General features: G+C 61.1%; 49 protein-coding genes and 2 pseudogenes (1 of these 51 running past the window's edge). 30 read left to right on the forward strand and 21 right to left on the reverse strand.

The annotated features are described in order from the left end of the window. Nucleotides 1-454 precede the first annotated feature (454 nt). Nucleotides 455-1,270 (forward strand): hypothetical protein, encoded by an 816-nt coding sequence (locus DCO57_RS13650; protein ID WP_205756159.1) that lies wholly within the window; start codon nt 455-457, stop codon nt 1,268-1,270. Then, a complete protein-coding gene (locus DCO57_RS13655) occupies nt 1,270-2,139 on the forward strand; it encodes a nucleotidyl transferase AbiEii/AbiGii toxin family protein (RefSeq protein ID WP_116699471.1) in 870 nt (289 codons plus the stop codon). Before DCO57_RS13650 ends, DCO57_RS13655 begins: the two co-directional genes overlap by 1 nt. A gap of 398 nt (nt 2,140-2,537) precedes the next feature. Here the strand turns inward: DCO57_RS13655 and DCO57_RS13660 are convergent. From DCO57_RS13660 to purB, 5 genes and pseudogenes are all read right to left on the reverse strand, one after another. Then, nucleotides 2,538-3,497: pseudogene (locus DCO57_RS13660) on the reverse strand (IS1595 family transposase); the annotation flags it as partial. Nucleotides 3,498-3,553: 56 nt separating this feature from the next. After that, complete coding sequence (locus DCO57_RS23300; protein ID WP_133192675.1) at nt 3,554-3,916, reverse strand: hypothetical protein; 363 nt, start codon at nt 3,914-3,916, stop codon at nt 3,554-3,556. A 136-nt stretch (nt 3,917-4,052) separates the two neighbouring features. After that, nucleotides 4,053-4,802 (reverse strand): metallophosphoesterase family protein, encoded by a 750-nt coding sequence (locus DCO57_RS13665; protein WP_116699473.1) that lies wholly within the window; start codon nt 4,800-4,802, stop codon nt 4,053-4,055. Beyond that, nucleotides 4,799-5,206: a DUF4260 domain-containing protein gene (locus DCO57_RS13670; RefSeq protein ID WP_116699474.1), complete on the reverse strand. Its 408-nt coding sequence runs from the start codon at nt 5,204-5,206 to the stop codon at nt 4,799-4,801. The genes DCO57_RS13665 and DCO57_RS13670 overlap by 4 nt, the downstream gene beginning before the upstream one ends. A gap of 26 nt (nt 5,207-5,232) precedes the next feature. Beyond that, nucleotides 5,233-6,561 (reverse strand): adenylosuccinate lyase, encoded by a 1,329-nt coding sequence (gene purB, locus DCO57_RS13675; protein WP_116699475.1) that lies wholly within the window; start codon nt 6,559-6,561, stop codon nt 5,233-5,235. Nucleotides 6,562-6,723: 162 nt separating this feature from the next. Here purB and DCO57_RS13680 point away from each other — a divergent pair, with 162 nt between their 5' ends. After that, nucleotides 6,724-7,206 carry an NUDIX domain-containing protein gene (locus tag DCO57_RS13680; protein ID WP_116699476.1) on the forward strand — a complete coding sequence of 161 codons (483 nt, stop codon included), beginning with the start codon at nt 6,724-6,726 and terminating at the stop codon, nt 7,204-7,206. Here the strand turns inward: DCO57_RS13680 and DCO57_RS13685 are convergent, their stop codons facing one another. Together DCO57_RS13685 and rpe are read right to left on the reverse strand one after the other, a co-directional pair. Then, nucleotides 7,207-8,781 (reverse strand): APC family permease, encoded by a 1,575-nt coding sequence (locus tag DCO57_RS13685; RefSeq protein ID WP_116699477.1) that lies wholly within the window; start codon nt 8,779-8,781, stop codon nt 7,207-7,209. 153 nt (nt 8,782-8,934) lie between these two features. Then, on the reverse strand, nt 8,935-9,612 hold the full coding sequence (gene rpe / locus DCO57_RS13690; RefSeq protein ID WP_116699478.1) for a ribulose-phosphate 3-epimerase: 678 nt from the start codon (nt 9,610-9,612) through the stop codon (nt 8,935-8,937). 384 nt (nt 9,613-9,996) lie between these two features. On the opposite strand from rpe, the gene DCO57_RS13695 reads away from it, so the two are divergent. Together DCO57_RS13695 and DCO57_RS23305 are read left to right on the forward strand one after the other, a co-directional pair. Further along, nucleotides 9,997-10,629 (forward strand): hypothetical protein, encoded by a 633-nt coding sequence (locus DCO57_RS13695; RefSeq protein WP_133192676.1) that lies wholly within the window; start codon nt 9,997-9,999, stop codon nt 10,627-10,629. Continuing rightward, complete coding sequence (locus tag DCO57_RS23305; protein WP_133192678.1) at nt 10,619-11,191, forward strand: hypothetical protein; 573 nt, start codon at nt 10,619-10,621, stop codon at nt 11,189-11,191. The genes DCO57_RS13695 and DCO57_RS23305 overlap by 11 nt, the downstream gene beginning before the upstream one ends. A gap of 28 nt (nt 11,192-11,219) precedes the next feature. Here the strand turns inward: DCO57_RS23305 and DCO57_RS23920 are convergent. The 3 genes and pseudogenes from DCO57_RS23920 to DCO57_RS13710 form a co-directional block, all read right to left on the reverse strand. Continuing rightward, nucleotides 11,220-11,460, reverse strand: a pseudogene (locus tag DCO57_RS23920) (transposase); the annotation flags it as partial. Between the two features lie 118 nt (nt 11,461-11,578). Continuing rightward, nucleotides 11,579-12,364: a DUF2259 domain-containing protein gene (locus DCO57_RS13705; RefSeq protein ID WP_244287944.1), complete on the reverse strand. Its 786-nt coding sequence runs from the start codon at nt 12,362-12,364 to the stop codon at nt 11,579-11,581. A gap of 73 nt (nt 12,365-12,437) precedes the next feature. Then, nucleotides 12,438-13,412 carry a sodium:proton symporter gene (locus tag DCO57_RS13710; RefSeq protein ID WP_165814741.1) on the reverse strand — a complete coding sequence of 325 codons (975 nt, stop codon included), beginning with the start codon at nt 13,410-13,412 and terminating at the stop codon, nt 12,438-12,440. Nucleotides 13,413-13,622: 210 nt separating this feature from the next. Between DCO57_RS13710 and DCO57_RS13715 the strand changes: the two genes are divergently transcribed. Then, nucleotides 13,623-14,906, forward strand: a complete 1,284-nt coding sequence (locus tag DCO57_RS13715) for an FAD-binding oxidoreductase (RefSeq protein WP_116699589.1) — start codon at nt 13,623-13,625, stop codon at nt 14,904-14,906. A gap of 38 nt (nt 14,907-14,944) precedes the next feature. Here the strand turns inward: DCO57_RS13715 and DCO57_RS13720 are convergent, their stop codons facing one another. After that, nucleotides 14,945-15,424 carry an Lrp/AsnC family transcriptional regulator gene (locus tag DCO57_RS13720; RefSeq protein ID WP_068414057.1) on the reverse strand — a complete coding sequence of 160 codons (480 nt, stop codon included), beginning with the start codon at nt 15,422-15,424 and terminating at the stop codon, nt 14,945-14,947. A 148-nt stretch (nt 15,425-15,572) separates the two neighbouring features. Here DCO57_RS13720 and DCO57_RS13725 point away from each other — a divergent pair, with 148 nt between their 5' ends. The 8 genes from DCO57_RS13725 (at nt 15,573) to DCO57_RS23545 (ending at nt 30,871) form a co-directional block, all read left to right on the forward strand. Then, on the forward strand, nt 15,573-19,094 hold the full coding sequence (locus DCO57_RS13725; protein WP_116699480.1) for an indolepyruvate ferredoxin oxidoreductase family protein: 3,522 nt from the start codon (nt 15,573-15,575) through the stop codon (nt 19,092-19,094). Nucleotides 19,095-19,719: 625 nt separating this feature from the next. Further along, complete coding sequence (locus DCO57_RS13730) at nt 19,720-20,805, forward strand: DUF2336 domain-containing protein (protein ID WP_116699481.1); 1,086 nt, start codon at nt 19,720-19,722, stop codon at nt 20,803-20,805. Between the two features lie 250 nt (nt 20,806-21,055). After that, complete coding sequence (locus DCO57_RS13735) at nt 21,056-23,374, forward strand: mechanosensitive ion channel domain-containing protein (protein ID WP_116699590.1); 2,319 nt, start codon at nt 21,056-21,058, stop codon at nt 23,372-23,374. Nucleotides 23,375-23,521: 147 nt separating this feature from the next. Then, nucleotides 23,522-24,382 (forward strand): hypothetical protein, encoded by an 861-nt coding sequence (locus tag DCO57_RS13740; RefSeq protein WP_116699482.1) that lies wholly within the window; start codon nt 23,522-23,524, stop codon nt 24,380-24,382. A 197-nt stretch (nt 24,383-24,579) separates the two neighbouring features. After that, complete coding sequence (locus DCO57_RS13745) at nt 24,580-25,590, forward strand: metalloregulator ArsR/SmtB family transcription factor (protein WP_116699483.1); 1,011 nt, start codon at nt 24,580-24,582, stop codon at nt 25,588-25,590. Nucleotide 25,591: 1 nt separating this feature from the next. Next, nucleotides 25,592-26,503: a methylenetetrahydrofolate reductase [NAD(P)H] gene (gene metF, locus DCO57_RS13750; protein WP_116699484.1), complete on the forward strand. Its 912-nt coding sequence runs from the start codon at nt 25,592-25,594 to the stop codon at nt 26,501-26,503. 275 nt (nt 26,504-26,778) lie between these two features. Then, on the forward strand, nt 26,779-30,507 hold the full coding sequence (gene metH, locus DCO57_RS13755) for a methionine synthase (protein ID WP_116699485.1): 3,729 nt from the start codon (nt 26,779-26,781) through the stop codon (nt 30,505-30,507). 220 nt (nt 30,508-30,727) lie between these two features. Further along, nucleotides 30,728-30,871 (forward strand): hypothetical protein, encoded by a 144-nt coding sequence (locus tag DCO57_RS23545; RefSeq protein WP_165814742.1) that lies wholly within the window; start codon nt 30,728-30,730, stop codon nt 30,869-30,871. Nucleotides 30,872-31,020: 149 nt separating this feature from the next. On the opposite strand, the gene DCO57_RS13760 is transcribed toward DCO57_RS23545, so the two are convergent. After that, nucleotides 31,021-31,710 (reverse strand): winged helix-turn-helix domain-containing protein, encoded by a 690-nt coding sequence (locus tag DCO57_RS13760; protein WP_116699486.1) that lies wholly within the window; start codon nt 31,708-31,710, stop codon nt 31,021-31,023. Nucleotides 31,711-31,826: 116 nt separating this feature from the next. On the opposite strand from DCO57_RS13760, the gene DCO57_RS13765 reads away from it, so the two are divergent. The 5 genes from DCO57_RS13765 (at nt 31,827) to DCO57_RS13785 (ending at nt 35,079) form a co-directional block, all read left to right on the forward strand. After that, entirely contained in the window at nt 31,827-32,159 is a 333-nt protein-coding gene (locus tag DCO57_RS13765) for an NIPSNAP family protein (protein ID WP_116699487.1), read from the forward strand. Beyond that, on the forward strand, nt 32,156-32,500 hold the full coding sequence (locus DCO57_RS13770) for an antibiotic biosynthesis monooxygenase (RefSeq protein ID WP_116699488.1): 345 nt from the start codon (nt 32,156-32,158) through the stop codon (nt 32,498-32,500). The genes DCO57_RS13765 and DCO57_RS13770 overlap by 4 nt, the downstream gene beginning before the upstream one ends. Before the next feature lie 9 nt (nt 32,501-32,509). Beyond that, on the forward strand, nt 32,510-33,430 hold the full coding sequence (locus tag DCO57_RS13775; protein ID WP_116699489.1) for an EamA family transporter: 921 nt from the start codon (nt 32,510-32,512) through the stop codon (nt 33,428-33,430). After that, nucleotides 33,427-33,849, forward strand: a complete 423-nt coding sequence (locus tag DCO57_RS13780) for a cupin domain-containing protein (protein ID WP_116699490.1) — start codon at nt 33,427-33,429, stop codon at nt 33,847-33,849. Before DCO57_RS13775 ends, DCO57_RS13780 begins: the two co-directional genes overlap by 4 nt. An 87-nt stretch (nt 33,850-33,936) precedes the next feature. After that, nucleotides 33,937-35,079, forward strand: coding sequence for an NAD(P)/FAD-dependent oxidoreductase (locus tag DCO57_RS13785; protein WP_116699491.1), 1,143 nt, complete (start codon nt 33,937-33,939; stop codon nt 35,077-35,079). Between the two features lie 29 nt (nt 35,080-35,108). Here the strand turns inward: DCO57_RS13785 and DCO57_RS13790 are convergent, their stop codons facing one another. Together DCO57_RS13790 and DCO57_RS13795 are read right to left on the reverse strand one after the other, a co-directional pair. Next, nucleotides 35,109-36,542, reverse strand: coding sequence for an ATP-binding protein (locus DCO57_RS13790; RefSeq protein ID WP_116699492.1), 1,434 nt, complete (start codon nt 36,540-36,542; stop codon nt 35,109-35,111). Beyond that, on the reverse strand, nt 36,539-37,267 hold the full coding sequence (locus DCO57_RS13795) for a response regulator (RefSeq protein WP_116699493.1): 729 nt from the start codon (nt 37,265-37,267) through the stop codon (nt 36,539-36,541). The genes DCO57_RS13790 and DCO57_RS13795 overlap by 4 nt, the downstream gene beginning before the upstream one ends. A 338-nt stretch (nt 37,268-37,605) precedes the next feature. On the opposite strand from DCO57_RS13795, the gene DCO57_RS13800 reads away from it, so the two are divergent. After that, a complete protein-coding gene (locus DCO57_RS13800; protein WP_116699494.1) occupies nt 37,606-38,652 on the forward strand; it encodes a calcium-binding protein in 1,047 nt (348 codons plus the stop codon). A 113-nt stretch (nt 38,653-38,765) separates the two neighbouring features. Here the strand turns inward: DCO57_RS13800 and DCO57_RS13805 are convergent, their stop codons facing one another. Beyond that, nucleotides 38,766-39,650 (reverse strand): LysR family transcriptional regulator, encoded by an 885-nt coding sequence (locus tag DCO57_RS13805; RefSeq protein ID WP_116699495.1) that lies wholly within the window; start codon nt 39,648-39,650, stop codon nt 38,766-38,768. Nucleotides 39,651-39,828: 178 nt separating this feature from the next. Between DCO57_RS13805 and DCO57_RS13810 the strand changes: the two genes are divergently transcribed. Beyond that, nucleotides 39,829-40,437 carry a glutathione S-transferase gene (locus DCO57_RS13810; protein WP_208977951.1) on the forward strand — a complete coding sequence of 203 codons (609 nt, stop codon included), beginning with the start codon at nt 39,829-39,831 and terminating at the stop codon, nt 40,435-40,437. A 58-nt stretch (nt 40,438-40,495) separates the two neighbouring features. Beyond that, nucleotides 40,496-42,142, forward strand: a complete 1,647-nt coding sequence (locus DCO57_RS13815; RefSeq protein ID WP_116699497.1) for a pyridoxamine 5'-phosphate oxidase family protein — start codon at nt 40,496-40,498, stop codon at nt 42,140-42,142. A gap of 105 nt (nt 42,143-42,247) precedes the next feature. On the opposite strand, the gene DCO57_RS13820 is transcribed toward DCO57_RS13815, so the two are convergent. Both DCO57_RS13820 and DCO57_RS13825 read right to left on the reverse strand, forming a co-directional pair. Continuing rightward, the gene (locus DCO57_RS13820) at nt 42,248-42,628 is read right to left on the reverse strand and encodes a VOC family protein (protein WP_116699498.1); all 381 of its coding nucleotides are present in this window, start codon (nt 42,626-42,628) and stop codon (nt 42,248-42,250) included. Further along, nucleotides 42,628-43,185, reverse strand: a complete 558-nt coding sequence (locus DCO57_RS13825) for a thioredoxin family protein (protein ID WP_116699499.1) — start codon at nt 43,183-43,185, stop codon at nt 42,628-42,630. The genes DCO57_RS13820 and DCO57_RS13825 overlap by 1 nt, the downstream gene beginning before the upstream one ends. Before the next feature lie 631 nt (nt 43,186-43,816). On the opposite strand from DCO57_RS13825, the gene DCO57_RS13830 reads away from it, so the two are divergent. The 3 genes from DCO57_RS13830 to DCO57_RS13840 all read left to right on the forward strand — a co-directional run bounded on the left by DCO57_RS13830 (nt 43,817) and on the right by DCO57_RS13840 (nt 47,749). Continuing rightward, on the forward strand, nt 43,817-44,947 hold the full coding sequence (locus tag DCO57_RS13830; protein ID WP_116699500.1) for a type III PLP-dependent enzyme: 1,131 nt from the start codon (nt 43,817-43,819) through the stop codon (nt 44,945-44,947). Nucleotides 44,948-44,957: 10 nt separating this feature from the next. Beyond that, entirely contained in the window at nt 44,958-45,509 is a 552-nt protein-coding gene (locus DCO57_RS13835; RefSeq protein WP_116699501.1) for an N-acetyltransferase, read from the forward strand. Between the two features lie 854 nt (nt 45,510-46,363). Continuing rightward, nucleotides 46,364-47,749, forward strand: a complete 1,386-nt coding sequence (locus DCO57_RS13840; protein ID WP_116699591.1) for a homospermidine synthase — start codon at nt 46,364-46,366, stop codon at nt 47,747-47,749. A gap of 156 nt (nt 47,750-47,905) precedes the next feature. On the opposite strand, the gene DCO57_RS13845 is transcribed toward DCO57_RS13840, so the two are convergent. Then, a complete protein-coding gene (locus DCO57_RS13845) occupies nt 47,906-48,556 on the reverse strand; it encodes an SH3 domain-containing protein (protein WP_133192680.1) in 651 nt (216 codons plus the stop codon). A 194-nt stretch (nt 48,557-48,750) separates the two neighbouring features. Next, nucleotides 48,751-50,568, reverse strand: coding sequence for an adenylate/guanylate cyclase domain-containing protein (locus tag DCO57_RS13850; protein WP_116699503.1), 1,818 nt, complete (start codon nt 50,566-50,568; stop codon nt 48,751-48,753). A 487-nt stretch (nt 50,569-51,055) separates the two neighbouring features. Here DCO57_RS13850 and DCO57_RS13855 point away from each other — a divergent pair, with 487 nt between their 5' ends. The 5 genes from DCO57_RS13855 (at nt 51,056) to DCO57_RS13875 (ending at nt 56,031) form a co-directional block, all read left to right on the forward strand. Further along, nucleotides 51,056-51,808, forward strand: coding sequence for an ABC transporter substrate-binding protein (locus DCO57_RS13855; protein ID WP_116699504.1), 753 nt, complete (start codon nt 51,056-51,058; stop codon nt 51,806-51,808). A gap of 184 nt (nt 51,809-51,992) precedes the next feature. After that, nucleotides 51,993-52,736 (forward strand): hypothetical protein, encoded by a 744-nt coding sequence (locus tag DCO57_RS13860; protein ID WP_133192681.1) that lies wholly within the window; start codon nt 51,993-51,995, stop codon nt 52,734-52,736. Nucleotides 52,737-52,900: 164 nt separating this feature from the next. Then, entirely contained in the window at nt 52,901-54,079 is a 1,179-nt protein-coding gene (locus DCO57_RS13865) for an aminotransferase (RefSeq protein ID WP_116699506.1), read from the forward strand. Nucleotides 54,080-54,154: 75 nt separating this feature from the next. Continuing rightward, nucleotides 54,155-55,183 carry an asparaginase gene (locus DCO57_RS13870; protein WP_116699592.1) on the forward strand — a complete coding sequence of 343 codons (1,029 nt, stop codon included), beginning with the start codon at nt 54,155-54,157 and terminating at the stop codon, nt 55,181-55,183. 47 nt (nt 55,184-55,230) lie between these two features. After that, the gene (locus DCO57_RS13875; RefSeq protein WP_116699507.1) at nt 55,231-56,031 is read left to right on the forward strand and encodes an arginine deiminase family protein; all 801 of its coding nucleotides are present in this window, start codon (nt 55,231-55,233) and stop codon (nt 56,029-56,031) included. A 171-nt stretch (nt 56,032-56,202) separates the two neighbouring features. Here DCO57_RS13875 and DCO57_RS13880 read toward each other — a convergent pair whose 3' ends face one another. Together DCO57_RS13880 and DCO57_RS13885 are read right to left on the reverse strand one after the other, a co-directional pair. Further along, entirely contained in the window at nt 56,203-57,414 is a 1,212-nt protein-coding gene (locus tag DCO57_RS13880; protein WP_116699508.1) for a hypothetical protein, read from the reverse strand. Nucleotides 57,415-57,566: 152 nt separating this feature from the next. Beyond that, a protein-coding gene (locus DCO57_RS13885) for a TIGR03808 family TAT-translocated repetitive protein (RefSeq protein WP_165814743.1) crosses the window boundary here: on the reverse strand, nt 57,567-57,671 show its 3' end. Its footprint extends 1,266 nt past the window's final position; 105 of the gene's 1,371 nt are visible here — the last part of the coding sequence; its start codon lies off the right edge, out of view; its stop codon occupies nt 57,567-57,569.

Below are 57,671 nucleotides of genomic sequence, written 5' to 3' on the forward strand. Positions count from 1 at the left end.
TTCCAAATATTCTGCTGAGAAATACCAAGTCGGGATCTTTTTTTGAATTAACATTATTATTAATGCTCACTTCTACTTTGTATTCATTGAATTTTTCAGTTTTAGGTAGCTGTATTAATGCTTTTAATGCCGCTTATCCCTTTCGCTCAGGTTACTACAACATATTGATCCGAATGACCGCCTAAGAGCGAAGGGCGGTGTGAAAGCTATTTGACCAGATTCGCGCTTTCCCGTCCCCAACGGAGAGGCCATTGGGAGAGATTTGAAGCAACGGTAAGCATCTCCTGAGCGCCCCAGTTTTCGCGAACCTCTCGAGATACGCTCAGCAATTTGTTGTCAAAACCAATTTTATCATCTCTTGAGGATGATTGAGGGCGTTGCGTTAAAACAATCGACGAGAGAGTGATATTATGATACCAATAATCATCCTATGGAGATGATTGTGGCATTAAGCATGAAAACACTCGGATCTCAAACAGCCAAACTCGTGCAGGGATTGCATGACAAAGGGCGTTCGACGTTCACACTCGACGATGCGGTTGAAATTGTCGGCGGTCCCAGAAATATCGTTTCCAATCTGCTTGCAAAAGCGCAGAAGCGCGGAGTTGTTACCCGTCTGAAACGGGGTCTGTACGTCCTGGTTCCGTATGAACTAGGGAGTGCAACCGTCTACGGAGGGAACCCGCTGACCGTGGCCTCACGATTGCTGGAAGGTAGGCCGCACTATCTTTCCCACGGAACGGCAATGGCGGTGCACGGTATGACCAGGCAGCCTCAGATTCTGGTGACGGCTTCATGTGTTAACTCCCCGGCCAGCAATATGCAGGCTGGTGGAACTGAATTGCGGGTGGTCTCCATTCGCGAAGGGGAAGTGTTCGGGACAAAGAACCATTGGACCGAAGATGGGCAAAAGGTCGTTGTCAGTGACATCGAGCGAACCATCGTCGACTGCCTTCGCCGTACGGACCTGTGTGGGGGTTACGTTGAAATCGACGCGGGTACGTGGATGGTTCGAACCAAGGTAAATGCAGACAGACTTGTTGATTACGCCGTTCGCCTCGGCATCGGAGCTGTAATTGGGCGTGTCGGCTTTCTCATGGATTCATGCGAACTCGGCAGCGAAGATCATCGGAGCCGTTTGCGGGAGAAGTTGACGAAAACTTATCACCTTCTCGATCCGCTGATGCCGCCGGACGGGAAATACATGTCCGAGTGGCATCTTCGCCTCAATGTGAGTCGCGAAGAGATTATTTCTGTAAGGAGTACCTGATGATAAGCCAACGCGACCTCTCGCTGATTTCCAACGATTTATACAAGGACAGCGGGGGTCGCCGCATCCCGGATCAAACCATCGAGCTTGATTACGCGCTTGGGTGGTTCCTTTCCGAGCTTTCGCAAAATCCGTTTGGAACCCACCTTGCTTTCAAGGGCGGCACGGCTCTCAGGAGATGTTACTTTGGAGAGTATCGTTTCTCGGAGGACCTCGATTTCACGCTGCTGAATTCAGCCACTTTCGACGAGGTCGTCGCGGCTTTCAACGAAGTGGGAGAATCCGTCCGTGACGCTTCAGGCATGGATTTTGTGTTCGCTCGACCAGATGGTCAACAGCGCCTAAACAGCCACACTTTCTATATGGAATTCACTGGACCGATGCGCCGGGCGCGGACCTTTAAAGTGGATATGACCATCAATGAGACGATCGTGCATGATCTGGAGATGCGTCCGATCTTGGCAACGTACGACGCGTATGATTTTCCTTCGGGCTGCACTGTGAAGACATATTCAGTCGAGGAAATAGCAACTGAAAAAATTGTCGCCTTGACGGACAAGGCCCGCAGCCAGCCGAGGGACCTTTTTGACATCTGGAAGCTCCATGAAGAGTTCGGGATCGAACTGGCGGAACTCGCAAATCCAATTGCTCAGAAACTCGCATTTCGTGGTAGGGATGCCGAAAATTTGGAAAATCTGTTCTCCCGAAAGGAAGCTGTGTTGAAGGCAACCTGGTCGGCACGCCTTGATCCTCAAATGAGTTCCACGCCTCCGTTTGATGGCGTGTTCAGAGAGGTGAAACGTGCGTTCAGGCAATCGGACGTATTCAGCCTGGTGCAGACGGAGCACCAGAGGCTCAAGAACGATTAGGCCGACGATTATTCTGCGGCGATCGCAACAGACCCTCGCGAAACGGGACTTGGCGGCAACATTCGCGGCAACAGCGGATCGGGCTTACGGTACCTCCGTCCGGTCATTTTGACCTCGCCGGGACGGCGTGGGGTCAAGACCGGGCGCCCCGATTTCCGGCGCTTGTAGATCCGGCGATCGGCGAACTCCGGAACCCCATCAAATTCCCATTGGAAGCTTCTGTAGGCGGCCGGATCCTCTTCATACAATCGGTCGACCCACCAGACGAGATTATCCATGATCTCGACGCGCGAAACGCGATAGTAGGCAACGAGGTCCCTAACGATCTGGCGCTTGTTCGGGTGACACATCTTGAGGATCTCTTCGATATGATCCTGTTTCCATCGTTTCGTATCGCCGACGATGTCCCGGTAGGTGATCGGTGCGAGGCGCTGGCCGATGCCGAACATCCTGTCCATGGTGCTGCCGAAGCTGCGACGTCTGTTCCACCGGAAGACGAATTCGTTCAGGTAAGCGTCGATGTGCTTCTCCCGGAAGCCGTGATACGTGCCCAATGCCCATCGCTTCAGGTTGGCGAAGAGGACGTGGATCCATTTGAAGACGATGTGCGCCGGAAGCGGCGACCGTTTCAGGTTCACCTTCGTCAGAGGGCGATCCGGAACCTTGTTGTACGAGGCCAGCTCGTCGGTTCGCAGATGCGTCCCGGGTGCCGTGTTGGCGACCACGAAGGGAACGATGCTGTCCGCCGACCGATTTGCGATCCTGGCTAATCGGATTCGGCCGACGCCGAACCTGCCGATCGTTTCGACGGCACCCGCAACCCATATCTGGTTGGCAGTGCTGCTACCGCCGCCCTTCTTCAACTCGTCACCATCGCGACGATAAGGAATGGCGGTTTCGTCGACATCCACGTTCCCTTCGAGCGGTGCCCGGTTCGGATTGACCATCGCCCGGCGAAGCTTGTGGAGCAGCAGCCAGGCCGTCTTGTAGGTGACATCGATTTTCGTCTGAAGCTGGAGCGCCGAGATGCCGTTGGAATGCGTCGCCATCAGGTACGCGGCGAGGAACCACTTCCTCAGAGGCAGATGCGTCCCCTGCATGACCGTTCCCGCGATCACGGAGGTCTGCTTTCGGCATCCGGGATCTTTTTCTCCGCCGCCGCACTGCCACAGCCATGGACGTGTCTCCAGTCGCCAGGCCTTTCTCGAACCGCAGTGCGGGCACACGAAGCCGCCCGGCCAGCGTTTGTTGGAGAGGTATTCCGCGCAGGCGTAGTCGTCGTGGAAGGTGTCCACGAACTTTTCCAGGGACGGTGGCTTGTCGTGTTTCCACCTGGTCGGAAAGAGCGCCTCGGTCATGCCGGCACTCAATAGGGGATGATGTCGGCCGCGTCATCCCAAAACGCTAGATATGGTTACCACCTGAGCGAAAGGGATAAGCGGCCTTTTAATTCAATTGAAATCGATTCAGTTGTGTACGGTAAAGATTTGTCAAATATCCTGAATCTATCTGAAGAAGAAAATTTCTGTGTTTCTCCATTTGAGAACTTTGCTTCGATTGTGATATTTGATCCAGTTGTATGGTATTGTTCGCAAAACTGGTTCCATTTATCTGAAATACTGAGTATGTCGTCGATATTGACAATTTTTGGCTTGGAATAAGATTTGCTAATTTTTTCAGTTTTTCCGGTAAGCTCAGAGTAAAGGGCTTGCATTATCTGAGGAGAATTGCTGCCAATTTTTACTGCTTCTCCTGCTGAGCTTCCTGAGTTGTTCATCGTTTTGACCTTGCTGATTTAATTAATTCTCAAATGATTCATTAAGAAATGAATTTAATGCGAGATACGAATATCAGGCAACTTTTTCTTGTGATGTTTTGTGATTGCAGTTCAGCTATGTAAATGGCCTTAGTCCTCAGGAAAGCGGGCCGTAGAATCCGTGTTTCAGCGCCCGCGCCCAGCCTGGCCGGCCGTTCTCCGCCGCCGTACGGCTGGCGGTTTCCCAGTCGTAGGCGAGGCTCTTCTGCTGGAAGTTCCAGACGCCGTTCCGGACCGTCATGAGCGCGTAGCGTGCGTGCGGGCTGCCGGCTTCCATGACGTGCAGCTGCGGATGGTCGTCCTGGTAGGAGGGCAGGCCGACACTGCCCGGGTTGAGCAGTATCTGTCCGGTTTTCTGCAGCCTGATGAGCCTCGGAATATGGCTATGGCCGCAGCAGACGATGGGCGAGGTCTCGCCGTTGAGGTTACGCAGGAGCGTGTCCTCATCGGGAAGATGGCCCTTCGGCCCTTCTATCTTTTCGGTCAGATAGCGGTCGTCGTTCTCCGGCGTGCCGTGGCAGAGAAAGACGGTCTCGTCGAGCCGGATGGTCGGCTTCGTGGTTCTCAGCCATTCGAGGCTCGCATCGGACAGGCGTTCGGCGGCGAAGACATCGGTCGGCCCCATCTCGTCGATGGGATCGTCCAGCACGATCCGGTCATGATTGCCGCGCACGGTCGGCCAGCCGGTTTCCCGCAGGATCGCAGCGGTCTCCTCCGGCCACAACGGGCCGGAGACGCAGTCGCCCAGATTGACGATCATGTCCGGAGCTTCCGTCTTGAGGTCGGCGATCACCGCCTCGAGCGCCAGAAGGTTGCCGTGGATATCGGAAATGACGGCGATTTTCATGTTTCGGTTTCCTTGCGGCCCATGTGACCGAGATGGGTGATCCCGAAGCCTGCCGGGCTTTTCAATCCGTAGCCCAGGACGCGGTCGAAAGCGATATGCGATGCCCAGATGAGGCACAGCGGTACGACATCCTGAAAGGCGTCGGGCGTCCGCAGAATTTCGGTAAGGATCACACCGCAAATCAACAGGAAGGCCGGGCCGAAAAAGCTGTGCAGGAGATTATAGGCAAAGGCCCCGAAACGGGGACCGGCGAGATAGCCCAGCATCGACAGGTCGGGCACCGGAAACAGCAGCAGGAATATCCACCAGGGCGCCCCGCTCCAGGAATAGAGGGCAAGGGTCGCCAGAAACACGAACAGCGCTTCGATCCGCTGCCATGCCAGGAGAGATTTTTCGCCGGTCACCGGTCCTTGTCCCGCAGCAGGGTCGCCTAGGCTTCCCCGAACACCCGCTCGAAGATCACATCGACATTCTTGGTGTGATAGCCGAGGTCGAAGCGGTCGCGGATCTCTTCTTCGGAAAGATAGTTGCGCACATCCGCATCGTTCAGAAGCTCGGTCAGGAAGTCGACGGAGGCGCTGCCTGCGACCTGGTAGCTGTCCCAGACCTTCATGGCGTTGCGCTGGACCAGCCGGTAGGCGTCCTCGCGGGAGGAGCCTGCCTGGGTAAGGGCGAGCAGGATACGCTGGGAGTGCACGAGCCCGCCGAGACGGTTCATGTTGCCGGCCATCCGGTCCGGATAGACCATCAGCTTGTCGATGACGCCGGTGAGGCGGGCCAGGGCAAAGTCGAGGGTGACGGTGGCGTCCGGGCCGATCATCCGTTCGACGGAGGAGTGGGAGATATCGCGCTCGTGCCAGAGAGCGACGTTTTCCATCGCCGGGATGGAGAAGCCGCGCACAAGACGGGCAAGGCCGGTGAGATTTTCGGTCAGCACCGGATTGCGCTTGTGCGGCATGGCGGAAGAGCCCTTCTGGCCCTTGGAGAAGAATTCCTCCGCTTCCAGAACCTCGGTGCGCTGCAGGTGACGGATTTCGGTGGCCACGCGTTCGATGGAGGAGGCGATGACGCCGAGGGTGGCGAAATACATGGCGTGGCGGTCCCGCGGGATCACCTGGGTGGAGACCGGTTCGGCCTGCAGGCCCATGGCCTTGGCCACATGTTCCTCGACGGCCGGGTCGATATTGGCGAAGGTGCCGACCGCACCGGAAATGGCGCAGGTGGCGATTTCCTCACGCGCGGCCACAAGCCGCTTCCTGCAGCGGTCGAATTCCGCGTAGGCCTCTGCCATCTTCAGACCGAAGGTGACCGGCTCGGCGTGGATGCCGTGGGAGCGGCCGATGCAGACCGTGTCCTTGTGTTCCATCGCCCGGCGCCTGATCGCGGCCAGCAGCGCGTCCATGTCGGCGAGCAGCAGGTCGGTGGCGCGGACAAGCTGGACGTTGAAACAGGTGTCCAGAACGTCCGACGAGGTCATGCCCTGGTGAACGAAGCGCGCATCGGGACCGACAATTTCGGCCAGATGCGTCAGAAAGGCGATGACGTCATGCTTGGTCTCGCGTTCGATTTCGTCGATGCGCTCGATGTCGAATGTGGCGCTGCCACCCTTTTCCCAGATAGTCTTTGCCGCTTCCGCAGGAATGACACCCAGTTCCGCCAGGGCATCGCAGGCATGGGCCTCGATCTCGAACCAGATGCGGAATTTCGTTTCCGGTGACCAGACGGCGACCATGTCGGGGCGGGAGTAGCGCGGGATCATCTGAGAAAGGACCTCATGGTTTCTTTTCTTTTCTGGCTGGGCAATAGCAGAGCGCGGCGGCCCCTTCAATGCGGACGCAGCGGTTTTTGCTTGCAGGGTTGGCCCGCAAGATGAATTTTAACCCCCAGACCCGCAACCGTGTCCATTCTCCGGGAGACCGCAATGAAACTCTGGCGCCCTGCGAACACCATCACGGTGAAAGCGCTTGCCCTGATCTGGCAGGACGATGCCTTGCTCCTGTGCGATGTGTACGACGACAGCGGCAGGGTGACCGGCATGCGGCCGCTGGGCGGTACGGTCGAATTCGGGGAACCCTGGCGCGATGCCCTGCAGCGCGAATTCCTGGAAGAACTGGGGGCCCGGATTTCGCTGCTGGACAGTCATTTCGTGATGGAGAACATCTACGAACATCATGGTGTGACCGGTCATGAAGTCGTGTTCTTCTGCCATGCCCATTTCGTGGACAGCAGCTTCTATCAGAAGGAGAGCCTTGCTTTCGTCGAAAGCGACGAGACGGCCGGCATCGCAAAATGGGTATCGCTGGACGAACTCGCCGCCCGGCGGCTCGAACTCTATCCCGCCGGTTTGAAAGAGAGACTTGCCACGCGGGACGCGTCCGGCACAGCAGGGCGCATTCTCAGCTGATCACGTCGGGCCGTATTCCATCTCCTCGTCCAGCTTTTCCTCGGCCATGTAGCGGTCGAACTTGTCCTTGGTCAGACACAGCCGCACGGCGAACAGATAGACGCCGGTGGCAAACAGGCTGATGACGAGAATATCCGGGCCGACCGGTATGATGCCGCTGCCGCCACCAAAGGAACCGAGCCAGGAGAACAGGACGATCCCGGCGAGATAGGGGACGAGCCACGTTGCCTCGCGCCAGTCGAGACTGTCGAAGCCGCCCTGCCAGTTCCGGTAAAGCATCAGCGCGAACCCGGCCGCCAGACAGATTCCCAGATGGAGCATCGTGTCCCAGCCGCTCCAGTAGATGATCAGGGTGGCAACGATGAAAGCAAGGCAGCCGGTAAGAGGGGCGGCGGGCAGGACGAAGGCCCGCGGTGTGTCGGGCAGCAGCCGCCGGAAGGCCAGGACCGCGACCGGACCGACAACGAAAGACATCACGATCGAGGAGGTGTTGAGCGCGATGACTTCCTTGAAGGGCAAAAGCACGAAAAACAGGGCCGCGACGACGAAATTCACGATCAGCGCGAACAGCGGCACGCCGCGCGCCGACAGGAATTCCATGAACTTCGGGAAGAGTCCGTTCTGGGCCATGGCAAGACCGAGGCGGGCATTGGACCCCACGGAGACCAGGCCCGAGGCGAAGCTGGAAATGCGCGCGCTGGTATCGAGAATGCTGACGATCCACAGCGCTCCGACCGAAGTGGCAATCGCGGCCATCGGACCGAGCTCGCCGGGGAAGCTCAGCGCCGGCCAGCCGCCCTGGAGCTGGTTGTCATCAAGGGCGCCGAGAAAGGCAAGCTGCAGGCTGCCGTAAATCATCAGGCAGACCACGAGGCTGATAATGAGGGCCAGCGGCACATTGACCTTGGGGTTTCGGGCTTCCCCGGCAAGGTCGATGACATGGCGAAAGCCGATCAGGGCGAAGATCACGCCACCGGTCGAAATGGCGGAGAGGATGCCCTTCAGTCCTTCGGGCGCGAAACCGCCATAGTCGCTGAAATTGGTGAAGCGGAATTCCGATGTCAGGATGACGGCGGCCAGCAGCCCCGGCACGAGAATTTTCACCCAGGTGAGGGTCGTGTTGATTCGGGCGAAGAATTTCACGCCGAAGGCATTGAACACCGTGAAAACCGCCAGGAGCAGGCAGGCAACGCCGAGCCCGGCCGCGCTCAGGTGGCCGCTTGTGCCGTAAAGCCAGGGGGCCAGGCTTTTCGAATAGCTCAGCACCGCCTCCACCTCGATGGTCGCGGTGGTGTTGTAGCCGATCCAGGCGGTCCAGCCCATGGCCATGGAAACCACGGAACCGTGCGAGAAATGCGGTACACGGCCAATGCCGCCGGCGACCGGCAGTATGGCGGTGATCTCTGCGAAGGTGGCGGCGAGCAGCAGCATGGCAAAGCCGCCGATTACCCAGGCGAGCAGGGCGGAGGGGCCGGCAGCCTGTGCCGCGAGCAGTGGCGCGAACAGCCAGCCGGAGCCCAGAATGCCGCTGATGGCGACAAAGGTGAGGCCCAGTAGCCCGATACTGCGTTGCATATGCGCCAAGACGAATCTCCCCGGTCCCAGTTGCACCAACCTTAACCGAGGAATTGTCTCAACTAAAAGTCACGTAATCCGGGTTTTTTACAGGGGTTCTGCAAATCCGGGCGTTTCCCTCCCCGCCGGAGTGCTCCGGCAGCACCCGTGATCTCAGGAAACGGCCGTTTCCGCAGCCGTGCGGATGGCCGAAATGTTGCCTGCGTAGCTTTCGACCGTGCCGCCCTTGAAGACCGCCGATCCGGCGACCAGAACATTGGCGCCGGCTGCGGCAACCAGCGGGGCGGTGTCCGGAGTGACGCCGCCGTCGATCTGCAGGTCGATCGGCCGGTCGCCGATCATGGCCTTGATGCGGCGGGTCTTTTCCACCATGGCGTGAATGAACTTCTGGCCGCCGAAACCCGGGTTGACGGTCATCACCAGGATCAGGTCCAGCCGGTCGAGCACATATTCGAGGACGCTTTCCGGGGTCGAGGGGTTCAGGGAAACGCCGGCCTTCCTGCCCAGATTGCGGATGGCCTGCAGCGAGCGGTCCAGATGCGGGCCGGCTTCGGCATGCACGGTGATGATGTCGGACCCGGCCCTGGCGAAGGCCTCCAGATAGGGATCGCAGGGGGCGATCATCAGATGGGTGTCGAAGATCTTGTCCGTGTGCGGGCGCAGCCTGGCGATCACGTCCGGACCGAAGGTGATGTTGGGGACGAAATGCCCGTCCATGACGTCCAGATGGATCCAGTCCGCACCGGCCTCCACCACATCGCGGACTTCCTGGCCGAGCTTTGAAAAGTCGGAGGCAAGGATGGACGGGGCGATGGCGAGCGGGCGGGTCATCTGAAGGGCTCCGGAAGGTCTGGAAAGAGTAACCGCCCGCTAACATGCCTGACAGAGTGGCGCAAGAAAAAGGCCTTTAGACAAATGGCCCATATCCTGCGCCTTGACTGAACTATCGTTCGACTTTGGATCGCCCGGAGCTGGTGAGCTCCGGTTCGTGAGGGGCGCCGCCAACTGACGAACCGAAGGTATCGCCGTTCCCCGGTTTTTTGAAAACAATGCGTTGTCTTTGCGAAGAATTCGGTGCGGTTTGCGGGCGGGTTGCCACAAGGTGGCTTGTTAAATAACCGCATATCGGTAGCTTGGTGGTGCAACTGGAAGGAGGCGTCCCGGGTGCAAGACAACGAAGCGGAACCGGTGGGTGGCGCCGGGTAAGAAGGGCACTTGCCAGGTGCCTTCAGGGGCGAACAGGTGTTGGGCGAACTGTCTACAAGCGAGATGAAAACGCCGGGCGATGCGGCGGGCAGGCAATTAGCGGGCCGGAAGACGGTCGGTGAAGTGGACGTCAGCGCGCCTGCAAGGACCAGCGTGCAAATCCGACTGGTTGATGGGGCCGAGGCGGATTGCCGGGCGGGGGTCAATCTGGCGCGCGAGGCGCATTTGCACATGGTGTTCCGGGACATTCCATTTTCCGAAGAAAAGGCCAAGGCGATCTACGCCAAGGCCGTGGTGCAGCCGGAGCGGTTCGGGTTGATCTATGCTGTGCCGGCGGCGGATGAACTGCTTGCCGAAGACGGGCTCCTGGGCTTTGCCTCTGTGCAGGTAAGCGAACATTTCCTGGGCATAGGCACGCAGATTGCGACAGTTCAGACGCTGAACGTTTCCCAAGAGCTGTCCGGCACACTGCTCGACGGCAAGGTTGCCCTCCGCCTCGTCCAGGCGGTGCGCCACTGGGCCAAGACAAGAAACTTTACCCATCTGGTGGTCCATGTCACCAATGGCGACAATGCGGAAGACGCGGACAGGTTCTTCCTGCGCTGCGGGATCGTGACGGTTGGAGAGAATTATGTTGGTTGAGCCGACGCACTTCTCTGTCAAAAGAGAAAAAAGCCACAAGAAAAAGATCAAGAAGCCGCATTTTGAAGATCTTTATTTATTTATATTTCTGATTTCCACAGTAGCTATTTACTTTTCACAATTTAAAACAAATGCTTTCTCTGCAGATGTTCCGAGCTTTAATTATTTGTGCGTTTATGAGTATGGATTGCATGATGAAAAAGACTGCAGGCATGCAAGTCATGAAATTTTTTTGAATAGCAAGAAAAAAAATGGGTTTAAATATCAAGTTGTTGATAATTATATTGAAAATACTTTGGCTGTTGTCTTCGGCGAAGCGAGACTTTCTCCGAAAATTAGCCTTCCAATTGGTTGTTATGAGGAATTCGTTTCGAGAACTTCTGAATCTTCTGTGTCCAGGACCACTGCGTATGGTAGAGAAGTTTTCCATACTCTGTTTTTAGATAGGGCCGTAAATGATATTGGTAAATGTATAGATTTACTATTGTTTGTATACTTAGATTTAGGTGTTGAAGAGAGTGATTTCCAAGAAAAAATGGAAACTTTTCTGGAAAAAGACTAAGTGGGGTGCAGATGTCTAGGCTTCAGACTCATAACCAGTAGCATACGGTTGCCGCGAGGCAGAGGGACGACAGAAAGTTCCTGGCATTGCGGTCATAGCGTGTTGCGATCCTGCGAAACTCCTTGAGCCTGCCGAACATTCGTTCGATGACGTTTCTGCCCACTGTAAAGGTATGGCGAGAAACAGTTTTGCCCTTTGCGTGTTCTGCGTGGCGGAATGTTGAGCCGAGACCCGCGAGCCTCCACGGCTCTGCGGATACGGTTACTGTCGTCATGCAGAACTGAAGTGCTGTCGAAAACCTGAAATTGGCGGTGGATGTGCCCGCCGCGCCGGTGGGGTTGGGGGCCGGATCAAGACCGGGGCAGCAGGAACTTGAAGCCCTGCCGCTCACAGCCGTCCGGTGATTGCCAGGTAGCGCCGGTCCGGACCTTCGAAGCCGTGGCTGTCCATCTGGACCAGAACCGCGTAGACCGGCGGCGCGCCGTCCGGGAAATGGGTGATTATGCGCTCGATGCGGTAGGCGAGCGGACAGCCGCGGCTTTGGGGCAGGCTGCTGTCCTCGTTGAGGACCCGCGTTTGACCCTTGTAGGTCATGGTCAGCCGGAAGCCTCTTGTCTCGGTCACGGCAAAGCCCGCGCAGGTGTCTGAACTCAGCGGGTATTCGTTCAGCTTCAGTTCCAGCTCGTCCTCTCCGGGGCGGAAGAAATCGCGCGGGGCGACGACCATCCGGAACGGGTCGGAATTGAGTTCTGTGCGCGGGTTATGTCCCGCGGTCAGGCCCTTTCCGGCGATCCGGGTCGTCTGCAGAAGCTCAAGCGCCGTGGCGCGGTTTTCCGCGCGCACTGCCGCCACAAGGGCGTCCGGGTCATAGATGCCATCCCGTTCGATATCCTCTTCATCCTGATTGCGCAGAAGGAAGGGCGAGGGCTTTACCCAGCTGTCGCTGGCGACATCGAGCACGAAGATCTCCGAGTAGGGAAAGCCGGAGCCGTCCTGGATCCCGTATTGCTCGAAGGCGAAATAGGCGCCGTCATCGGAGAAACCGAGAACGTCCGCTGTCGCCGTGTCTCCGGCAATGGCGGGCAATGGGAGCAGGGCAAGGGCAAGGAGGGCCGACAGGCCGCGAAGTGTTGTCGTGATGGCAAGTCCTGTTCCTGATTGAAAGGCGGTCACCGCTGGTTCCTCTGAATTCAAGTGATGTGCGAATGCGAATTTCAGCCGGTTCTAGTCCTGGCCCGGCAGCCTGTCAGGTCTGCTGCGTCACACTTTTATCGTTGAGGCGGCAGAAAATGCGAACGAAGGGCTTGAGCAGCATGGGCAGCATGTAGATGGGGAACTGGCCGAGTGCGAACCACAGCCAGGTCAGTTCCGGCAAGGTGCCGCCGAAGGCCGCCACCATCAGACCCATGTTGCGGGTGCCGCAGGTATGCGCGATCGCATATGCGTCCTCACGGCTGGCCGGAGCGAAGACGAGCAGGGTCAGCACGATCTGCAGCAGCGCCAGGGCGAAGGTGAGGGCGGTGAGCGCCAGGGTGAACAGCGGCTTTTGCGCAAAGCTGAGCGCAACTCCATCCATGGCCGCGATGGCGAAGAACAGAAGCAGGAGAACATTCAGGCCGCTGATGTGCAGCGAGCTGCGCGAGAGCCGTTCCGCGCCGGCCAGTTTGCGGAAGGTTGCCGACAGAAGGAAGGCGCCGGCGAGCAGGACGGACAGTTGTACGGCCAGTCCGCCGACGCTCAGCGGCAGGGACGGGCCCAGCATCAGCTCTCCGATGAAGGGGGCGGTGAGCGGGGTCACGATCAGGGCCGCCACGGACAGCGCCAGGCTGAGTGTTCCGTCCAGGCCCAGCAGATAGATGAAGGCCGGTGCGGCCATCACCGGCGGGGCGGCCGTGGCGATGAACAGCGCCAGGATCGCCTGTGGGCCGAAGGTCGACAGACCGAACAGCTCGATCGCGCCCCAGGAAAGGAGCGGCACGCCGAGCATCATCCAGACGAGCGCGGCGATCATGAGCGCCGGACGCCGCAGCCGCAGCGTGATCGCGTGTTTGTCGACCCGGAGAAAGGTCAGGGTGAGGAGGCAGAAAACGGCAAATGTCAGATAGGGCCGCAGATAGGCGGACAGCGCGGGAAGCGCGACACCGATGAATATGCAAATGGCCAGGGCGGCGGTTCCATGACGGCCCAGCCACGCCAGGCCTGCCGCAAACACTCGAATCATCTAAACTCGTCTCCGGACAACATGAGGCCGTACCCTAGATCAACTGGCTTTGCCGTGGAAACACAGGAAAGCGGATTGTCGGTTGATTTTCAGGCGGAAACTCCTTCCGCCTGTGCGCGTGCGACCGCAGGGCGCGTCCTGAACATGCCGGCCCGGATGTCCGGAGGCGGCGGCGGAACCGGGCCCGCCGGAATTGCATGGCAAAGAGGCATGGCGAAGCAGACGAGCAAAATCCAGTCTTTCGAGGTGATGGTTCTCGGCGCGGGTATCGTGGGGGTTGCGACGGCGCTTCACCTGCGCCGCCTGGGGCTGGATGTTGCCCTGATCGACCGGACCCATCCGGGCGCCGGAGCGTCTTTCGGCAATGCGGGCGTCGTGCAGCGCAACGGATTCGTGCCGCACGGTGTGCCCGGCAGCGCGCGGGAGCTGCTGGGGATCCTGTTCCGGCAGTCGAGTGCCGTTTCCTATGATCTTGCAACGCTGATCCGCCTGCTTCCCTGGCTCCGGCGCCATCATGCTGCTGGCGGTCTCCGGGCGGCCGACCTGTATTCGCGGGTCGTTGCGCCCTTACGGGCGGTTGCGGTTCAGGAACATCTCGATCTTGCCCGCTCGGCGAATGCGGACAGGTTCTATCGGCAGGGCGGATGGCTGCATCTCTACAGGTCGGGTTCTTGCTACGACCGGGACGAGGCAGAGCGATATTATGCGCGGGTTTTCGGGGCTGCCTATGAAGAGCTGCTGGCTGATGAGATCGGTATTCTCGAACCGGGACTGAAGATCGCCAACAGCAGGGCGGCAAGCCTGAAGGCGATCCACTGGACCGAGAGCTGCTCCGTGTCCAATCCGGGTGCGGTCGTGGACGCCATCTGGCGGACCTTCGTCAGGGAGGGCGGCGAATATTTCCGCGCCGATGCCCGGCAGCTGCAACACAAGCGGGGCGGCTGGCGCCTCGAGGGCGAGCGCGGAACGGTCTTTGCCGGGAAAGCGGTCATTGCACTCGGGGCCTGGTCGCAGGACATCCTGAAGGGTCTGGGCGAAAGTTATCCGCTTGCGGTCATGCGGGGCTATCACATGCATTACCGGCCATTGTCGGGGGCATCCCTGTCGCGCCCGGTCGTCGACATGGAACACGGGTTCGTGCTGACCCCGACCGACAATGGCATACGGCTGACCACCGGACTCGAACTGGCCGAGCGCGACGCCCCTCCCAATCCCAACGTCATCGCACTGGCGAGAAAACGGGCGGAAGATCTCATTCCGCTCGGGCGGCCCCTGCAGGAGGCGCCCTGGCTGGGCGCGCGGCCGTGCCTGCCCGATTCCCTGCCGGTCGTCGGCGCCTCGCCGACGATCCCGGACCTGTGGATGAACTTCGGTCATGCGCAGGACGGTTTCACGCTCGGACCGATTACCGGCCGGCTGCTGGCCGAGCAGATCGCCGGCAAGTCGCCCCTGCTGGACCCCTCCGGCCTGTCACCGCTGCGTTTCGTGGCGTGACCCGGTGCGGCCGATGAGGCCTTGTTCCTTCACCCGGTTCAGCTCTCGCGCAAGGGGAGGGCGACCGTGTCCTTGACCGTATTGACCACGATGCGGGACTGGACGTCCGACACCAGCGTGTTGTCGAGCAGCTTCAGCCTCAGGAAGTTGTCGTAGGTTTTGATGTCGTCGGTGACGACCTTTATAAGATAGTCCACGGCCCCGGTGATGCGTTCGCAGGTGACGACTTCGGGCCAGTGATGCACCAGCTTGTCGAAGGTTTCCATGTTGTCCCGGCTGGGAACCGCGAGCTTGACGAAAGAATAGGCGACAAAACCCAGGCCGACCGATTCCCGGTCTATGATGGCGGTGATCTGGCGGATAATGCCCTGTTCCTTCAGCCTCTTGATCCTGCGCCAGCAGGGCGTCTGGCTCATGCCGGCTTCCTTGGCGACCTCGGCGATGGACAGGGAGGCGTCGCGCTGCAGGACACGAAGGACGCGAACGTCTGAAGGGTCGAGAAGATATTTATCTGTCATGGAAGGATTCAGGAATTTTTATGCTGTGGCAGGGTTATTTGTCGTGACGATAGCACAGAAATTGCCTGAGAAAAGGATGATATTTATCTGAAAGGATAGGCCGGCCGGACGCAGTGCCGTCCGAAATACCGGTCGAGGAGGATGTCGGATGAATATGCATATGCCAACGGTTACCCTTGAGGACAAATATGTCGCCACGCAGGGACGGGTCTATCTGACGGGGATCCAGGCGCTGGTCCGGCTCGTCCTGGACCGGGCAAGGCTCGACCGGCAGGCAGGGCTGAAGACGGGCGGCTTCATCTCCGGCTATCGCGGATCGCCGCTTGCCGGCTATGACACCGAACTGATGCGGGCTCAGCGGCACCTCAAGCAGCATGATGTGGTCTTCAAGCCCGGTGTGAACGAGGAACTTGGCGCAACCGCCGTGTGGGGCAGCCAGAAACTGCGCGGCGAAGGCGGCGTCGGACGGGCAACGGATTACGACGGTGTCTTCGGCATCTGGTACGGCAAGTCGCCCGGTGTGGACCGGGCGGGGGACGCGCTGCGCCAGGCGAATGCCTCCGGCACCGATCGCAATGGCGGAGTGCTTGCCCTGGCCGGGGACGACCATCTGGCCAAGTCTTCCATTCTCCCCGCGCAAAGCGAATTCTATTTCGAGCACGCGGAAATTCCGGTGCTCAATCCCTCCGATATCCAGGACGTGCTCGACTACGGCCTGCACGGCCTTGAAATGTCCCGTTTCACCGGTCTGTGGAGTGCGCTCATCTGTGTTGCGGACACCATGGATGCCTCGGCGACCATCGATGTCTCTGCGCAGCGGCTGCGTCTGCTGCGCCCGCTCGAAGGAGATCCGCGCAAGGACTACCGCCAGAACCGGGATCTTCTTCTCGGCAACAGGCTGGAAACCGAGCGCCTGCTGCGCGACATGCGCCTGCCGGCGGCGCAGGCCTATGTGCGCGCCAACGGTCTCGACCAGGTGACCTTCGGCGCCCGTGGCCAGGTCAAGCTCGGAATCGTTGCCTCCGGCAAGGCCTATCGCGATCTGTTGCAGGCGCTGGACCTGATGGGGATTTCCGAGGAGTTTGCCAAAACACTCGGTCTTGCCGTCTACAAGGTCGCCATGACCTGGCCGCTGGAACCGCAGGGCCTGCGCGAATTTGCCCGGGGCACCGAACGCCTGCTCGTTGTCGAGCACAAGCGCGGCTTCATGGAACCGCAGATCAAGGAAATCTCCTATCACTGGCCCCACATGAGCCGGCCGGAAATCTGGGGCAAGCGGCGACCGGACGGAACGCCGTTCCTGTCCGATGTGCTCGAACTGTCGGTCGCCGAACTCATCGAGGGACTGATGGCCTGGCTGCCGGATGACGCAGTGTCCGATGACATGCGCGCGCTGGCCAGCCGCATGACCCGTCAGGTGATGTGGGCGCAGGGTCACGCTGAGCGGGCTGCCCGCATTCCCTATTTCTGTTCCGGATGTCCGCATTCGACCTCCACACAGACTCCCGAGGGGTCCCGCTCCCTGCCGGGGATCGGCTGTCATGCCATGACCGAAATGGCCGGGCGCACCACGGAGGGCCAGATCGCCATGGGCGGCGAAGGCATCCTGTGGGTCGGCCAGCAGCCGTTTTCCGGCGACAGCCACGTGTTCGCCAATGTCGGCGACGGAACCTATTTCCATTCCGGCATTCTGGCCATTCGCCAGGCCCTGGCCTCGAATGTGCCGATCACCTACAAGATTCTCTACAATGACGCGGTCGCCATGACCGGCGGCCAGAAGGTCGACGGCCAGCTCTCCGTGCCGCAGATTACCCGCCAGCTCGAAGCGGAAGGGGTCGAACGGATTGCGATCGTTTCGGAGACCCCGGAAAATTACGGCTCCTGGTCCCCGATCGCTCCGGGCACAAAGGTGCATCACCGCGACGAGCTGATGGATGTCCAGAAGGAGCTGCAATCCTTCAAGGGGGTTTCCGTCATTGTCTACGACCAGACCTGCGCGGCGGAAAAACGCCGCCGGCGCAAGCGCGGCCAGTTTCCGGATCCGGACAAGCGGCTGTTCATCAACGACCGCGTCTGCGAGGGTTGCGGCGACTGTTCGGTCCAGTCCAACTGCCTGTCGGTCGAGCCGCTGGCGACGCCCTTCGGCGAGAAGCGGGTGATCAACCAGTCGAGCTGCAACAAGGACTATTCCTGCGTGAAGGGGTTCTGCCCGTCCTTCGTGGAAATCGAGGGGGCGGAGTTGAAGAGGCCGAAAAAGGCCGATGTCGACATCGATGCGCTGGTGGAAGAACTGCCGCAGCCGGTCCCGGCCTCTCTCGATCGCACCCGCAATGCCCTGGTGGCCGGCATCGGCGGCATGGGCGTGACGACCATCAGCGCGGTTCTAGCCATGGCCGCCCATGTGGACGGCAAACAGGCCTCCACGCTGGACATGACGGGCCTTGCCCAGAAAGGCGGCCCGGTCACCTCGCATATCCGCTTCGCGGCAAGCGACAGATCCATCGAAGGACCGCGCGTTCCGGCAGCCAGTCTCGATCTGCTGATTGCCAGTGACATGGTCGTGGCCACGAATGCGGAGCAGCTCGCGCTGGCGCACCGGGGCAAGACGATGACCGTTGCCAATACCAAGGTCGCGCCGACAGCCGAATTCGTTCTGAAGCAGACCCTGTCCTTCGATGAAAAACGCATGGATACCGCCCTCCGCGAGGCGTCCGGCACCTATCTGGCCATGAACGCGGCGGATATCGCCGAAAAGCTTCTGGGTGACGCCATCTACGCCAACATGCTCCTTGTCGGCATGGCCTATCAGAGCGGCGGCCTGCCGCTGAGCGACCATGCCATCGAGACGGCGCTTGAACTCAACGGCGCGGCGGTCGCCAACAACATCAAGGCTTTCCGCGCCGGCCGCGTCCTGGCCGGGGATGCCGGGAAGCTGCTGAATGCGCTGCCGGCCGAAGCCAGGCCGCGGGAATTCACGCTGGACGAGAAGATTGCCTTCAATGCGCAGGAGCTGGCCGCCTATCAGGACGCGGCATATGCGGCCCGCTACCGGGATCTTGTGGCGAAGGTCAAGGTCGCGGACGAAGCCCATGGACCGGGAACCCTGCGCCTGACGCGCACCGTTGCCGATCATCTCTTCAAGGTGATGGCCTACAAGGATGAATATGAAGTCGCGCGGCTTTATTCCGATCCCGCCTTCCGGCGGAAGATCGCGCAGCGGTTCGAAAACCCGCGCAAGCTGAAGGTGCATCTGGCGCCGCCGATCCTCGCCCATCGCAAGGACCCCAAGACGGGCCGTCCGGAAAAGATCGCCTTCGGTCCCTGGGTGTTCGGCGTCTTCAGGGTGCTGGCGAAATTCAGGGGCATGCGCGGCAAGTGGTTCGATCCTTTCGCACGCAGTCCCGAGCGCCGGGCGGAACGGGCCCTGATTGCCCAGTATGAGGCGGATATTGCGGAAATCCTGAACCGGCTGCCGGATGGCAATTACGGCCTTCTGGTCGAACTGGCCCGCGTGCCCGACCTTGTGCGCGGCTTCGGCCCGGTGAAGGAAGACAACATGCGCAAGGCTGCCGAGAAGCGTCTGATGCTGCTGGAGCAGCTGACCACGCGCGGTGATGGCGGAAGCGATGACGCAGAGGCGTCGAAGCACTTTCTCGCAGCCGCGGAGTAAAAAGGTCAGCGAGCCCGAACCGGCTCGCTGACGCATCCGCAGGCAGGTCCCCGGTCAGGGGGCTCGCTGGTCCACGCCGGCTGTGGCCTGTGGCTCCGCTTTCCCCGACAGTGCGAAGTTTGCTCGACAAACTGGCCTGTTGGGGGACGGGTGGCGGCGAAATGCAATCCGGACAAAAGTATTTCATACAGAGGTGAAAATTTCGGGGAATGGAAAATACCCCGAAGACAGCTGCCAGCGCCGGGCAAAGCGGGAGCGCATGGGGACGGCTGCCGCTGCCCGTGTGTAATGACCTGACTGGAGATAAAGAGGTCACCTTCGATCCACGCTCAGAGTGTATTCAATCGGCCGAGAGTCCGGAATTGCGCGCCTGAAGCGTCTTTCTGCGCAGGCATGGTGTTTTTTCCTGCGGCTTCCGTAAGCGGTTAACTGGATATAAATCGCGATAAAATCAATTATTTTCAATGGGTTGGATTCATTAGATACAACGAGATTACAATTGTTCATAAGTTTAAGGAAAAGACGATTACATTCTCGGAACGAGCGTTTTGTTCTTTTTTAAAACTCACCTTCATCTTCGATATCACCGCCTGACAGGCAAAAATTTTGGAACTGGTATCGAAGCATGACAGAAGCGTTGAAAACAGAGCTGGTGAACTTTTCGGAGCTGACCGGTGAAGCTGGCAGCGCCAGGCGGGCGGAACTGGCCCGGCATGTCGCAACATTGTTTGCATTGACCTCCGACCGCTGTTCGGACGAGCAGGTCGACATATACGACTCCGTTCTGTTGCGGCTGGTCGACATGGTGGAGGCGGAAGTCCGGCGGTATGTGGCGGACCAGATGTCCAGTCTTCGTCGTGGTCCGGAGGAAACGATCCGCCGGCTTGCCGATGACGATATCGAGGTTGCCGAACCCATTCTTCTCAAATCGACCGTCCTGCGCGACGCGGACCTGATCAAGATCGCGGAAAAGCGCGGCAACGCCCATCGCTTCGCAATTGCCCAGCGGGAAGTTCTCTCGGAGGAACTGACGGATGTCCTGGTGCGGACCGGCGATCTCAAGGTCAAGCGCAAGGTTGCCGGCAATGACGGTGCCTGCCTGTCCAACACCGCGGTCATGGCGCTGATCAGCGACGCCGCGTCGGACGCCACCCTGCAGCTCTCCCTGAGCGAGCGGGCCGATCTGGCCGAGGCGCATATCGCCAGCCTGATTGCGGTCGCCAGTGAAGATGTGCGCAAGAAGCTGCATGCGGCAGGACGCGGCAATGAAGCCGAACGTGTCGAGGAAGCGGCGCAGGTCGCCGCTCAGCGCATGTCAAACCAGTACTGGCTGGGCCGTTATGATTTCGAAACCGCGCGCAGCCGGATCATCCTGCTTGCCAGACGCGGCATGGTCAACGAAGCCGCCTTGCGCCGTTTCGCATCGGAAGACCGCTTTGCGGAGGTCGTGGCGACCTTCGCCTGGCTGGTGCGCTGCGGTGTTGAGGAAGTAAGCCACTGGATGGTGCGGCCGGATCCGGAGCCCTTCGTGATCCTCGCCAAGGCCTTCGGCTTTTCCTCGATCACCGTCGGATCCCTGCTTTCCATCGGCCCCTGGCGTCACCGCCTGACGCCGGAAGTGCGCAGCGACGCGATGATCCTGTTCGAGCGCATGACCGTAGCCGAAGCCAAGCGTAAGATGTCCCATTGGCACAATATCGTGTTTCACTGACGTCAGCCGTGGTTGACAGGCTCCCCCGGCCTTTCACGGCGGGGGGAAGCCCGCCCTGCGTCACCCCGTATTGAAAGGCCCGGTCCGCAGACCGGGCCTTTCCTTTTGGCGCTCCGCTGCGATCCCTGTGTCTTTCAAATCGCCGTAAACCATGCTTAACAGATGTCGGAACCGTCAACGCGACCTGCCAGGGGCCGATATGTGCATTTCAAGTTTTCTTTCCGCCCGCTTTCCGCCAGGTCCGCGCGCGATGCGAAAGACTGCGCCTTTCCTGGTGGCGCTGGGCGTCTTTCTACTGGCGGCCTTCACAGGCGCTTTCGAGGGGCAGGCCCAGGGCGTTCCCGGCGCGGTGACGGATATGCTCAAGGCCCGGTCGGGCCAGACGGTGACTGCGGAGAGCGAACAAGCCGCGGCGTCGGCCGCCGCAGCGGCGAGCCAGGCAGAAGAAAACGAGGAAGGCGCGGGCGCCGGACTTATCGAGACCCTGGAAGACTTTTCCGACGACGCGGTGGAGGCCCGCGACGAATTCAAGTCGATCGTCGGCGAAATCCCGACGATCCACAATTCGATTCTGACGATCCTTCAGACCCATGGCGAAGACCACGGCCTGGACTGGCTTCCGGCGGCGCTGCTGGATGTGGCGGCCGCCATCGTGATCGGTCTCGTGGCCTATGCGCTGCTCAGCAGGTGGGGGCACCGGCAATTCGCGTTCCTGTATCAGGCGAAGGTCTTCAGCCGGTCCGACAAGATCATCTATCTCTATTTGCGCGCCCTTCTGATGGGCGTGGGCGTGGTGCTGTTTTTCGCGGTCTCGGCCGTTGCCTATCTGATCGTGGGAACGGGCCTCAAGGCAGCCAACGAGACGGCGCTTGTGGTGCTCAGTGTCTTCTCCGCCTTCATGCTGCTGCGTATCATCTGGCTCAACCTGTTCGCGCCCGACGCGGAAACGCATCGCCTGCTTGCCCTGAGCAACAGGGAGGCGACGGGTCTCTACAGAACCCTGCTCGCCGGCTCGGGTGTGTCCCTGGCCGCCGTGGCCTTCTGTATCTGGATGGAACGTCTCGGGCTTTCGGAGGATGCCCACAAGATCGCCCTGATCGGGGCTTCCGCGCTCTCCATGCTGATCCTGCTGGGAATTACCGTTGTCTACCGGCGGGTCATTGCCCGGCTGATCCGGGGGCGGGAAGGGGACGAATGCCCGATCTGGCGCAAGGTGCTGGCTCGTGTCTGGCATTATGTGGCGATCGTCTACCTGATCCTTGCCTGGAGCATTTCCGCGGTCCGCATCCTTCTGGACCTGCCCGATGCGACGGGGCTGGTCGCCGCGCCCCTTCAGGTGCTGCTTCTGGCGGCCTTTGTCTACGGTATCCTGATCCTCGTCATCGACCGGGTGCTTCTTCCCAGGCTCGACACCGCAGACGCGCAGGCGAAGATCGCCGAAGACATCAAGCGGACGGAGGAGAACGAAGGCGGGACCGACGATCCGGAAAGCGCCCTGGCGCAAGCCCGCGCCGAAGCCGCGGAACGGGAGGCAAGGCGCACGCCGTTCCGCAACCTGTTCGACCGGGGGGCCGTCATTCTGGTCACTTTCGGCGCTCTCGACCTTCTCGCCACCTGGTGGGGAATGCCACTTGCCGGCAGCGGCTCGCTGATCGGATCCTTCGTCGAGGTGCTGCTGGTCGTGTTTCTGGGCTATATGGCCTATGAAGCCGTCAAGATCCTTATCGACCGTCAGATTGCCAAGGAAACGCCGTCCGGGACGGACGATGAAGCGGAGATCGGCGGGGCAGGGGAAAGCCGGATCGCGACCCTGTTGCCCATCTTCCGGAATTTCCTGCTGATCACCATCGTGGTGATCGCCTCCATGGTGGTGCTTTCGGAACTCGGCGTGAACATCGCACCACTCTTTGCCGGGGCCGGTGTCGTCGGTCTGGCGATCGGCTTCGGCGCCCAGACGCTTATCCGCGACATCTTTTCCGGAGCCTTCTATCTTGTCGATGATGCCTTCCGCAAAGGCGAATATATCGACATCGGCAGCGCCAAGGGCGTGGTCGAGAAGATCTCGATCCGCTCGATGCAGTTGCGTCATCACCGGGGTGCATTGACGACCATTCCCTTCGGCGAAATCCAGCAGGTCGAGAATTTTTCCCGCGACTGGGCAGTGATGAAGCTGGCCTTCCGCGTCACCTATGACACGGATGTGGAAAAGATGCGCAAGATCATCAAGAACTTCGGACAGGAGCTGCTGGATGATGACTATTTCGGCCCGATGTTCCTGGCACCGCTGAAATCCCAGGGCATCATGTCCATGGAGGATTCGGCCATGATCGCCCGGGTCAAATTCACCACCAAGCCCGGCAAGCAGTTCGAGCTGCGCAAGGTCGTCTATGCCGGACTTCGGGACCTGTTCGAACAGAACGGCATCAAGTTCGCTCATCGTCAGGTGACCGTGCGGGTCGCCGATCCGGCAAACGGGGAGGGAACGATTTCGCCCGAGGCGGCCCGGACAGCGGCTGCGGGGGCGGCAGCGGCCGGGGTGATCGAGGGGGACGGCCAGTCCGACGGCTGATCCGTCCATGCCTCAGGGTCTGGTCGTCCACCTGGGGCGCCGTTCTGATAAGGATGCGGGGAGCCCGACTTCCGCTGTGCTTCCGGCAAGGCGGTTTGTCCGAGAACGCCAAGCGTGCAAATTTCCGGATATGGAAAAGCCTTTAAAATGAAGCTCTACGACTGTTTTGTCTTCCATAATGAATTCGATCTCCTGGAACTGCGCCTGCGGGAAATGGGCGACCAGGTCGATCATTTTGTGCTCGTTGAAGCCAACCTGACCCAGAGGGGCGGGCCGAAACCCTATTATTTCGCGGAAAATCGCGAGCGCTTTGCCCCCTGGGCCGACAGGATCATCGATCTGCAGATCAAATTTCCGGACGTGTTGCCGCCGGCGCTCGGGGTCTACAGGACCCGGCGCAAGACGGACTGGGAACGGGAAAACTATCAGCGCAACTGCATCGCGCAGGCGCTGGAGTCCGCAGCGCAGGACGACCTGATCCTGGTCTCGGATGTGGACGAGATCGTTCGCGGCGAGGTTCTGGAGCGGGTGTTGCGCGACCGGCTTTACAAGGGCCGGCTGCTGGTGTTCGAGCAAAGCCTCCACAAGCATCACCTGAACCGGATCGTCCCGGGGAAGAACTGGCTGCTCGGGTCACGGATGATCGAGCGGAAGTACCTGACGACGCCGCAGCAACTGCGGCGAACCAAGGCGCGGATGACCAAGAAATCCTGGGTGCCGGCTTTCCTCGCCCAGCCGCTGCTGCGTATCCGCAATCACAATCTCACGGGCATCAGCCGCCCGGTGAAGATCATCCCGGATGCGGGGTGGCATTTTTCCTCCATGGGCGGTCTGGAGGCCTTCCGGACAAAGCTGGAGTCCGTCGTGCACGGTCAGACCGTCGACACGAGCGATATCGAGCGGCTTTACAAGCGCGAGCTGGAGGGCACGCAACTTGTCCCCCGCAAGGGCCTTCCCGCCAGCGTCCAGGAGGGACGGTTCGACCATATGCTTGCGGATCCGGCGTAGCGGCCCGTAACACTGCGTATTTCAAACCGGGGGGGAGCTTTGTGCGAGGGGGACTCGGAGAAGAGGCCCTCGTCCCGCATGGCAGCCCAGAAACCGGACGCTTTTCCGCCAGCCCGTGTCGCTTTTTCTTCAATCGCTTGCATCTTTCGTCAAGTCGATATAAACATATCTTTATATCGACATTGGTGACCGAGAGAATGACCGAAGAGCAGACCCTTTCCGTGGAAGATACCCTGGCGGCCCTGAGGGCCATCGGTGAGGCGACCCGTTTGCGGCTGATTGCCCTTTTGGCGGAAAGCGAGCTGACGGTGAAGGACGCCACCGCCATTCTCGGCCAGAGCCAGCCGCGGATTTCCCGGCATCTGAAGCTTCTGGCGGAAGCGGATCTGATCCAGCGGTTTCCGGAAGGGTCTTGGGTCTACTACCGTCTGGCGGACGGTCCGGAAGGTGAACTTGCTCGGGCGCTTGTCGCCCGTATCTCACGGGAGGATCCGGTTCTGGCCGCCGATCAGGAGCGCTTTCAGGCGATCCGCAAGGCCAAGGCCGAGGAGGCTGCCGCCTATTTCGCCGCGCGGGCGCTCACCTGGGACCGGGAACGGTCGCTGCATGTGTCCGAAGACGATGTGGAAAGCGCGATGCGGGCCGCCCTCGGCGACAAGCCGTTCCAGTCCTTTCTGGATCTGGGCACCGGAACCGGCCGGCTGCTGGAGGTCTTTTCCGATCTCTATACATCCGCGCTGGGCATCGATGCCTCGCATGACATGCTGGCGGTTGCCAGAGCCAATCTTGCCAAGGCCGGCCTGACCAATGCACAGGTGCGTCACGGCGACGTTTATGTGCTGAACGTGCCGCCGCGTTCCTTCGATGTGGTCGCGGTGCACCAGGTTCTGCACTTTCTGGAAGAACCTGCACGGGCCCTGAGCGAGGCCGCACGGGCCCTGCGGCCCGGCGGACGCCTGTTGCTTGTCGATTTTGCCCCTCACGAGCTGGAGTTCCTGCGCGAAAATCACGCGCATCGCCGGCTCGGCTTTGCCCGTGACCAGATGGAACGCTGGCTTGAGGCGCTTGAACTGGATCTGGAACAGGTCACCGACCTGCTTCCGGCCGACGAAACAGAAAACAACCTTACCGTTACACTTTGGCTTGCGCGTGACCGCCGGATTGTCACCGACCTGCCTGCCCGAGATACGTCCCGAGAGGTCGCCTGAAATGTCTGATACGTCTTCCCGCCGGTCCCATCAGGCCGCGCCGTCGCCCATTACCGCCTCCTTCGAGTTTTTCCCTCCCAAATCGGAAAAGATGGCCGACACGCTGTGGCAGACCGTGCAGCGCCTTGCGCCGCTGCGTCCGTCTTTCGTCTCCGTGACCTATGGCGCGGGCGGCTCCACGCGGGAGCGCACCCACAAGACGGTTGAACGGATCCTGAAGGAAACCGACCTTGACCCCGCAGCGCATCTGACCTGTGTCGGCGCGTCGCGGGACGAGGTCGATGCCATTGTGCGCGACTACTGGGAACTGGGCGTGCGTCATCTGGTTGCCCTGCGTGGCGATCCGCTGGAAGGCATCGGCACGCGCTATGTTCCGCACGAGCATGGCTATGCCTATGCTTCCGATCTGGTCGCCGGCATCAAGAAGATCGCCAATTTCGATGTCTCCGTGTCCGGTTACCCGGAAAAACACCCGGAAAGCGGCAGCTGGCAGAGCGAGATCGACAATCTGAAACGCAAGGTGGATGCGGGTGCCGACCGGATCATCACCCAGTATTTCTTCGACAATGACATGTTCGATGCCTATCTCGACAGGATCGCTGCCGCCGGGATCAACATACCGGTGATCCCGGGGATCGTTCCGATCCACAATTTCGAGCAGACCATGGTGTTTTCGGCCAAATGCGGCACCTCGATCCCGCAGTGGCTGGCCCGGCGCTTTGCCGGTCTTGCCAACGATCCGGAAACCCGCAAGCTGGTCGGGGTCGCGGTTGCCTGTGAGCAGGTCATGGATCTGGTGGACCGGGGCATCAACGATTTCCACTTCTACACCATGAACCGCGCCGACCTGACCTACGCCATATGCCACATGCTGGGGATGGGGAAACCCGCGCAGGAGGATCTCGCAGCCTGACGTCCGGCCCATGACAGCCCGTCTGCCGTGCCCCTGGGGTCGGCAGGCGATGCTGCGGCCACTGGGCGGACAGGATTGCGGCATGCGGAAGCTGACAGCATGAAGCCCGGCCCCGTCGCGGTGACGGAGGGCAGGGTAATGCAGTCAGCACCCGTCTTTACACCTACAAGCCGCGGGGCCGATTTTGCAGAACCGCCGCGGCCGTTGAAATACAAGGGCGCCAGCAGCAACAAGGCGCCAAGTCGACAAACCAGACTATCTGGAAGGAAATACCCGTGATCAAGTCCGACGCCGTTGAGCGCCTCCGTGAGCTTGCCAGGAAACGCATTCTCGTGCTGGATGGCGCGATGGGAACGGAAATCCAGCTTCTGAAGCTGGACGAGGCGGCCTATCGTGGCGAGCGCTTTGCCGACTGGCCGAGCGACATCAAGGGCAACAACGATCTGCTCAGCCTGACCCAGCCCGATGCGATCCGCAAAATCCATGTGGCCTATCTGGAAGCCGGTGCGGATATCGTGGAGACCAACACCTTCTCCTCCACGACCATCGCGCAGGCCGATTACGGCATGGAAGAGCTGGCCTATGAGCTGAATTACGAAAGCGCCAGACTCGCCCGCGAGGCCTGCGACCAGGTCACCGCCGGCGATCCTTCCCGGCCGCGGTTCGTCGCCGGTGCCCTCGGCCCGACCAACCGCACGGCATCGATCTCACCGGACGTGAACAACCCGGGCTACCGTGCTGTAAGTTTTGATGATTTGCGCATCGCCTATGCCCAGGCCGCACGCGGCCTGATCGCCGGTGGCGCCGATATCCTGCTTGTGGAAACCATTTTCGACACGTTGAACGCCAAGGCGGCTCTCTTCGCCATAGAAGAGGTGTTCGAGGAAACCGGCAAGGCCCTGCCGGTGATGATTTCCGGTACGATCACCGATCTCTCCGGCCGCACGCTGTCCGGTCAGACGCCGGAGGCGTTCTGGAACTCGGTTCGCCACGCCAATCCGCTCAGCATCGGCCTCAACTGCGCGCTCGGCGCGAAGGAAATGCGCGCCCATGTGGATGAACTGGGCCGGATCGCCGATACGCTGGTCTGTGCCTATCCGAATGCGGGCCTGCCCAATGAATTCGGCGAATATGACGAAAGCCCGGAGCATATGGCCGGACTGGTCGGCGAATTCGCCTCCGCCGGGCTGGTGAACATTGTCGGCGGCTGCTGCGGAACCACACCTGCCCATATCCGGGCGATCGCCGAGGCGGTCGCGGACCAGGCTCCGCGCGTCATCCCGGAAATCGAGCGCCACATGCGGCTGTCGGGGCTCGAGCCGTTCGTGGTCACGAAGGAAACCAATTTCGTCAATGTGGGCGAGCGGACCAACGTCACCGGCTCGGCCCGCTTCCGCAAGCTGATCAAGGAAGACGATTACGCCGCCGCACTGGAGGTTGCCCGCCAGCAGGTGGAAAACGGTGCCCAGATCATCGACGTCAACATGGACGAGGGGCTTCTGGACTCCGAGGAGGCCATGGTCACCTTCCTCAACCTGGTCGCCGCCGAGCCGGATATCGCCAAGGTCCCGGTGATGATCGACAGCTCCAAATGGAGCGTCATCGAAGCGGGCCTCAAATGTATCCAGGGCAAGGGGGTGGTGAACTCCATCTCCATGAAGGAAGGCGAGGAAGCCTTCATCGAGCAGGCGAAACTCGTTCGCCGCTACGGCGCTGCCGTGGTGGTCATGGCCTTCGACGAAAAGGGCCAGGCGGACAGTTTCGAGCGCAAGACCGAGATCTGTGCGCGCTCCTACAAGCTGTTGACGGAAGAAATCGGCTTTCCGCCGGAAGACATCATCTTCGATCCGAATATCTTCGCCGTGGCGACCGGCATCGAGGAGCACAACAACTACGGCGTCGACTTTATCGAAGCGACCGGCTGGATCCGCGAGAACCTGCCCCATGCGCATGTCTCGGGCGGCGTGTCGAACCTCAGCTTCTCGTTCCGCGGCAATGAAGCCGTGCGCGAGGCGATGCATTCGGTGTTTCTCTATCACGCCATTCAGCGCGGCATGGACATGGGCATCGTCAATGCCGGTCAGCTCGCGGTCTACAACGATCTCGACACGGAACTGCGCGAGCTTTGCGAAGACGTGGTGCTGAACCGCCGCGACGATGCCACGGACCGCATGCTGGAAGCGGCGGAGCGCTGGAAAGGCGAGGGCGGCCAGAAGCGGGAAGCCGATCTCACCTGGCGCACCTGGGACGTTGCCAAGCGCATGGAGCATGCGCTGGTGCACGGCATTGCCGACTATGTGGAAGAGGATACGGAAGAGGCGCGACAGTCCTTCGACCGGCCGCTGCACGTGATCGAGGGGCCGTTGATGGACGGCATGAATGTGGTTGGCGACCTGTTCGGCTCCGGCCAGATGTTCCTGCCGCAGGTCGTCAAATCGGCACGGGTGATGAAGAGGGCCGTCGCCTATCTGATGCCCTTCATGGAGAAGGAAAAGGAAGAGCTGGGGATCACCGGCCACTCCTCGAACGGCAAGATTCTGATGGCGACCGTGAAGGGCGATGTGCATGACATCGGCAAGAACATCGTCGGCGTCGTTCTCCAGTGCAACAATTTCGAGGTGATCGACCTCGGGGTGATGGTGCCGGCGGCAAAGATCCTGGAAACCGCGCGCGAGGAAAAGGTCGACATCATCGGGCTCAGCGGCCTGATCACCCCGTCGCTGGACGAAATGTGTCACGTGGCGGCCGAGCTTGAGCGGGAAGGCATGGACCTGCCGCTGCTGATCGGCGGTGCCACGACGTCGAAGATCCACACGGCGGTGAAGGTCCATCCAAACTACAAGCGGGGGCAGGCGATCTATGTCACCGATGCCGGACGTGCGGTCGGTGTGGTCTCCAAGCTGATGAGCGAGGGAGGGCGTGAACCCTATTTTGCCGATATCCGCGTCGAATATGCGGATATCGCCGAAAAACACGCCGCCGGGCGGGGGGCGCAGAGGCGCAGCCCGCTTGCCACTGCCCGTGAAAATGCGTTCAAGGCCGACTTCGCGGGCAAGCCTCCCGTTGCGCCGAAAACACCGGGCAGCACGGTGTTCGAGGACTTTCCGCTGGAAGAGCTTGTACCGCTGATCGACTGGACGCCGTTCTTCTCGACATGGGAGATCAAGGGGCGCTATCCGGCGGTGTTGACCGACAATCGTTACGGCCCGGCAGCGAAGGCGCTTTACGACGACGCGCGGCGGATGCTGGACGAGATCGTCGAGGGAAAACTGCTGACCGCGAGGGGCGTGGCCGCCTTGTGGCCCGCCAATGCGGATGGCGACGACATCCGCCTGTTCACCGATGAAAGCCGCTCCGACACCCTGGCGATGTTCCATACGCTGCGCCAGCAGATGGAGCGGAACGCCGGCGGGCGGGCCAATGTCGCCCTGAGCGATTTCGTGGCGCCGCAGGGCAGCGGCATAAACGACTGGATCGGTGGCTTCGCGGTCACCGCGGGACATGGTGAGGACGAGCTTGCCGCCCGCTATGCCCGGGAAGGGGATGACTACAACAAGATCCTCTCGCAGGCGCTTGCCGACCGGCTGGCGGAAGCCTTCGCGGAGAAACTGCACCAGATCGTGCGTACCGACCTGTGGGGCTATGCGGCGGATGAAAATCTCGCCGTGGAGGATATCATCGGCGAGAAATACCAGGGCATCCGCCCTGCCGCGGGCTATCCGGCCCAGCCGGACCATACCGAGAAGGACACGCTGTTCAAGTTGCTCGACGCGGAACGTCTGACCGGTATCCAGTTGACCGAAAGCCGGGCGATGCTGCCCGGGTCGTCCGTTTCCGGCCTCTATTTCAGCCATGCGGACAGTCATTATTTCGGTGTCGGCAAGATCGAACGGGATCAGGTGGAAGACTATGCGGCGCGCAAGGGCTGGGATCTCGCCTATGCGGAACGCTGGCTGGCGCCTATCCTCAACTACGATCCGGCGCGGATGGTAGCAGCCGAATAGGCCCTTGTAGAAAAACAGGCGACGTTCGGAACCTTTTTGGCCTTCCGTGGTTTTCCACGGGAGGCCTTTTGTTTTCATGAGTAAAATAAATGTAGCTGCAAAATAAGACGTATTTTCGGCAAAATGCACATAGTGCGCACTTGAAAAGTGCACAAAGTGCGCGTACATTGATCTACATCAGAGGCTGTACCGAGTTTCCAAGCACCTGGAAGGAGAAAAAATGACTGTGCACACAGCAAGACTTTTCCTGATGCATCACCGTCAGGATTACAAGAACGCCCATCAATCCCGGTTGCCGTCACGGCTTTACCAGAGCATCCGCAAGGCGCTCTTCAATCGTCAGGCGCCCGAGCAGGCTGCCTGACAGGGATTTTATCCGCTTGGCCCCAATAACAAGAAGATGACCCCTCAGTCGGACGTTTTCCATGCCCCGAACGTCTGCTTACCTTCAGACAAAACCCGGTCTCGGCCGGGTTTTTTGTTGTTCTCGAGTCCGTCGGGCGTGATTTCCCTTCAAGGGGCCGGAAACAGCTTGTGAAGTTCCACATGGCCCCTGGGAGAAATGGTAACGACCCTGCTGCCGGCTTCGCGCCTCAGCCAGCCGTTGTCGCGAAACCGCTCCAGAAGTGCTGCCCCGAGACTGCCGGCAAGGTGATTGCGCCGCTCGCTCCAGTCGAGGCAGGCGCGGCAAAGCGGACGGCGGCTGGTGCCGAGAGCCTCCAGGTCGATGCCGAGGACGGAGACGAACTGTCTGCCGTCCGCCGTCAGGTCGAGTCCGCCCCTGTCAGCTGATACCCTAAGAAATCCCCGGGTCTGAATACTGTCGAACATCTGCACGGCCATATCACCGGCCAGATGGTCGTAACAGACGCGGGCTGCGCGCATGGCCGGGTCCTTCGGACCGGTACGGGTGCGCAGGTGCCCCTTTCGCGCGGCAAGCCCCATGAGCGCCTCCACGACCGTGCCGACATCCGGGCCGGCGAGGGTGAAATAACGGTGCCGGCCCTGTCTGGCCTGGGTCAGAAGTCCGCCGTCCATCAGCTTCTTCAGGTGAGAACTGGCGGTCTGACTGGTGATTCCGGCCTCGGCGGCAAGTTCCGTCGCCGTCAGCGCCTTGCCGCTCATGAGCGCGCTCAAAATGTTGGCGCGGGCGGGATCGCCGATCAGCGACCCGATGCGGGCGATGTCCGGGCCATCCTTCATCGGATTCCGGTCTTCGTGGGTCGGCTGTCTTTCATGGTTCGATCCTCGTCGAAGCATTGCTGTCGCTGACCATGGCACACGGGAGAGGTCAACGGCAACAGAAAGGCAAGACCGTCATGATCACCTGCTTCATCCGCTACCACATAGATCCGGCGAAAAAGGCCGCCTTCGAGCATTATGCCCGCAACTGGGGGCAGGCGATTCCCCGCTGCGGAGCGGAGCTGATCGGCTATTTTTCCCCGCATGAAGGCTCGTCCACGCTGGCCTACGGGGTCTACTCCATCGAAAACCTGGCCGCCTATGAGGCCTACAGGGCGCGGCTGGCCGCGGATCCGCTGGGGCAGGAAAACTACGCCTTCGCGCAATCGGAAAGATTCATCTTGCGGGAAGACCGGACCTTCCTGAAACTGGCGTCCGCGCCGCATGCCGGAAAAAAGGGCAGTCGATGATAGCCGTGATATTCGAAGTCATTCCGCATGCGGAGAAAAAGCAGGCCTATCTCGACATGGCCGCAGCGATGCGATCCCTTGTCGACGAGATCGACGGCTTCCTGTCTGTCGAGCGTTTCCAGAGTCTGACCGATCCGGACAAGCTCCTGTCGGTCTCCTTTTTCCGGGACGAGGCCGCGCTGGAAGAATGGCGGAAGCTCACGCAGCACCGCAATGCGCAGAAGGCGGGGCGGACCAGCTACATCCGGGATTACAGGCTCCGCGTGGCCCAGGTGCTGCGGGACTACGGCATGGAGGACCGGGATCAGGCCCCGGCCGACAGCCGCAGCGTGAACGGATAAGCCACGCCCATGCAAAACCGGTCGTTCGAATTTGCCCTGCTGGGCTGTCTCGCCCTTTTGTGGGGATCGTCCTATTTCTGGATTGCCCTGGCGCTGCCGACCATCCCGCCGGCGACCCTGATTGCCATCAGGGTCCTGTCAGCGGCTGCCGCGCTGCTGGCGATCATGGCCGTGCGGGGCATTCGGATGCCGCTCGACGGCCGCAGCTGGCGCCTGTTCTTCATACAGTCAATGGTCAACAGCACAGGTCCCTGGCTCCTGCTGGCGTGGGGACAGCAATATGCGGGCACGGCGGTCTCCAGCGTCCTCAATTCCACTTCACCGCTGTGGGTGTTCGTTTTTTCCTGGTTGCTGGCTGGCGGCGGGCAGCGACCGGGCGGGCGGCAGCTTGCCGGTGTGCTGCTGGGTTTTGCCGGTATCATCCTGATCGTCGGCGTCAGCGCGCTGCAGGATCTGGGCCAGAACCTTGTTGCCCAGCTGGCGGTGCTGGCCGGTGCCGCGCTATACGGCATCGCGGCATTGCAGGGCAGGCGGTTCGCCGGAATGCCGCCGATCGTGACCGCAACCGGAACGCTGATCTGTTCCGCGCTCGTGCTCGTGCCGTTCAGTCTGGTGACAGAGCGCCCCTGGACGCTTTCGCCGGACATGACCGGGGTTGTCGCCGCCCTTGTTCTCGGTCTTGCCTGCACGGCACTGGCTTTCCTGATCTACTTCCGCCTGCTTTCGACGCTGGGGGCGATGGGGACGGCCAGCCAGGCCTATCTGCGCTCCGGGGTCGGTGTCTTTCTGGGGGTGGTATTCCTGTCGGAAAGACTGGAGCTGGAAACCTTTGCCGGAATCTGTCTTGCCATTTTCGGGGTTATTCTGATCAACTGGCCCAGGAAAGAGCAATCGCAAGTCACGCCCCCCGTGGGCAAGGAGGTGCCATGAGTGTCCTGATCGTTTACGAGGCCGGATCCCGCCCGTCGCAAAAGGCGAATCCGGATTATTTCACCGGCTCGGTCTGGCAGGATCCCGTGATTCAGGCCCCAGCTCCGGCGAGTTTGCGCGCCCTCAAGGTGACTTTCGAACCCGGTGCGCGCACCAACTGGCATACGCATCCGTTCGGCCAGACCCTGCAGGTCCTGGATGGCGCGGGGTTCATTCATGTGTGGGGACAGGAAAAGCTTTCCATCCTCCCCGGCGATGTGATCTGGATCCCGCCGGACGTCAAGCACTGGCACGGAGCGGGGCCGAATACCTGTCTCGTGCATCTGGCGATGCAGGAGGAACGCGAAGGCAGGGCGACCGAATGGCTCGAACCGGTCGATGAGGCGACTTATGCCGGGGGGATCGAGGCGCGACGCTAGATTCCCCGTCACGTGGATTGAGCATATGCCCGATCCGTTGCTCTCCGAACAAAGGACAGGTGCCGTGTTGCCAGGAGAGCAAACTCCATGAAAATTGCCATCGCAGGCGCGGGGATCGGCGGACTGGCCGCCGCCATCCTGATCTCGCGGCTCGGTCACGAGATTTCCGTCTTCGAGCAGTTTCACGAACCGGCACCGGTCGGGTCGGGACTGATGATCCAGCCGGTCGGCCTGGAGGTGCTGAAGCGCGCAGACGCCGCGGAGGCGGTCATGGCGCATGGGACGCCGATTGCGCGGATTCTCGGGCATTCGGCAACCTCCGGGCGCCGGGTGCTGGATGTGACCTATGGTGCGGTCTCAGGCCTGGGCATTCACCGTGCGGCGTTGTTTTCCGCTCTCCATGAGCGCGCGCGCCGTGTGAACCTCACCTGGCGAACCGGCCACAGGATCAGCGGACATGACGAGGGACGGCTGCAATTCGAGGACGGAACCGTCTCGGAGCGGTTCGATCTTGTCATCGACGCCTCCGGCGCCAATTCGGTGCTCTCGCCCCTGAAGCCGCGCACGCGGGCTTTCGGGGCCATCTGGGGAACCGTCGACTGGGTGCCCGGCGTTCTGCCGGACGATCACCTGTCGCAACGCTATCGCCGCGCCGACCGGATGATCGGCGTGCTGCCCATTGGCCGCATGCCCGGTGGCGACAGACGGAAGGCGGCGTTTTTCTGGTCGCTCAGGGCCGATGGCCATGGGGAATGGCTGAGACGGGGACTGGGGCACTGGAAAGACGAGGCATTGTCGCTCTGGCCGGAAGCCGGGCCGTTTCTCGATCAGATCACCGACCCGGACCAGATGACCATGGCGTGCTACAGCCATGGTTCGCTCAAAAAGGTCTGGAGGGAGCGGATCGTCCATATCGGCGACGCAGCGCATCGTGCCAGCCCGCAGCTCGGACAGGGCGCCAATATGGCGCTCCTGGATGCGGCGGCCCTGGCAAATGCCCTCGAGACGTTGCCACTCGACCAGGCGCTTGCCGCCTATGGTCGCGCGCGTCGCTGGCATGTGGGCATCTACCAGGCGATCAGCGGGATGTTCACGCCGGCCTATCAGAGTGACAGTCGCTGGTTGCCGGCGTTGAGAGACAATGTCCTTTTCCCGGTGAGCCGCATTCCGCCGGCGCCTGCGCTGCTCTCCCGCCTGATTTCAGGAACGCTGGTGCCGTCCGGACTCTGACCCTCCGGGCAGGTCTGCGGCTCCTGCCGTTACATCGGCAGTCTGACTTCGGCTTCCAGTCCGCCTTCCGGCCGGTTTCTCAGCATCAGCGTGCCGCCATGGGCATGAATGATGGAACGGGCAATGGACAGGCCAAGGCCGATGCCGCCCGTTTCCTCGCTGCGGGATTCTTCAAGCCTTACAAAAGGTTCGAACACATCCTTCAACCTGTCTTCAGGGATGCCGGGGCCCCGGTCCTGAATGCGGATGACGACCTCGCCGGCCTTTGCGGCAGCGCTGAGCGAAACGTTTTCGCCGTAGCGGATGGCGTTTTCGATGAGATTGCGCAGCGCCCGCTTGAGCGCCACGGGGCGGCAGGACAGTATGATCCTGTCCGCGATGTCGACGGAAATGTCGTGCCCCAGATCCTGCTGATCGGCGGCAAGGGCTTCCAGGATGGCGCCGACGTCCGCATTTTCCGGCTTGTCCGCATGGGCTTCGTCCCGGGCAAAGCGCAGGGTGGCCTCGGTCATATGGGCCATTTCCTCCAGGGTCTCGATCATCTTCTCCCGGTTCTCGTCATCCTCGATGAATTCTGCCCGCAGCCGCAGCGACGTGATCGGTGTTCTCAGGTCATGGCTGATGGCCGCCAGCATGCGGGTGCGGTCGCTGACAAACCGGGTGATCCGGTTCTGCATGTCATTGAAGGCCGATGTCAGGGCACGGACCTCCCGCGGCCCGCTGGGGCGCAGCGGCTCGAGGCTCTCACCGCGGCCGAGCTTTTCCGCCGAGACGGCGAGCTCCTTCAGGGGGCGCGTGACCCTGCGCACCGCCAGGCCGATGATGACGACCGAGGCGAGCGCCGTCAGGCCAAGTTGCACAAGCAGGGAGTAGAGGGCGCCACGAGGCGGCCGGTAGCTGGTGGCCACATTGAACCAGCGGCCGTCCGACATCGGGATGGACAACACCAGATCCTCCTGCCGGTTCATGATCTTCTTCAGGTCGCGGGGCCGCTCGTGCTTGGGTACCCCGCGCCAGCTCGGCGGACGGTCCGATCCGGATTGCTGATCGCGCGGCCCCCGCTTTTCATCGGCACGGAGATTGAGATTCGCGGTCTTGCCTCGGTCGAGCTGGGAATTGAGAAAGTTCTGGAGCTTGCGCTCGACACTGGACGCGCCGGGCTCGGGCACCAGCGGCGTCTCGCCCAGCCAGAAAACCGCGAAGCGGCTGCTGCTAGCCTCCAGTACCCGTTCCTGCAACGCCAGCGGGGTGTCTTCCAGAAGGTCGGCGATGGACACCGCCCGCATGAGAAGATTGTCCCGGGCCAGGGCGACCATCGCAATGCGCCGCTCGTCCTGGAAAATCCAGATGCTCAGCATCTGGGCGCCGACAATGGCGGTCAGCAGCAGGACAACGAGCTGCGAGGCCAGAGTCCTGGGCCACAGATACAAAAGCGCGCTGCGGAGCGAGGCGGGAAATGTCATTCGGTCTGGTCTTTCACGTCGGAAGTGAACATGTAGCCGCCACCCCAGACGGTCTTGATCATCCGGGGATCCTTCGGGTCGATCTCGATTTTCCGGCGCAGGCGCGAAACCTGGTTGTCAATGGACCGGTCGAAGACGGCCGGGGTCCGGCCGGTGGTCAGGTCCAGCAGCTGATCGCGGGTCAGGACCATTTTCGGACGTTTCAGAAAGGCGCACAGCAACTGGAATTCACCGCTGGAGAGCGCCACGGAGGTGCCGTCGGGATCCTTCAGCTCGCGCCGGGCGATATTGAGGGTCCAGCCGTCGAAACACAGCAGTTCCTGTTCGATCGGGTCCCGTTCCTTGGGGGCCAGCGACGTCCGGCGCAGGACTGCCCGGATGCGGGCGAGCAGTTCACGCGGATTGAACGGTTTGGTGACATAATCGTCCGCGCCGATCTCAAGACCGATCACCCGATCGGTGTCATCAGCCATGGCTGTGAGCAGGATCACCGGTATGGCACCGGTTTCCACCAGGTGACGGCACAGGGACAGGCCGTCCTCGCCCGGCATCATGATATCAAGCACGACCAGATCTATCGAAGCTGCCTTGAGGATCTTGCGGGCGTGCGCGGCATTTTCAGCAGTCGTGGCGCGCAGGCCATTCTTTACAAGATAGCGGGCCAGTGTTTCGCGAATGTCGCGATGGTCGTCCACCACCAGGATATGCGGGCTCGGGTCGCTCACTGTCGTCTCCATTCCAGAGCCTCTCGTCCGTGATCGGGGAAGTGCAGGCGAGAGGCTCCAGCACTTCGGGAATTACCGGTCCGCCCTTGCATGACATTGTCGCAAGGCGGCGGGACCTGGCGCATCGCACTGTTGCATAGGGTTTGCTGTGCGGCAGACCGGCTTGTTTCTACGGCTAAAATAGTAGCCTGTGTCCTATCGTGCCCGGGGAACTTGTAACAAAGTGTGTCGGAACGACCCTGCGGGACAGTTGGCGACACTTCCAGTCCTGTTGAAGGGTATTTCTGCGACAATTGCCACCTACCTTCAGCTCATCAACGAACCAAGGAGTTGTTGGAATGAAACCGTTCAGGAAAATTGCAATCGCCGTTCTGGCCGCGAGTGTTGCGGGTACCGCGTTGACCGCAGGCCTGTCAGCTTCGGCACAAAGCGGACCTGCAGATGGGGACGGGGGCAAACAGATTCAACAGACCGCCGGGGAACGCTTTGCCCATATGGGCAAACGTGGCGGCGGTCATATGGGCAAGCGTGGCGGCCGGCACGGGGAGCGCATCTTCGAGCGTTTCGACGCTGACAAGGATGGCGTGATCACGGAAGCGGAAATCGTCGAAGTGCAGACGAGTCAATTCCAGTCGGCGGACACGGACGGCAGCGGCGACATCAGCCTGGAGGAATTCAAGGCCGAATTCCTGACCCGCACCAATGACCGGATGGTCCGGGCGTTCCAGTTCCTGGACCGGGATGGTGACGGAACGGTTACCCAGGAGGAAACCGATGTTGTCGCCAACCGTCTCTTCAAGATGATGGACCGGGACGGAAACGGCACCGCCGAGCGTATGCAGCGCGGCAAGCGCGGTCCTGCGGATGAGCAGAAACGCGCGGAGCGCAAGGGACCGGACGGCAAGGGCGGCAAGGACGGCAAGGACGGCAAGGACGGCCGGAACGCTCAGAGAGCTGAAGCCCGCGGTCACGACGAACGTGGCGGTCCGCGTGGACCCCAGCACGGTCGCGGCGGTCCGGGCCAGATGTTCCTCGCCCTGTTCGACACTGATGGTGACGGCGCCGTTAGCCGCGAGGATTTCGACGCCAGACGCGCCGAGCTCTTCGCCCTGGCCGACACGGACGGCAAGGGGTCCTTCACCCTGGAGCAGTTCGCGCCGCTGTGGCTGACCGTCAACGAGAACCGTGTCGTGGACATGTTCCAGCGCGCGGACGCTGATGGCAGCCTTGGCATCTCCGCCGAGGAGCATGGCAAACGCCTGGACAAGATGATGGAGCGTGCCGACCGCAACAAGGACGGCGTCATCACCAAAGCCGACTTCAAGGGCGGCAAGCATGGCGGAAAAGGCAAGGGCCAGGGCCACGGCAAGCGCCAGCGCGGCTGACGCAAGGAATTCCGGATCCCCACTCCGGAATAGTTTCTCCGCGCTCACACATCCCCCACAGGCGGAGAAACGAAAAGGGAGCCGTGCCCGCGGCTCCCTTTTTCTTTGGGGTGTTACTTGCCGAATTCTCCCGCCAGATGATCGATCAGCGCCCGGACCCTGCGGGTCAGGTGACGATTGGGCGGGTAAAGCGCATAGACGCCGAAGACATCGGCTTCGTGCTCCGGGAGCACCCGTTCCAGCCTGCCGGTCTGGAGCGCCGTCTCCACCGCATAAAGCGGAGCCATGGTGATGCCGAGACCGCCTTCCGCAAGGCGGGCCAGAGCGCCCGGAGCGTTTGCCTGAACGCTACCGTTCAGCCGCACGACATGTTCGCGCCCTCCGGCACGCAGACGCCAGATATTGACCTCGACCTGATTGTTGTCGACGAGGCAGACATGATCGCGGAGCGCCTTCGGATCTGTCGGGCGGCCATGGGCGTCCAGGTAGTCCGGAGAGGCACACAGGACCAGCGGCATGTCCACGAGCTTGCGGGCGACCAGGGTCGAATCCCGCAGGGAGCCGATGCGGATGGCAAGGTCGAACCCCTCCTCGACGAGCGCGACCCGGCTGTCGGTGAGCGTCATGTCCAGTTCGACATCGGGATGCCGTTTCAGAAACGGCAGAAGAGCCTTCGGCAACCGGGTGCTGCCGAAGCCGGTCGGCGCCGTGAGCCGGATCGGTCCTGCCAGGGCATCCTGGCGCTCGCGCACCAGGGACTCCAGTTCATCCAGTTGCTCCAGAATGGGTCGGCAGCGCTGCAGATAGGCGGAGCCGACATCCGTGAGTGAGACGCTGCGGGTGGTGCGGTTGAAAAGCCGGGTCCGCAGGTCCTCTTCCAGGTGCTGGACATATTTGCTCACCAGCTTGGTCGACAGGCCGAGCCGTCTGCCGGCAGCGGTAAAGGAATTTTCCTGGGCGACAGCCATGAACGCCCGCATTGTTTCTATCCTGTCCATTGGTGCCTCTGCGCAGTGACGTTCGGGTGTTTATCCTCGCAATGTACATAATCATTGAATAATCCGGAATATTATCTTTGGGTTGATCCATGGGCATATTGGGGGTGGCGGGCAGGACCATGTGATCCGGCACCGCCGGAGTATCCTGTTTCATGAGGAAATACCCATGTCCCAAGCCATTCGCATTCACAGCTTTCCGCTCTCCGGTCACTGCCATCGGGTGGAGCTTTTCGCCGGGCTCGCAGGTCTTGATCACGAGCTTGTCCTTGTCGATCTGGCCGCGGGGGAGCACAAGGCGGAGCCGTTCCTGTCACTCAATCCCGCCGGCAAGGTGCCGGTAATCGAGGATGGAGATGTGGTGATCGCCGATTCAAATGCCATCCTGGTCTATCTGGCGCGCAAATATGCCCCGGACTGGCTGCCGGGCGATGCTCTGGCGGAAGCACATATCCAGCGATTCCTGTCGCTGGCCGCCAACGAGATTGCCAACGGCCCGGCCGCCGCGCGTCTGGTGACGGTTTTCGGAGCGCAGCTCGATGCGGAACGGGCCATCGCGACCGCAACCTACGCCTTCGATCTGCTGGAAGGTCATCTGAAGGGGCGGGACTGGCTGGTCGGCAACTGCGCGACGATCGCCGATGTTGCCATCTACAGCTACACCGCCCATGCCCCGGAAGGGAATGTCTCCCTGGAGCCCTATCCGAATATCCGTGCGTTTCTGAAGCGTGTCGAAGCCCTGCCGGGATTTTCGCCCATGCCGGCGACAAAGGCCGGTCTGACCGCCTGACCGGCCTCCTGCCTCTTCGGAGATTCTCTCCTGCAGCCGCACCATCGGAGATTCAGCCATGACCGAGATCCACCGCGAGGAGGCCGTGCCTGCCTGGCCGTTCCATGAAGGCGAGCAGATCCTTCAGCATCGGATGGGTGCGCGCGGTGTCGAGGACTGGGCCGGCAAGGCGATTCGGAGTTACATGCCGGATCAGCACCGGAGGTTCTTTGCCGGTCTGCCCTTCCTGGTCGTCTCGGCGCGGGATGCAGCGGGGCGCCCATGGGCTACGCTGCTGGAAGGAGAGGACGGTTTCGTATCCTCGCCAGAGGATACGCTCCTTGATATCCGGAGCGGTCCTGTCAGCGGCGATGCTCTCGAAGGAGCCTTCACCGGGAATGCCGACATCGGCATTCTCGGTATCGAGCTGGCCACCCGGCGCCGGAACCGGGCGAACGGCCGCGTCCGGTCGGCGCGTGCGGGGGCGTTCACGGTCGCAATCGACCAGTCCTTCGGCAATTGTCCGCAATATATCCGCGAGCGGACCTGGTGGCGGGGACCGGCGGAGCCTGTAGCTGCCGTGGCCCGGACACGTGAGCTTACCGTCGCGCAGATGTCCTGGATCGGACGCGCCGATACATTCTTCATCGCCAGCGGTTTTCGCGGCGCGGGCGTCAATCCGGCCTATGGCATGGATGTGTCCCATCGCGGCGGTGAGCGCGGTTTTGTCGATGTTGCCGACGACAGGACAATCCGGTTCCCGGATTACGCCGGCAACAGGTTCTACAACACGCTGGGCAACGTCGCGATCGACCCGCGCGCCGGACTGTTGTTCGTGGATTTTTCCACCGGCAGCCTGTTGCAGCTTACCGGCCGGGCCGGGATCTCGCGGTCTCCTGAAGAGCTGCGGCAGTTTGCGGGCGCCCAGCAGATTGTCACCTTCGAGATCGGGGAGGTGGTCGAACTGGCCTCGGCCCTGCGCCTGCGCTGGCAGCAGGATGCGGCGTCCGTCCGGTCCCTGCGGCTGGTCGAAAAGACCCGCGAGACCGCCGACGTGACGTCCTTCGTTTTCGAGGCGCGGGATCATGGTCCGCTGCCGGCATTCAGGGCCGGGCAGCACCTGCCGGTCGAATTGAACATCGCGGGCAGGGGCGGCAAGGTTCAAAGAACCTATTCCCTGTCCGGAGCGCCTGCCGATCCGCGCTACCGGATTTCCGTCAAGCGTGAACCCGGCGGGCTGGCATCGGCTTTTCTGCATGACGGGCTGGACATCGGCGCCATCGTGGAAAGCCGGACCCCGGCAGGGGATTTCGTGCTGCCGGATGGGCCGGAGCCGCTGGTGCTGGTCAGCGCAGGCATCGGTATCACGCCGATGCTGAGTATCCTGCATGCGGTTGCGCGCGAGGATGTTCCGCGACCGGTCTGGTTCGTCCATGGCGCGCGCGACGGCGCACATCTCCCGTTCCGCAGGGAAGTCGCCGGGCTGGTCGGCGGCAGGGACAACATGCGGATGCACATATTCCTCAGCCGGCCGCTGGATGAGGACGTGCCGGGCCGGGACTTCGATACCCGTGGGCATATCTCCGGCGGCTTTCTGACGGCTCTCGCGGGCAGGCGGGATGCCCGGTATCTCCTGTGCGGTCCCGCAGCCTTTCTGGCCAAGGTGAAAGCGGAACTGGAGGCCGAGGGCGTGCCCGACAGCAGGATCCGTTACGAAACCTTCTGAGACAGAGGGAGGGTTTGCAACCTCGCTTGAGATTGTCTCTTTCCCGCCTCTGGAGCCGCCCCGGGATCGTTTCCGTCAGCCGTTTTCAGGCGCAAATGCGATGATTTATTCCTCCGGCGGAAAATCCACGTGAATGTGGTTGCCGTCCGGATCCCAGATGTTGAAGGCGATAATGCCCGTGCCGGTCTGGACGGTACGGCGGAAGGTTTCGCCGCGCGCTTTCAGCCGGGCTTCAAAGTCCTGCGCGCCGGAAGCGGTGAAGGCGAAATGCTCCAGCTTGAGTTTCTCCTCGGACCCGACCGCGTCGGTGCCCTCGATGCCGACAAGATGGACCACCGCCTCGTCGCCGGCGTAGAGCCAGGCGCCGGGAAAGGGAAAGTCGGGCCGGGGGCCGGCGCTCATGCCAAGCACATCCGCGTACCAGGAAATCATTTCCTCAAGCCGCGTCGTGCGCAGGTTGACGTGGTCGAGTTTGCCGATCTTCATCACACTGACTTCCATTTGATGGAGCAGCCCATGGACGGGATCTGCTCGGCCGGGCCTTCGCCGGTTTCGGCGACCTGTTTCATCGCTTCGAATAGGTCCCGGCGCAAGTCGGGGGCCTGCCTGTTGACGCGGGTCGCATCCAGACGGCCACGATACTGCAGGCCGAGATCGCGGTTGAAGCCGAAGAAGTCGGGGGTGCATACGGCGCCATAGGCTCTGGCGACGCTCTGGTCGGCATCATGCAGATAGGGAAACGGGAAAGCGCGCTCTTCCGCCATCTTGCGCATGTTGTCGAAATTGTCCGCCGGATAGGCGACGGGATCGTTCGAGCAGATGGCCGCAACGCCGACGCCGAGGGCCTTCAGGTCCGTTGCGTCGCGCACGATCTTGTCGATCACCGCCAGAACGTAGGGGCAATGATTGCAGATGAACATGATCAGCAGTCCGTTTTCCCCCGTCACATCGTTGAGGGTGCAGGTCCTGCCGTCGGTGGCGGGCAGGGTGAAATCCGGCGCGGGCCGGTTGAAGTCGCATACGTCTGGGGTGAGTGCGGGCATGGTGTCCTCCTCAGGCCGGGCATGGCTGCACAATAGGGCAGCGGGGATGCCGGATGCAGCACAAAATTTGCGGTTGCGGGCGGTTGAAGTTGCCGCAGACGGGCTTCGTCCGATGTGCTCCGGGTCTTTCTTCGGAAAATCTGTGCCGCCGCGCCTTTTTCCGCTTGCATCGAACGGCGAACGGGGTCATATACGCCTCGCCCAAATTCGCACGTGCCCGTGGTCGTTCATGGGATGTTTCACCAGACATCTCTTAAGGGGCCGCTGCCAGACAATCCGCCAAGGGGCGGGGCAGCATGATCCGGACGGCTTAAAGCAACGACGTAAGAGGGCTTTTTTGGTCTCTGCCGGGGTATCCAACCTCCGGCGTCACTGAAGAGGCACTTGTTACATCATTGCCCGACGTGCGGTTCGGTTTTCCGATCCAATCAACGGCATTCCCGACGCGGGAAAGCTCTGTGTCTGCCGGCCGGCAGTCGCATTGCCCAACCGTCGCCGCGGTCAACCCGGCCTCCGGTTCCATCCCGGGGGAGGCCCGGTGCGTCTGTGGCACCCTGCGACGAGAACCTGCAGTGCGCGTGCCCGAGAACCGGCGCGGCTGCGGTGAAGATTGAGAAAGGGGAACTCCCCGATGAGCGAGCGTATCCGCGACTTCCTGCGACGACGTGAAGATGATGGCCCGTGTGTTGTCGTCGACCTGGACATCGTGCGCGAGAATTTCGAGGCCTTTGCCAAATCCTTGCCGGACACCTCCGTCTACTACGCCGTGAAAGCCAATCCGGCGCCCGAAATCCTGTCGCTGCTGGAAAGCCTCGGCTCCTCCTTCGACTGCGCCTCCGTCGGCGAAATCGAAATGGTTCTGGCGACTGGTGCGTCCGCGGACCGGATTTCCTACGGCAACACCATCAAGAAGGAGAAGGACATTGCGCGTGCCTATGCCCTTGGCGTCCGCCTCTTCGCCGTCGACTGTGTCGAGGAAGTCGAAAAAATCGCCCGTGTCGCAGCGGGCTCAAAAGTCTTCTGCCGCGTCCTGTGCGACGGTGCCGGGGCCGAATGGCCGCTCTCCCGAAAGTTCGGCTGCGATCCGCGCATGGCGCCCGACGTCCTGGAGCACGCCCACCGGCTCGGTCTCTTCGCCCATGGGGTCTCCTTCCACGTCGGCTCCCAGCAGGCCAACCTGCAAGCCTGGGATTTCGCTCTCGCCATGGCGGCGGGCGTCTTCCGGGAAATGGCGCTGCGCGGTATCGAGCTGAAAATGGTCAACATGGGCGGCGGATTTCCGACCCGCTACCTGAAGGACGTTCCGGGTGTGCCGAGCTACGGCGAAGCCATCTTCCACGCGCTCACCCAGCATTTCGGCAACCGTCTGCCGTCGACGATCATCGAGCCGGGCCGCGGCATGGTCGGCAATGCCGGCATGATCGAAGCTGAAGTTGTGCTGATTTCCAGGAAATCAGCCGACGACGACATCCGCTGGGTCTATCTGGACATCGGGATGTTCAACGGCCTGGCCGAGACCATGGACGAGGCAATCCGCTACCCGATCCGCACCCCGCGCGACGGCGACCGCACCACCCCCTGCGTGCTGGCCGGACCGACCTGCGACAGCGTCGATGTTCTCTACGAGAAGACGCCCTACGAGTTGCCGGTCAGCCTGTCGATCGGCGACAAGGTGCTGATTGAGGCCTGCGGGGCCTATACCACCACCTATTCGACGGTCGGCTTCAACGGCTTCGCGCCGCTGGCATCCTTCGTCATCTGAGGCGGCGGAGATGATCGACATCGTGGAGGAGGCGCCGGTGCATGCCGGCGCCCGCGAGGCGCTGCTCGACCTCAGCTTCGGCGAGGGGCGCCGTGCCCGGACCTGCGAACGCCTGCGCGAAGGCCGCCTGCCGGTGTTCGCATTTGTGGCGCTGGACGAATCTGGCATGCTGGCCGGGACGGTGCGTCTGTGGTCCGTGGCGGACCGCGGCGGGGTTCAGACCCTGCTGCTCGGGCCACTGGCCGTCGATCCCGGGTGCCGGGGTCACAGGGTGGGCGACCGGTTGATGCGCCATGCGCTCAACCAGGCCGCTGTCCATGGCCACGGATCGGTGATCCTGGTCGGCGATCTGCCCTATTACGCCCGCTTCGGATTCGCTGATGGTCTCCTGGAGGATGTCACGCTTCCGGGACCCGTCGACCGGGACCGGCTCCTGGGGCTGGAATTCGTTTCCGGCCATCTGGCCGGTCTCGGCGGTCTGCTGACAGCAGCGGGCAATATTGACCCGGACGTCGCCTCCGCACCGCCTTCGAACGGCCTTTCCATACCGAAAGCCGCCTGAACCCCTGAACGGTGGCGGCATTGCCGCTGCCGGTTGGGGGGCACCCCACTTCTGCATTCCCTTTGCGGTCCCGGCCCTGAGCCGGGACCCGTCGCGAGGTCCGGATAAAGGCCCCGGCTCAGGGCCGGGGCGGCCCAGGGGATCTGCCGGATTGAGGTGTTGCCGATCGGGGGATGCGGCTGCCCTGGCACACCGAAGGTCCCGGGGAAACAATCCCAAGCTTGAAATTCCGGTGAAAAGCGGTCACACCTGGGTATGGGCGCAATAAGTGCGCTTTTTGTGCAAGGGATATTCCCGCCGGGCCGGATCCGTGAGTAGGGCGTCGGGCGGTGGAACAGGAATTGATTGGAGAGAACAACATGACCGACGAGACCAACGGCGGCGCACCGAAACAGGCGGCGAAAACGACGACACCGGAACCTGCCCGCAAACCGGCCGGAAGGACAGTGGCCAAATCCGCTGCCGCGAAACCTGTCGCTGCCGGATCCTCGTCTGCAAAACCCGCGCGGACGGCGAAAAGCGCAACGACCCGGGCGGCTGCAAAACCCTCCGCGCGAAAGCCGGCTGCGACCAAGGCACAGGCGGCCAGGCCGGCGACGACCAAACCGGCGGCGAGCAAACCTGCCGCGGCAAAACAGACCGCGGCGGCTGCAAGCAAAACCGTAGCCGAAAAGACGGTTGCCGTAAAACCGGCTCCCAAAGCTCCGGCAAAACCGGCTGCCGCCAAAAAGGCGCCCCGCCGAAAAGCCCAAACCGCAAAATCGCCGGCTCCGAAGACCGCCGCCCGCAAGGCAAGTGCTCCGTCAAGCGCAAAAGACCCGCAGATTCACGGCACCATTACCGGCCCGGTTGTGATGATCGGACTGGGGTCCATCGGCAAGGGTACGCTGCCCCTGATCGAGCGGCATTTCGAATTCGACAAGTCGCGCGTCACGGTGATCGATCCGGTCGACACAGACGCGAAGCTGGTGACCGACAGGGGATACAGGTTCGAGAAAGTCGCTCTGACACCGGAGAACCACAGGGACGTGTTGACGCCGCTTCTCACCGAGGGTGAAGGGCAGGGTTTTGTCGTCAACCTGTCCGTGGACACCTCGTCGCTCGACCTGATGAAACTGTGCCGCAAGCTCGGTGTTCTTTATATCGACACGGTCATCGAGCCATGGCCGGGCTTCTATTTCGACGACAAGGCGTCTGCCGCCGACCGCACCAACTACGCGCTGCGCGAAAGCGTGCGCCGGGAAAAGAAGAAGAAACCGGGCGGCACGACAGCGGTTTCCTGCTGCGGCGCCAATCCGGGCATGGTCTCCTGGCTGGTCAAGCAGGCGCTGGTCGATGTCGCCACGGAAACCGGGGTGAAGTTCAAGGAGCCGAAGTCCCGCAAGGACTGGGCGAAACTGATGAAGAAGACGGGGGTCAAGGGCATCCATATTGCCGAGCGCGACACCCAGCGGGCGAAGGCGCCCAAACCGGCCGGGGAATTCTGGAACACCTGGTCCGTGGAGGGGTTTCTCTCCGAAGGGTTCCAGCCTGCCGAACTCGGCTGGGGCACTCACGAAAAATGGAAACCGGCCAATGCCAGGCAGCAGAAGAAGGGCTGCAAGGCGGCGATCTATCTGGAGCAGCCCGGTGCCAATACACGGGTGCGAACCTGGTGCCCGACCCCGGGCCCCCAGTACGGCTTCCTCGTGACCCACAACGAGGCGATTTCCATCGCCGACTATTTCACGGTTCAGGACGGCAAGAAGGTGGCCTTCCGGCCGACCTGTCACTACGCCTATCATCCGGCCAATGTGGCGGTCCTGTCCCTGCACGAGCTGTTCGGCTCTGCCGGCAAGGTGCAGGACAAGCTGCATGTTCTGGAGGAAAGTGAACTTCAGGACGGGGCCGACGAACTGGGCGTGCTGCTCTACGGCCACAGGAAGAACGCCTACTGGTACGGCTCCCAGCTTTCGGTTGAGGAAGCCCGCAAGCTTGCCCCCCACCAGAACGCCACCGGCCTGCAGGTGACCTCCGCGGTCATCGCCGGCATGGTCTGGGCGCTGGAAAACCCGGACTCGGGCATCGTGGAAACCGATGAGATGGATTATCGCCGCTGCCTGGAAATCCAGCGGCCGTATCTGGGGCCGGTCAGGGGCACCTACACCGACTGGACACCGCTGGAAGGCCGCCCGGGCTTTTACAAGGAAGACCTCGACACGAAGGACCCGTGGCAGTTCCGGAACATTCTGGTGCGGTGACGGGGCTGATCGCACTCACGGGAGTATTGGAGAAACGCCGCTGGAGGAGTCCAGCGGCGTCAGACTGCTGACAGACCCCTGGCGTTAGCCGGGGATTTCAGACTGATGACAAACCCGCGATCCTGTCCGTTCAGACAGGCGCGACTCCGCTCCGGTCTAGCGGCGTCGGCCGGACGAGGCGGTAATCGGATAGAGAACCGTCTTGGGAGCATTGCCGATACCGTAAAGCACTTGCTTGCGATGCAGGTCCAGTTGCAGCGACACGTTGCGAGATGCATCGAACAGATAGACCGACCACTCGTCGCGCGCCTGCTCATGGAAACGGAAGTTGACCCGACCCTGAGTGTCGGCTTCCTGCCATTGCCCATTCCCGGTGCTGGTGAAACTTCCCCCGGGATAGACGATCCGTGCAACGGAATACCCGTTTACAGCATTGGAGGCGGGCTGGGCGCGTTTGGTGGATACGGGGGCCTGTGTATGGAGGCCGGGGCCGTTACAGGTGCGCAGGATCGTCGCGTAAGGGGATTGCGAACACATGATGCCGCCCCACTGAAACCCGGTCTGGCCATTGCGATAGCGGATCTTGAACCACTCGTATCCGTTCATCATGGTGCCGGTGCCGTTCAAAATGAGAATCTGATCGCCTTCGCGAAGACTGCCCACCTGCCGGTATTTCATGCCGGGCCCGCTTCGAACCTTGCCGCCATAGGAAAACCCCGGTTGCGGGAAGTCCACGTCGGGAGAGGCATGAACGGGAGATGAAAAAGCCATCAGAGCGATTAGAAGGAAACCTGAAAAAACACGCATGGAAACTCCATAATTGTAATTGCCGGAATGCAGATCGTCTGGAACCCTGAAGACAGTCCGGCTGACCAAACGTCAGTTACAGCGTCCAGCATGAATGGGAGATGAACCGCTGCGCACGCCATGGCATGTCTTCCAATGGGTACCGGGAGTCGGGGCAGGTCGGTGCATCGGCCGTAATCTCCAGCCGAACCGGCTCAAGCAACGACGAGCCGCACCACATGCAGCGGTTCCGCCTTGCCTTTCACACTCTGCGGTCCGATCGGTTGCAGAGGAAACTCGGGACCAAGCCTGCGGGTGATTTCTTCGGAGGCGAGAATGATCACCTCTGCCGTGTCGTCGATTTCCTTGCCGAGGCTTTCCAGCCTTGAGGCGGCGTTCACCGTGTCGCCGATGACCGTGTAGTTGACCCGCTCGGGGGCGCCGATGTCACCGACGACGAGGGGGCCGACATGAAGGCCGATGCGGATGCGGACGGGGGCCTCGCCGCGGGCGATGCGGGCCAGATTGTCCGCGTGGATGGCTTTCGCCATGCCGAGGGCTGCGCGGGCGGCGGGTTCTGCCGGATTGTCGAGCTGCTCCGGAGCACCCCAGAAAGCCATGACGCTGTCGCCGATGTATTTGTCGATGGTGCCGCCCTGCCGGGTGATTTCCGCGCCGAGCAGGGACAGGTGGTGGTTGACGAAGTCGGCGGTCTGCGTCGCCGACATGCCTTCGGAGGCGGAGGTGAAGCCGGCGATGTCGGTGAACAGCACCGCCACCTCGCGCACCTCCGGCGGCGCGTCTGCGCGCCCTTCGCGCAAGAGCTTCTGGACGAGTGTCCGGGGGACATAGCGACTGAACGCCTTGAGGCCGGCGACCATCGAATTGATGCCGCCCGAGAGGTCGTCGAGTTCCCGAATGACGCTGCCGGGAAGCGGCTCGACGGCCTCCAGGTTCAGATTCGCCACATGCGTGGCCGCCGTAGACGCGCGCTGAACGGGCCGGGCGATGCGCCGGGCCAGAAGCGCGGCGCCGATCAGGGACAGCAGAAGGAGGCCGGCTCCGGCAATGATCGCGACCATCAGATCCTTGAGCGGCTGGTCAAGATAGCTTGCGGGGAAATGCACGCCGATGCGGGCGGGCAGGCCCATTAGCTTTGCGGTCTTCTGCTCGATGACGACAAAGCGCCTTTCGCCGTTCTCGTCGTAGCCGTGAAGAAGATCCAGGTCCGCGGCAATTTCGAACTCCCTGTTGTCGAGTTTCTCCATGTCTTCAAACGTCGCCAGGAATGCGTCCGGCATCCGGCTGACGTGGAGCAGGGGTGTCTGGGCGCTCAGTTCGTCGAATCTTTCATGCAGATCCTCATGGGCAATGATCTCGTTGCTGCCCTGCTTCATCAGGAAGACGGAAATGTCGTCAGTGGAAATATACCAGGCAATCTCGGACATCCTGTCGAGGGACATGCCGATCAGCAGACTGCCCCGATAGGCCTGACCTTCGTAAAGCGGCTGGACGTAGACGAAATAGGTGTGCTGGCGCTCCGGAATGAAAAGCGCATCGCTCCAGAAGGGCTCCGGGGTGCCTGCGGCTTGTTCCGTGAGGGGCAGCAGGATCGGGATGTCAGCCGCAAGGTCGATATCGCCGCCCAGCAATGTGCCGTCTGCGTCGCCGCGGTCCACGTCGACGCCTTTCCCGGTCTCGTCGACCAGCGCGAGAAAGGAGACCTGTTCCGTCGGGGCAAGAGCCCCGTAGAGAAAGCTTTCCATCAGCTGCGGAGCATCGAAGGCGAGTTGTTTCTGCTGCCAGGCGAGTCTGGTGTAATCAGCGGTTTCCGTGACTGCATGCAGCTGTTCCACGAAGGCGGTTTCCGCGGAATCCATGCCCAGATCGACGATTTCCCCGCCAAGCTGACGGATGATCTGTTCGGAGGTCACTGCCTGGATGATCAGGATCGCCATGGCGGTCATCAGCACGAAGCTTCCGATGACGGTTGCCAGCGTCGGCGTGATGAAGAGCTTTTTGCGCTTTGGCACGTTTTCTTTCCGTGTGTCAGTCTTACGTCCCGTGCGGCCCTGAACGACCGGGCCTGAATCGGCCTTGAGGGCCCCGACTATATCGCAACCCTGTCCGGATTCCCGGCATGTCTTCACGATGGCATCCGCTACCGGGCAGCGCGACTCGCATGCATCCTGCCTGTTCCGAAACGAAAGGTCGATCCGGGGAGGGGCAACCGGTCAAATCCGAAGGACATGGAAAAGGCTTCACCGCGTGTCGTCGCCGTGCCTGACCGGGCAGGAAGCCCGCTGCGCGCACGTTCCTGACGGGTTTCGCCGTTTCCCATGCCATTTCGTCTGCATTTATGAGTTCACACTCTAGCGGAACCCGCCAGGTTGACTCAACGTTTTCAGGGATTTGTGCCGTATCGGGCGTCGAAAAATCAATTATTGCTAACTTTCTGATATTGTTAAGTTATATTCGTTGAAATGGTCGGGAATCACTTCTGAAATCCAGGGTTGATGAATGTCTCTTGTTCGCTTCCGCTTCCTGTTGCCGCTTCTCGTATTGACCGCCGCCGCTTTTCCGGCCCGGGCGGACGAGATGCTGCTGGCAACGAATGATCTGTCCTCGCGGCGGATATCGGCATCCGAGAGCAAGGCCGGTCCGGATGTGGATTTTCTCCGGGAGATCGCCCGGCGCAGCGATGCGGACCTCAAGGTCGCCCAGATGCCGCTGGGCAGGGGACTGGCGTCCATGCAAAGCGGTGCCGTCGATGTCATGGCTGGCCTGTCCTACCGGGATGAACAGGCAAGATACATCGTCTATACGGACACGCCCTATTCCCGATGCAGCACGGCATTCTACACGCTGAACGGACAGTCGAAGGAGATCCGCGACTACAGGGACCTTTCCGGACGCCAGATCGGCTATGTGCTGCATTCGACCTATTTCGACCGGTTCGACAAGGACGGCAACCTGAACAAGGTGGGGGTGCCCGAAGAGCAGACCCTTATCGACATGCTGCTGAAACGCAGAATTTCCGTCATGATCGGAACGGACTGCCAGGTTGACTATCATCTCAGGCATCTGGGGCTGACGTCGACGATCGAGAAGGCGCCGTACGGCCCCGGGAACGCGGTGGTCCTGTTTCTCGGGGTCTCGAAGAAATCCGCGTGGGCGCAGCGGATCGGAGCATTGAACAGGATCATCAGGGACCTGGTCGACGAAGGCTATGTCGAAAGAATAGGCCGGGAATTTTACCGGACGCCCTCATAGGTCAGGGCCTGCCCCTGTCTTCGGTGCATCAACCGGACCATTGTCATTTTCTACAGGCGCAATGCCGACAGGTTGCATTGCGCCGACAAACTCCCCTAGGGTCACTTTCAAGCCCTTCCGTTTTTCAGTCGGGAAGGGTCGCAAGTCCGAACATGCGGACAGTCATGGAAGATCGGGAGGGTAAATGCACCGGCTATTGGTCTGTGCCGTGTGGGGCATTCTGATATCCGCCGGCTGTGCGTCCGCGCAGGAAAGACTGCGTTTCTCGAGCTTCAATGCACCAAACCTTACTCCGGTCGCGCTGGAAATTCTCTCCAACGCCTATGCGACACTTGGCATCCGCATCGAGACGGTCGTTTCAAATCCGCGCCGGGCTCTTCTCGATGCGGCGTCAGGGAAAACCGATGGCGAACTCGTGCGTGTGGTGGGGACCGCAGAACGTCACGACACCCTGATCCGGGTGGACGTGCCCGTCATGGTCGCGCGGATATTCGCCTATACCCGCAACGGGCAATTGCAGGGGCAGTCCCTTTCCGAACTCAAGTATCTCAGGGCCGGACATGTGAGCGGTGCCCGTTTCGCCGGTGAGATGGCCGAAGGGTTTTCCGAAGTCTGGACGGCGGAAACCCCCGGGCAGCTATTCGAGATGCTGATCCGGGACCGCATCGACGTGGTCATCATCGGGGAAAGCACCGGCAAGCGTCTGATCGGGGAAATGGGATTGACCGATGTGTTTCCGCTTCAGCACTCGCTCAAGGAAATCGCCTTCTATCATTTCCTGCATGTCAGGCACGCCGAGCTGGTTCCCCTGATCGAGGATGCTCTCAGGCAGGGAACGCCGGACAGGGACGGGGACGAGCGGGATGACTCGAGCCGGTGGAAACCCTCGACGAGGGAGCTGACCCTGCGCGAACGCGGGCTGAGCTGACCGGATTTTCAATTCGCCAATCTGCTTCCAGGAAGCGTCGGGAGGGCCGGGGACCTCGGGCGCCGACGCCTGCGTGCAGCTTGCCGCCGTCCGCGCGTCACGAAAAAGCTCGACGCCCATCTCCTTGAGGATTAGAAGGGCGAAAAACGCATCCGGGAGGAGCCATGAAGCCGACCAATCCGGTCTTTACCGGCATCAACACGACCGTGTTCGAGACCATGTCGCGTCTTGCCATGGCCCATGGTGCGGTCAATCTCGGGCAGGGATTTCCCGATGTGGACGGGCCGCAGGATATCCGTCAGGCCGCTGCAAGCGCATTGCTGGAGGGACCGAACCAGTATCCGCCGATGCTGGGGCTGCCGCAATTGCGCGAGGCGGTCGCGGAAGCGAACCGGCGATTTTACGGCCTCGACGTCGATCCGGCGAGCGAGGTTCTGGTGACCTCAGGCGCAACGGAGGCGCTGGCCGACTGCATTTTCGCGCTTGTGTCGCCCGGTGACGAAGTGGTTCTGATCGAGCCGCTGTATGACTGTTACCTGCCGCTTGTGAAACAGGCGGGCGGCATACCGGTAAGGGTACGGGTCACCCCGCCGCACTGGACCCTGGACCGGCAGGCGCTGGAGCGGGCCTTTTCCGACAAGACCAAGGCCATTGTCCTCAACAATCCGATGAATCCGACCGCAAAGGTGTTTTCGCACGACGAGCTGCGGTTCATTGCGGATCTGTGTGTCAGGCACGACGCCTATGCGATCTGCGACGAGGTTTATGAGCATCTGGTGTTCGACGGTCAGGCGCATCGCCCCCTCATGACTTTCGAAGGCATGCGCGAGCGCTCGGTGCGGATCGGCTCGGCGGGCAAGACCTTTTCGCTGACCGGATGGAAGGTCGGCTATATCACCGGCGCGGCCGGTCTGCTGGACCCGGTCGCCAAGGCGCATCAGTGGCTGACCTTCACCACGCCGCCGGCGCTTCAAAAGGCGGTTGCCTTCGGTCTGCGCAAGGACGAGAGCTACTATCTGGGTCTTGCAGGGGATCTGATGGCCAGGCGTGACCGGATGGCGGAAGGCCTGTCGGGACTCGGTTTCGCGGTTCTGCCCTGCGCGGCGACCTACTTCCTGACCTGCGGGATCGAAGGCCTCGGTCTGGGCGGTACGGATGTGGAGGTCTGCGAGACGCTGGTGAGACAGGCGGGCGTTGCCGCCGTGCCCGTTTCCGCCTTTTACGGGGCCGACGCGCCCACGGGCTATATCCGCTTCTGTTTCTGCAAGCGCGAAGAGGTGATCGACGAGGCGCTGGCGCGGCTGTCGGCCTTTTTGACTGCGGCGCGCAGCGAATCCGCATAGCCTTCAGACCAGACTGATGCATCCTGCGTTCAGGTGGACGCAGAAATACTGAACCAGTTCCGGATGAGAAATTTCATGGACAATCCCGCACTTGTGGACGTTACCCGCGGCAGCCTGACCGAAAGCCGTCATCGCGGCAGCGTTGCGGTCTGCGACCCGGACGGCAAACTCGTTTGCGGGATCGGCAATGTCGAAGCCCGGGTGTTTCCGCGCTCGGCGATCAAGGCGATGCAGGCCCTGCCGCTGGTGGAATCGGGGGCGGCGGAAGCGCTGGCGCTGACGGATGCCGAACTGTCGCTTGCCTGCGCTTCCCATAACGGGGAGGAGACCCATGCCAGCGCGGCCCGGGTCATGCTGCTGAAGGCAGGTCTTACCGAAGATGCGCTGGAATGCGGACCTCAATGGCCGCAGCGGATGGAGGATGCGGCCAAGCTGATCCTTGCCGATGAAATGCCCTGTGGCCTGCACAACAACTGTTCGGGCAAACATGCCGGGTTTCTCGGGCTTGCGAAGGTCATGGGGGTGGAAACCCGCGGCTATGTGGAAGCCAGCCATCCTGTCCAGCGGGAAGTCCGGCTGGTTATGGAACAGATGACCGGCGACACGCTGACAGAGGATGTCTGCGGCACGGACGGCTGTTCCATTCCCACCTATGCCTCTGCGCTGAAAAGCTTCGCCCGTGCCTTTGCCACCTTCGGGAGCGGAAAAGGGCTGGAGCCGCTGCGCGCCGATGCGGCACAGAGGCTGTTCGATGCCTGCATCAACGAGCCCTACATGGTGGCGGGGGCGGACCGGTTCTGCACGAAGGTGATGGAAGCCTTCCGGGGCCGGGTGTTCGTCAAGACCGGGGCGGAAGGGGTCTACTGCGCGGCCATTCCCGAACTGGGTTTCGGCGTGGCGCTCAAATGCGACGACGGGGCCGCGCGTGCGGCGGAAGTGATGATGGCGACGGTTCTTGAAGCGATGCTTGATCTCAACGACGACGAATCCGTGCTTCTGGACAGTCTCGTCAATCCGCCGGTTCTGACGCGGCGCGGAATTCAGGCCGGACATATCCGGCCCAGGGCGGAGTTTCTGTCGGCGCTGAAGACGGCGCTGCACTGATCCCGGATCCCGGTTCGTTCCCCGTCATCGTCTGTGGAGTTTGTCTCATGCCGCACCGGCCCGGATTGTCCTTCCGTTTCACCCATGCGATCGCCAGAACCCCGGCCGACAGTGTCGCCGACGGGCTTCGTGCGGTCGACGCCGGCAATCCCAGCGGCGAAAAGTTCCGGCAGGAACACGGGCTTTACGTGCTGGCCCTGCGGGACGCCGGTCTCAGCGTCGACGTTCTTCCGCCATTGGAGGACTATCCGGACAGCTGTTTTGTCGAGGACCCCGCCTTCTGTCTTCCCGACGGCGCGATCCAGTTGTGGCCCGGGGCGCAAAGCCGCCAGGGGGAGGGGCGGGAGATCCGCGCCGCGCTGGACAAGCGCTTCGGCAGGGTCGTCGAACTGCCGGGCTCCGGTCATGTCGACGGCGGCGATATCCTGACGCTGGACGACGTCATCCTGATCGGCCTGTCCGCCCGCACCGACCGGGAGGGGGCGGAGGCCTTTGCGGCGCTGCTGGAGACCTGGGGATATCGGGCGGAAGTCTGCAACACCCCGGACGGGGTGCTGCATTTCAAGACTGCCTGTTCCACCTTGGGCGACGATGTCATTCTTGCCACGAAGGTCATGGCCGACAGCGGTTTCTTCGGTGAACGGCGGGTGATCGAGGTGCCGGAAGGCGAGGACTATGCGGCCAATGTCATCCGTGTGAACGACGTGGTGCTGGTTCCGGAAGGCTATCCGAAGACACTTGCCGCCATCAGGGCCACCGGGTTCGACACGGTGGTGCTGCCGACCCACGAGGCGCGCAAGGTGGATGGCGGCTTGTCCTGCCTGTCCCTGAGGTTTTCCCTCGGCTGATGGCGAAAATCTTCTGAAATCGACGGGTTTCCAGACCTGCAATCGGTTCCGGTCGGAGGACTGCCTGTCTGGTGCGTCCCCATGCGAGCCTCTTTCGAAGCCGGCACGAGGACGGGCTGGTTCTCATTGCAAGAACCGACAGGCATTTGGACTTTTGTCGGTTCGGATCCTTTAGTGGGCAACGGCCGTCAAGGAGAGCCTGAGTTCGTTACCGACGACTTGGAGAGAAGGCGTTATGTTAGAGGGAAATGAATTGAAATGGACAAGTTCGGCCAGCTTGTTCAGGTCAGAAGATGGTCCCGGTGCCGTGATGAGTGTCGAAACGGTGGACCTTGGATGGTCGGGATAGGTTTCGGCGGTAATTTCGAGAACACCTCCCGATACGTCCAGTGTTTCCAGAATTGACAAATGAGACGTGTGCCCCTCGTAATTGTCTATTCGGAATTTTAGGTAACCGCCTGTCTGTTTGTAATGTTTGACGGAGCAGGATCCCTTGGTTCCCATCTGAAAATCACCGTCCGTGTTTGTGACCGTATCCGCGGTATTCCCGTCAAAGGCACCGTAGGGGTCCGTGCTGCTGATGTTTCCGCTAAAACGGCCGCCATTATTCAGTTCTATTTTGGGAACATTGGCTCCTATAATCTGACCTGGATCCTGAAAGTTATTGCCGCTGACCTCAATTGTATCATTGCTCCAGATAGTGCCCGTTCCGTCGGACTGTATCTGACAAAGTGTGTCGACTGTCGTCTTTCCGAGAATGACGACAGTGTCGGATGGAATTGTCATGAATGTTTCGGATTGATATTCCATAATCAGCGAGGCCATTGCAGGTTCCGCCGTATTATACTGTTCGACCTGACTGTCCTGAACGGAGTTGTCTTGCTCACCGCTCTCCACGGTGACAATGGATTCAGAGGAAACCCTGACTTCTCTCTCGTTGAATAGCCGACCGCCGAGTTTCAATTCTGCGAAGTTGGTAATCGAGACACCACCGGCGGAAAACATCTCTCCGGAAGGGACGTGAAACAGACCTTGATCGGCAGTCACATTTGCCAGTGAGCCACCTTGGACGCCTATGAGCGCGGAACCGTTCGGTCCAAAGACGTTGCTCATGCCTGTCCCCTTCGACCGGACACCGAATGTCACTTTGGCGCCGTTTTCGACCGTAAGGACCGAAAATCCGCCATCGAAGATCTCACTACCCGTTGAACTTTTGATTTTCGCATTCTTATTGAGCGGTGTGGTGTCGGCGCTCAAGGTAAAGGACGCCACGATATCAATTACTTGGGTCTGATTGGAGTTTACGTTCGCGATTGCCGAATTGAATTCGGCCTCGGTCGAGACATTTTGAGTGATGCTTTCCTTCGCCGTGAAATCGGCCATAGTTGCCCCCTGTCAATATTGTTGCAACTATTGGTACCTCACTAAATAATAACATATCATAAAAGTAGAATGCGAGATTCTTGCGGTGTTCGATTGTCGTGAATGGCCGCATCAGAAGCCTCTGTTTTGAGACTTGAGACTTGAGACTTCGTTCAAGCCGCGATCTGGTTGTCCCGTATGGTCAGGTTGTCGAATTCCGACGCATTGTTGAGTTCGCCCGTGACCTTGTCCAGCCAGCGGAAGCCATTGATCGATCC

This window comes from Labrenzia sp. 011 (genome assembly GCF_003075075.1).
Taxonomy (GTDB): domain Bacteria; phylum Pseudomonadota; class Alphaproteobacteria; order Rhizobiales; family Stappiaceae; genus Roseibium.

Bases quoted from the DNA above. Each gene is read 5' to 3' on its own strand.
- DCO57_RS13650 (WP_205756159.1), top strand. From the start codon at position 455: ATGAAAACACTCGGATCTCAAACAGCCAAACTCGTGCAGGGATTGCAT.
- DCO57_RS13655 (WP_116699471.1), top strand. From the start codon at position 1,270: ATGATAAGCCAACGCGACCTCTCGCTGATTTCCAACGATTTATACAAG.
- DCO57_RS23300 (WP_133192675.1), bottom strand. From the start codon at position 3,916: ATGAACAACTCAGGAAGCTCAGCAGGAGAAGCAGTAAAAATTGGCAGC.
- DCO57_RS13665 (WP_116699473.1), bottom strand. From the start codon at position 4,802: ATGAAAATCGCCGTCATTTCCGATATCCACGGCAACCTTCTGGCGCTC.
- purB (WP_116699475.1), bottom strand. From the start codon at position 6,561: ATGATCCCGCGCTACTCCCGCCCCGACATGGTCGCCGTCTGGTCACCG.
- DCO57_RS13680 (WP_116699476.1), top strand. From the start codon at position 6,724: ATGAAACTCTGGCGCCCTGCGAACACCATCACGGTGAAAGCGCTTGCC.
- DCO57_RS13685 (WP_116699477.1), bottom strand. From the start codon at position 8,781: ATGCAACGCAGTATCGGGCTACTGGGCCTCACCTTTGTCGCCATCAGC.
- rpe (WP_116699478.1), bottom strand. From the start codon at position 9,612: ATGACCCGCCCGCTCGCCATCGCCCCGTCCATCCTTGCCTCCGACTTT.
- DCO57_RS23305 (WP_133192678.1), top strand. From the start codon at position 10,619: ATGTTGGTTGAGCCGACGCACTTCTCTGTCAAAAGAGAAAAAAGCCAC.
- DCO57_RS13710 (WP_165814741.1), bottom strand. From the start codon at position 13,412: ATGATTCGAGTGTTTGCGGCAGGCCTGGCGTGGCTGGGCCGTCATGGA.
- DCO57_RS13715 (WP_116699589.1), top strand. From the start codon at position 13,623: ATGGCGAAGCAGACGAGCAAAATCCAGTCTTTCGAGGTGATGGTTCTC.
- DCO57_RS13720 (WP_068414057.1), bottom strand. From the start codon at position 15,424: ATGACAGATAAATATCTTCTCGACCCTTCAGACGTTCGCGTCCTTCGT.
- DCO57_RS13725 (WP_116699480.1), top strand. From the start codon at position 15,573: ATGAATATGCATATGCCAACGGTTACCCTTGAGGACAAATATGTCGCC.
- DCO57_RS13730 (WP_116699481.1), top strand. From the start codon at position 19,720: ATGACAGAAGCGTTGAAAACAGAGCTGGTGAACTTTTCGGAGCTGACC.
- DCO57_RS13735 (WP_116699590.1), top strand. From the start codon at position 21,056: ATGCGAAAGACTGCGCCTTTCCTGGTGGCGCTGGGCGTCTTTCTACTG.
- DCO57_RS13740 (WP_116699482.1), top strand. From the start codon at position 23,522: ATGAAGCTCTACGACTGTTTTGTCTTCCATAATGAATTCGATCTCCTG.
- DCO57_RS13745 (WP_116699483.1), top strand. From the start codon at position 24,580: ATGACCGAAGAGCAGACCCTTTCCGTGGAAGATACCCTGGCGGCCCTG.
- metF (WP_116699484.1), top strand. From the start codon at position 25,592: ATGTCTGATACGTCTTCCCGCCGGTCCCATCAGGCCGCGCCGTCGCCC.
- DCO57_RS23545 (WP_165814742.1), top strand. From the start codon at position 30,728: ATGACTGTGCACACAGCAAGACTTTTCCTGATGCATCACCGTCAGGAT.
- DCO57_RS13760 (WP_116699486.1), bottom strand. From the start codon at position 31,710: ATGAAGGATGGCCCGGACATCGCCCGCATCGGGTCGCTGATCGGCGAT.
- DCO57_RS13765 (WP_116699487.1), top strand. From the start codon at position 31,827: ATGATCACCTGCTTCATCCGCTACCACATAGATCCGGCGAAAAAGGCC.
- DCO57_RS13770 (WP_116699488.1), top strand. From the start codon at position 32,156: ATGATAGCCGTGATATTCGAAGTCATTCCGCATGCGGAGAAAAAGCAG.
- DCO57_RS13775 (WP_116699489.1), top strand. From the start codon at position 32,510: ATGCAAAACCGGTCGTTCGAATTTGCCCTGCTGGGCTGTCTCGCCCTT.
- DCO57_RS13780 (WP_116699490.1), top strand. From the start codon at position 33,427: ATGAGTGTCCTGATCGTTTACGAGGCCGGATCCCGCCCGTCGCAAAAG.
- DCO57_RS13785 (WP_116699491.1), top strand. From the start codon at position 33,937: ATGAAAATTGCCATCGCAGGCGCGGGGATCGGCGGACTGGCCGCCGCC.
- DCO57_RS13790 (WP_116699492.1), bottom strand. From the start codon at position 36,542: ATGACATTTCCCGCCTCGCTCCGCAGCGCGCTTTTGTATCTGTGGCCC.
- DCO57_RS13800 (WP_116699494.1), top strand. From the start codon at position 37,606: ATGAAACCGTTCAGGAAAATTGCAATCGCCGTTCTGGCCGCGAGTGTT.
- DCO57_RS13805 (WP_116699495.1), bottom strand. From the start codon at position 39,650: ATGGACAGGATAGAAACAATGCGGGCGTTCATGGCTGTCGCCCAGGAA.
- DCO57_RS13815 (WP_116699497.1), top strand. From the start codon at position 40,496: ATGACCGAGATCCACCGCGAGGAGGCCGTGCCTGCCTGGCCGTTCCAT.
- DCO57_RS13820 (WP_116699498.1), bottom strand. From the start codon at position 42,628: ATGAAGATCGGCAAACTCGACCACGTCAACCTGCGCACGACGCGGCTT.
- DCO57_RS13825 (WP_116699499.1), bottom strand. From the start codon at position 43,185: ATGCCCGCACTCACCCCAGACGTATGCGACTTCAACCGGCCCGCGCCG.
- DCO57_RS13830 (WP_116699500.1), top strand. From the start codon at position 43,817: ATGAGCGAGCGTATCCGCGACTTCCTGCGACGACGTGAAGATGATGGC.
- DCO57_RS13835 (WP_116699501.1), top strand. From the start codon at position 44,958: ATGATCGACATCGTGGAGGAGGCGCCGGTGCATGCCGGCGCCCGCGAG.
- DCO57_RS13840 (WP_116699591.1), top strand. From the start codon at position 46,364: ATGATCGGACTGGGGTCCATCGGCAAGGGTACGCTGCCCCTGATCGAG.
- DCO57_RS13845 (WP_133192680.1), bottom strand. From the start codon at position 48,556: ATGCGTGTTTTTTCAGGTTTCCTTCTAATCGCTCTGATGGCTTTTTCA.
- DCO57_RS13855 (WP_116699504.1), top strand. From the start codon at position 51,056: ATGTCTCTTGTTCGCTTCCGCTTCCTGTTGCCGCTTCTCGTATTGACC.
- DCO57_RS13860 (WP_133192681.1), top strand. From the start codon at position 51,993: ATGCACCGGCTATTGGTCTGTGCCGTGTGGGGCATTCTGATATCCGCC.
- DCO57_RS13865 (WP_116699506.1), top strand. From the start codon at position 52,901: ATGAAGCCGACCAATCCGGTCTTTACCGGCATCAACACGACCGTGTTC.
- DCO57_RS13870 (WP_116699592.1), top strand. From the start codon at position 54,155: ATGGACAATCCCGCACTTGTGGACGTTACCCGCGGCAGCCTGACCGAA.
- DCO57_RS13875 (WP_116699507.1), top strand. From the start codon at position 55,231: ATGCCGCACCGGCCCGGATTGTCCTTCCGTTTCACCCATGCGATCGCC.
- DCO57_RS13880 (WP_116699508.1), bottom strand. From the start codon at position 57,414: ATGGCCGATTTCACGGCGAAGGAAAGCATCACTCAAAATGTCTCGACC.